Source organism: Emergencia timonensis (assembly GCF_900086585.1).
Lineage (GTDB): Bacteria > Bacillota > Clostridia > Peptostreptococcales > Anaerovoracaceae > Senimuribacter > Senimuribacter timonensis.
The window spans coordinates 1151367-1209037 of sequence record NZ_FLKM01000008.1; the positions used below are offsets into that span (position 1 = coordinate 1151367).

Annotated in this window: 56 protein-coding genes (2 of these 56 cut by a window edge); 47 read left to right on the plus strand and 9 right to left on the minus strand. The window is 47.9% G+C overall.

What is annotated here, in order from left to right:
* The 7 genes from BN6539_RS06695 to BN6539_RS06725 all read left to right on the plus strand — a co-directional run.
* Nucleotides 1-661, plus strand: partial view of a sensor domain-containing diguanylate cyclase gene (locus BN6539_RS06695; RefSeq protein ID WP_187375463.1) — the 3' end only. The gene continues 917 nt to the left of window position 1, outside the view; only the last 661 of its 1578 coding nucleotides appear in the window; the start codon falls outside the window, past its left edge; its stop codon occupies nucleotides 659-661.
* 140 nt (nucleotides 662-801) lie between these two features.
* Nucleotides 802-1098: a ribosome assembly RNA-binding protein YhbY gene (gene yhbY / locus BN6539_RS06700; protein ID WP_067535541.1), complete on the plus strand. Its 297-nt coding sequence runs from the start codon at nucleotides 802-804 to the stop codon at nucleotides 1096-1098.
* A gap of 2 nt (nucleotides 1099-1100) precedes the next feature.
* Complete coding sequence (truA, locus tag BN6539_RS06705) at nucleotides 1101-1895, plus strand: tRNA pseudouridine(38-40) synthase TruA (RefSeq protein WP_067535544.1); 795 nt, start codon at nucleotides 1101-1103, stop codon at nucleotides 1893-1895.
* The gene (locus BN6539_RS06710; protein ID WP_242869379.1) at nucleotides 1879-2364 is read left to right on the plus strand and encodes a deoxycytidylate deaminase; all 486 of its coding nucleotides are present in this window, start codon (nucleotides 1879-1881) and stop codon (nucleotides 2362-2364) included. Before truA ends, BN6539_RS06710 begins: the two co-directional genes overlap by 17 nt.
* 28 nt (nucleotides 2365-2392) lie before the next feature.
* Nucleotides 2393-3514, plus strand: a complete 1122-nt coding sequence (locus BN6539_RS06715) for a glycosyltransferase family 4 protein (protein WP_067535546.1) — start codon at nucleotides 2393-2395, stop codon at nucleotides 3512-3514.
* Nucleotides 3490-4863, plus strand: a complete 1374-nt coding sequence (locus BN6539_RS06720) for an MATE family efflux transporter (RefSeq protein WP_067535549.1) — start codon at nucleotides 3490-3492, stop codon at nucleotides 4861-4863. Before BN6539_RS06715 ends, BN6539_RS06720 begins: the two co-directional genes overlap by 25 nt.
* A gap of 68 nt (nucleotides 4864-4931) precedes the next feature.
* Complete coding sequence (locus tag BN6539_RS06725) at nucleotides 4932-6770, plus strand: S8 family serine peptidase (RefSeq protein WP_067535552.1); 1839 nt, start codon at nucleotides 4932-4934, stop codon at nucleotides 6768-6770.
* Between the two features lie 85 nt (nucleotides 6771-6855).
* Here the strand turns inward: BN6539_RS06725 and BN6539_RS06730 are convergent, their stop codons facing one another.
* Nucleotides 6856-7731 carry a PhzF family phenazine biosynthesis protein gene (locus tag BN6539_RS06730; protein ID WP_067535555.1) on the minus strand — a complete coding sequence of 292 codons (876 nt, stop codon included), beginning with the start codon at nucleotides 7729-7731 and terminating at the stop codon, nucleotides 6856-6858.
* Nucleotides 7732-8024: 293 nt separating this feature from the next.
* Here BN6539_RS06730 and BN6539_RS06735 point away from each other — a divergent pair, with 293 nt between their 5' ends.
* Nucleotides 8025-8735: a lytic transglycosylase domain-containing protein gene (locus BN6539_RS06735; protein ID WP_067535558.1), complete on the plus strand. Its 711-nt coding sequence runs from the start codon at nucleotides 8025-8027 to the stop codon at nucleotides 8733-8735.
* Nucleotides 8736-9057: 322 nt separating this feature from the next.
* Nucleotides 9058-9705 carry a transglycosylase SLT domain-containing protein gene (locus tag BN6539_RS06740; RefSeq protein ID WP_147363182.1) on the plus strand — a complete coding sequence of 216 codons (648 nt, stop codon included), beginning with the start codon at nucleotides 9058-9060 and terminating at the stop codon, nucleotides 9703-9705.
* A gap of 99 nt (nucleotides 9706-9804) precedes the next feature.
* Here BN6539_RS06740 and BN6539_RS06745 read toward each other — a convergent pair whose 3' ends face one another.
* Nucleotides 9805-10434 carry a GntR family transcriptional regulator gene (locus BN6539_RS06745; protein WP_067535564.1) on the minus strand — a complete coding sequence of 210 codons (630 nt, stop codon included), beginning with the start codon at nucleotides 10432-10434 and terminating at the stop codon, nucleotides 9805-9807.
* Nucleotides 10435-10621: 187 nt separating this feature from the next.
* Here BN6539_RS06745 and BN6539_RS06750 point away from each other — a divergent pair, with 187 nt between their 5' ends.
* From BN6539_RS06750 to BN6539_RS06760, 3 genes are all read left to right on the plus strand, one after another.
* Nucleotides 10622-11932 carry a sodium-dependent transporter gene (locus BN6539_RS06750; protein ID WP_067535568.1) on the plus strand — a complete coding sequence of 437 codons (1311 nt, stop codon included), beginning with the start codon at nucleotides 10622-10624 and terminating at the stop codon, nucleotides 11930-11932.
* A 630-nt stretch (nucleotides 11933-12562) separates the two neighbouring features.
* Nucleotides 12563-13897 (plus strand): Glu/Leu/Phe/Val dehydrogenase family protein, encoded by a 1335-nt coding sequence (locus BN6539_RS06755; RefSeq protein ID WP_067535571.1) that lies wholly within the window; start codon nucleotides 12563-12565, stop codon nucleotides 13895-13897.
* A 14-nt stretch (nucleotides 13898-13911) separates the two neighbouring features.
* Nucleotides 13912-15222, plus strand: a complete 1311-nt coding sequence (locus BN6539_RS06760; protein WP_067535574.1) for a sodium-dependent transporter — start codon at nucleotides 13912-13914, stop codon at nucleotides 15220-15222.
* Nucleotides 15223-15292: 70 nt separating this feature from the next.
* Here BN6539_RS06760 and BN6539_RS06765 read toward each other — a convergent pair whose 3' ends face one another.
* Nucleotides 15293-15928, minus strand: a complete 636-nt coding sequence (locus BN6539_RS06765; RefSeq protein ID WP_067535577.1) for a GntR family transcriptional regulator — start codon at nucleotides 15926-15928, stop codon at nucleotides 15293-15295.
* 263 nt (nucleotides 15929-16191) lie between these two features.
* Between BN6539_RS06765 and BN6539_RS06770 the strand changes: the two genes are divergently transcribed.
* From BN6539_RS06770 to BN6539_RS06825, 11 genes are all read left to right on the plus strand, one after another.
* Entirely contained in the window at nucleotides 16192-16839 is a 648-nt protein-coding gene (locus tag BN6539_RS06770) for a TetR/AcrR family transcriptional regulator (protein ID WP_067535580.1), read from the plus strand.
* 70 nt (nucleotides 16840-16909) lie between these two features.
* A complete protein-coding gene (locus BN6539_RS06775) occupies nucleotides 16910-17857 on the plus strand; it encodes an ATP-binding cassette domain-containing protein (RefSeq protein ID WP_067535583.1) in 948 nt (315 codons plus the stop codon).
* Nucleotides 17850-18623, plus strand: coding sequence for an ABC transporter permease (locus tag BN6539_RS06780; protein WP_067535586.1), 774 nt, complete (start codon nucleotides 17850-17852; stop codon nucleotides 18621-18623). The genes BN6539_RS06775 and BN6539_RS06780 overlap by 8 nt, the downstream gene beginning before the upstream one ends.
* Nucleotides 18624-19165: 542 nt before the next feature.
* Nucleotides 19166-20215 carry an S-methyl-5-thioribose-1-phosphate isomerase gene (mtnA, locus tag BN6539_RS06785; protein WP_067535590.1) on the plus strand — a complete coding sequence of 350 codons (1050 nt, stop codon included), beginning with the start codon at nucleotides 19166-19168 and terminating at the stop codon, nucleotides 20213-20215.
* A gap of 2 nt (nucleotides 20216-20217) precedes the next feature.
* Nucleotides 20218-21144, plus strand: a complete 927-nt coding sequence (locus BN6539_RS06790) for a DMT family transporter (RefSeq protein ID WP_067538150.1) — start codon at nucleotides 20218-20220, stop codon at nucleotides 21142-21144.
* Complete coding sequence (locus tag BN6539_RS06795) at nucleotides 21134-22057, plus strand: DMT family transporter (RefSeq protein ID WP_067535593.1); 924 nt, start codon at nucleotides 21134-21136, stop codon at nucleotides 22055-22057. The genes BN6539_RS06790 and BN6539_RS06795 overlap by 11 nt, the downstream gene beginning before the upstream one ends.
* Nucleotides 22054-22827 carry a segregation and condensation protein A gene (locus BN6539_RS06800; RefSeq protein ID WP_067535596.1) on the plus strand — a complete coding sequence of 258 codons (774 nt, stop codon included), beginning with the start codon at nucleotides 22054-22056 and terminating at the stop codon, nucleotides 22825-22827. Before BN6539_RS06795 ends, BN6539_RS06800 begins: the two co-directional genes overlap by 4 nt.
* Nucleotides 22820-23434 (plus strand): SMC-Scp complex subunit ScpB, encoded by a 615-nt coding sequence (gene scpB, locus BN6539_RS06805; RefSeq protein ID WP_067535599.1) that lies wholly within the window; start codon nucleotides 22820-22822, stop codon nucleotides 23432-23434. Before BN6539_RS06800 ends, scpB begins: the two co-directional genes overlap by 8 nt.
* Nucleotides 23415-24059, plus strand: coding sequence for a CpXC domain-containing protein (locus tag BN6539_RS06810; protein WP_067535603.1), 645 nt, complete (start codon nucleotides 23415-23417; stop codon nucleotides 24057-24059). Before scpB ends, BN6539_RS06810 begins: the two co-directional genes overlap by 20 nt.
* 170 nt (nucleotides 24060-24229) lie before the next feature.
* Entirely contained in the window at nucleotides 24230-24529 is a 300-nt protein-coding gene (locus BN6539_RS06820; protein WP_067535609.1) for a type II toxin-antitoxin system RelB/DinJ family antitoxin, read from the plus strand.
* The gene (locus BN6539_RS06825; protein ID WP_067535612.1) at nucleotides 24526-24858 is read left to right on the plus strand and encodes a type II toxin-antitoxin system RelE/ParE family toxin; all 333 of its coding nucleotides are present in this window, start codon (nucleotides 24526-24528) and stop codon (nucleotides 24856-24858) included. The genes BN6539_RS06820 and BN6539_RS06825 overlap by 4 nt, the downstream gene beginning before the upstream one ends.
* Here BN6539_RS06825 and BN6539_RS06830 read toward each other — a convergent pair.
* Nucleotides 24822-25382: a DUF4143 domain-containing protein gene (locus BN6539_RS06830; RefSeq protein WP_067535616.1), complete on the minus strand. Its 561-nt coding sequence runs from the start codon at nucleotides 25380-25382 to the stop codon at nucleotides 24822-24824. The two genes, BN6539_RS06825 and BN6539_RS06830, sit on opposite strands and share 37 nt — an antisense overlap.
* A 367-nt stretch (nucleotides 25383-25749) precedes the next feature.
* On the opposite strand from BN6539_RS06830, the gene BN6539_RS06835 reads away from it, so the two are divergent.
* The 11 genes from BN6539_RS06835 to BN6539_RS06885 all read left to right on the plus strand — a co-directional run bounded on the left by BN6539_RS06835 (nucleotide 25750) and on the right by BN6539_RS06885 (nucleotide 39639).
* Nucleotides 25750-26670, plus strand: a complete 921-nt coding sequence (locus BN6539_RS06835; protein ID WP_067535620.1) for a dimethylarginine dimethylaminohydrolase family protein — start codon at nucleotides 25750-25752, stop codon at nucleotides 26668-26670.
* A 33-nt stretch (nucleotides 26671-26703) separates the two neighbouring features.
* Nucleotides 26704-28386: a peptide ABC transporter substrate-binding protein gene (locus tag BN6539_RS06840; protein WP_082907393.1), complete on the plus strand. Its 1683-nt coding sequence runs from the start codon at nucleotides 26704-26706 to the stop codon at nucleotides 28384-28386.
* 75 nt (nucleotides 28387-28461) lie between these two features.
* Entirely contained in the window at nucleotides 28462-29376 is a 915-nt protein-coding gene (locus tag BN6539_RS06845) for an ABC transporter permease (RefSeq protein ID WP_067535623.1), read from the plus strand.
* 16 nt (nucleotides 29377-29392) lie between these two features.
* Complete coding sequence (locus BN6539_RS06850) at nucleotides 29393-30343, plus strand: ABC transporter permease (RefSeq protein WP_067535626.1); 951 nt, start codon at nucleotides 29393-29395, stop codon at nucleotides 30341-30343.
* A gap of 11 nt (nucleotides 30344-30354) precedes the next feature.
* A complete protein-coding gene (locus BN6539_RS06855) occupies nucleotides 30355-31374 on the plus strand; it encodes an ABC transporter ATP-binding protein (RefSeq protein WP_067535629.1) in 1020 nt (339 codons plus the stop codon).
* Nucleotides 31375-32331 carry an ABC transporter ATP-binding protein gene (locus BN6539_RS06860; protein ID WP_067535633.1) on the plus strand — a complete coding sequence of 319 codons (957 nt, stop codon included), beginning with the start codon at nucleotides 31375-31377 and terminating at the stop codon, nucleotides 32329-32331.
* A 10-nt stretch (nucleotides 32332-32341) separates the two neighbouring features.
* Nucleotides 32342-35827 (plus strand): M14 family metallopeptidase, encoded by a 3486-nt coding sequence (locus BN6539_RS06865; RefSeq protein WP_067535637.1) that lies wholly within the window; start codon nucleotides 32342-32344, stop codon nucleotides 35825-35827.
* Between the two features lie 173 nt (nucleotides 35828-36000).
* Nucleotides 36001-36828: a peptidoglycan editing factor PgeF gene (pgeF, locus tag BN6539_RS06870; protein ID WP_067535640.1), complete on the plus strand. Its 828-nt coding sequence runs from the start codon at nucleotides 36001-36003 to the stop codon at nucleotides 36826-36828.
* Between the two features lie 43 nt (nucleotides 36829-36871).
* Nucleotides 36872-37471 (plus strand): DNA-3-methyladenine glycosylase family protein, encoded by a 600-nt coding sequence (locus BN6539_RS06875; RefSeq protein WP_067535644.1) that lies wholly within the window; start codon nucleotides 36872-36874, stop codon nucleotides 37469-37471.
* A gap of 74 nt (nucleotides 37472-37545) precedes the next feature.
* Nucleotides 37546-38037 (plus strand): shikimate kinase, encoded by a 492-nt coding sequence (locus tag BN6539_RS06880; RefSeq protein ID WP_067535647.1) that lies wholly within the window; start codon nucleotides 37546-37548, stop codon nucleotides 38035-38037.
* Between the two features lie 15 nt (nucleotides 38038-38052).
* Nucleotides 38053-39639: an ABC-F family ATP-binding cassette domain-containing protein gene (locus BN6539_RS06885; protein ID WP_067535650.1), complete on the plus strand. Its 1587-nt coding sequence runs from the start codon at nucleotides 38053-38055 to the stop codon at nucleotides 39637-39639.
* 400 nt (nucleotides 39640-40039) lie between these two features.
* On the opposite strand, the gene BN6539_RS06890 is transcribed toward BN6539_RS06885, so the two are convergent.
* Entirely contained in the window at nucleotides 40040-41269 is a 1230-nt protein-coding gene (locus BN6539_RS06890) for an IS256 family transposase (protein ID WP_242869380.1), read from the minus strand.
* A gap of 284 nt (nucleotides 41270-41553) precedes the next feature.
* On the opposite strand from BN6539_RS06890, the gene BN6539_RS06895 reads away from it, so the two are divergent.
* Both BN6539_RS06895 and BN6539_RS06900 read left to right on the plus strand, forming a co-directional pair.
* Nucleotides 41554-42783: a 5-bromo-4-chloroindolyl phosphate hydrolysis family protein gene (locus tag BN6539_RS06895; protein ID WP_067535656.1), complete on the plus strand. Its 1230-nt coding sequence runs from the start codon at nucleotides 41554-41556 to the stop codon at nucleotides 42781-42783.
* The gene (locus BN6539_RS06900) at nucleotides 42780-43925 is read left to right on the plus strand and encodes a toxic anion resistance protein (RefSeq protein WP_067535659.1); all 1146 of its coding nucleotides are present in this window, start codon (nucleotides 42780-42782) and stop codon (nucleotides 43923-43925) included. The genes BN6539_RS06895 and BN6539_RS06900 overlap by 4 nt, the downstream gene beginning before the upstream one ends.
* A gap of 101 nt (nucleotides 43926-44026) precedes the next feature.
* On the opposite strand, the gene BN6539_RS06905 is transcribed toward BN6539_RS06900, so the two are convergent.
* From BN6539_RS06905 to BN6539_RS06915, 3 genes are read right to left on the minus strand one after another with little or no spacing between them, the layout of a single operon-like run.
* The gene (locus BN6539_RS06905; RefSeq protein ID WP_067535662.1) at nucleotides 44027-44929 is read right to left on the minus strand and encodes a beta/alpha barrel domain-containing protein; all 903 of its coding nucleotides are present in this window, start codon (nucleotides 44927-44929) and stop codon (nucleotides 44027-44029) included.
* Between the two features lie 22 nt (nucleotides 44930-44951).
* Nucleotides 44952-46406 (minus strand): SLC13 family permease, encoded by a 1455-nt coding sequence (locus BN6539_RS06910; protein WP_187375465.1) that lies wholly within the window; start codon nucleotides 46404-46406, stop codon nucleotides 44952-44954.
* Nucleotides 46407-46426: 20 nt separating this feature from the next.
* Entirely contained in the window at nucleotides 46427-47194 is a 768-nt protein-coding gene (locus BN6539_RS06915; protein WP_067535668.1) for an HpcH/HpaI aldolase family protein, read from the minus strand.
* A 152-nt stretch (nucleotides 47195-47346) separates the two neighbouring features.
* Here BN6539_RS06915 and BN6539_RS06920 point away from each other — a divergent pair, with 152 nt between their 5' ends.
* The 3 genes from BN6539_RS06920 to BN6539_RS06930 are packed head-to-tail and all read left to right on the plus strand — an operon-like array spanning nucleotide 47347 to nucleotide 49970.
* A complete protein-coding gene (locus BN6539_RS06920; protein ID WP_067535671.1) occupies nucleotides 47347-48222 on the plus strand; it encodes a LysR family transcriptional regulator in 876 nt (291 codons plus the stop codon).
* 12 nt (nucleotides 48223-48234) lie between these two features.
* Nucleotides 48235-49182, plus strand: coding sequence for a DUF4085 family protein (locus tag BN6539_RS06925; protein ID WP_067535674.1), 948 nt, complete (start codon nucleotides 48235-48237; stop codon nucleotides 49180-49182).
* Between the two features lie 14 nt (nucleotides 49183-49196).
* Nucleotides 49197-49970, plus strand: coding sequence for a hypothetical protein (locus BN6539_RS06930; RefSeq protein ID WP_067535677.1), 774 nt, complete (start codon nucleotides 49197-49199; stop codon nucleotides 49968-49970).
* A 96-nt stretch (nucleotides 49971-50066) separates the two neighbouring features.
* Here BN6539_RS06930 and BN6539_RS06935 read toward each other — a convergent pair whose 3' ends face one another.
* Nucleotides 50067-50558 carry an ATP-binding protein gene (locus tag BN6539_RS06935; protein ID WP_067535680.1) on the minus strand — a complete coding sequence of 164 codons (492 nt, stop codon included), beginning with the start codon at nucleotides 50556-50558 and terminating at the stop codon, nucleotides 50067-50069.
* 429 nt (nucleotides 50559-50987) lie between these two features.
* On the opposite strand from BN6539_RS06935, the gene BN6539_RS06940 reads away from it, so the two are divergent.
* The 8 genes from BN6539_RS06940 to BN6539_RS06975 all read left to right on the plus strand — a co-directional run.
* On the plus strand, nucleotides 50988-51497 hold the full coding sequence (locus BN6539_RS06940) for a helix-turn-helix domain-containing protein (protein ID WP_067535683.1): 510 nt from the start codon (nucleotides 50988-50990) through the stop codon (nucleotides 51495-51497).
* An 86-nt stretch (nucleotides 51498-51583) separates the two neighbouring features.
* Nucleotides 51584-52042 (plus strand): low molecular weight protein-tyrosine-phosphatase, encoded by a 459-nt coding sequence (locus BN6539_RS06945; RefSeq protein WP_067535686.1) that lies wholly within the window; start codon nucleotides 51584-51586, stop codon nucleotides 52040-52042.
* A gap of 210 nt (nucleotides 52043-52252) precedes the next feature.
* Complete coding sequence (locus BN6539_RS06950) at nucleotides 52253-53098, plus strand: D-alanyl-D-alanine carboxypeptidase family protein (RefSeq protein WP_067535689.1); 846 nt, start codon at nucleotides 52253-52255, stop codon at nucleotides 53096-53098.
* Nucleotides 53088-54020: a hypothetical protein gene (locus BN6539_RS06955; RefSeq protein WP_067535694.1), complete on the plus strand. Its 933-nt coding sequence runs from the start codon at nucleotides 53088-53090 to the stop codon at nucleotides 54018-54020. Before BN6539_RS06950 ends, BN6539_RS06955 begins: the two co-directional genes overlap by 11 nt.
* 625 nt (nucleotides 54021-54645) lie before the next feature.
* Nucleotides 54646-55371 (plus strand): LytR/AlgR family response regulator transcription factor, encoded by a 726-nt coding sequence (locus BN6539_RS06960; RefSeq protein WP_082907394.1) that lies wholly within the window; start codon nucleotides 54646-54648, stop codon nucleotides 55369-55371.
* Between the two features lie 301 nt (nucleotides 55372-55672).
* On the plus strand, nucleotides 55673-55816 hold the full coding sequence (scfA, locus tag BN6539_RS06965; RefSeq protein ID WP_067535701.1) for a six-cysteine ranthipeptide SCIFF: 144 nt from the start codon (nucleotides 55673-55675) through the stop codon (nucleotides 55814-55816).
* Entirely contained in the window at nucleotides 55816-57186 is a 1371-nt protein-coding gene (gene scfB / locus BN6539_RS06970; protein WP_067535704.1) for a thioether cross-link-forming SCIFF peptide maturase, read from the plus strand. The genes scfA and scfB overlap by 1 nt, the downstream gene beginning before the upstream one ends.
* Before the next feature lie 127 nt (nucleotides 57187-57313).
* On the plus strand, nucleotides 57314-57671 hold the 5' end (the start) of the coding sequence (locus tag BN6539_RS06975) for a glycerol dehydrogenase (protein WP_067535708.1). It continues 734 nt past the right edge of the window; only the first 358 of its 1092 coding nucleotides appear in the window; it begins with the start codon at nucleotides 57314-57316; the stop codon falls past the right edge of the window.

Sequence of the window (57671 nt, forward strand, 5' to 3'; positions counted from 1 at the left end):
ATTTGCAATCTTTGTGCTGGTTCTCTTCGGCCTTGTCGCCTTAGCAGACTTCTATGTGTCGGGAACCAGCAACAACAACAGTCTGTATTATCGCTGGGGCATCATCATTTTTGTCCTCCTTCTGACTGTGGTCAACATCAAGAGAATGGGCGTATTTCTGGAAGAGTGGGAGCAGAATCGCGTGCTCAGCAAATTGGCTTTCACGGACATCATGACCAAGACTAGCAATCGCTCGGCTTATGAACGTTATATGGACGACAAAGCCGGCTGCGACGTAAAGAAGGCAAACTTGTCGTTCATCTTGATCGATCTTAACGATTTGAAAAAGGTAAACGACACTTATGGACACAGCGCCGGAGATCAGGTACTCATCGACGCTGCGCGTTGCATTAAAAAAGTCTTAGGAAATGTGGGCGATGTGTACAGAATAGGCGGAGATGAGTTTGTAGTAATTATAGAAGGAAAAGACGTGGACGGCCAGGCGTATCAGGCAAAGCTGACAGAAGAAATTGAAAAAAGCAATCACAAGGCAAAGTATCCCTTTACGATGGCTTTTGGCTTCGCGTCAGCGAAAGCTGAGGGCTGCAATGATCTGAAAGAACTGCAGAAAAAAGCTGATCTGAACATGTATCTGGATAAACAGAACTATAAAAAGCAATAGAGGCGGCCTGCCGGCCGCCTCTTTTTGTTGCTGCAGCGTCAAAATTATGGGCATTCATCAATTAAATAGAGAAAAAAATAGGGATTTATGGTATACTATAATGGATTATAACTAGAAATAAGATGAAAGAGGATTTAAATATGATATCAAGCAAACAGAGAAGCTATTTAAGGGGACTTGCGCAGCAGGTCGACCCTACAGTATATATTGGAAAACAGGGACTTACGGAGAATGTGATTAAGGAAATCGACACAGGACTGAACTGCCGCGAGCTTGTAAAAGTCAAGCTGCAGGAAGGTGCCGACTTGAGTCCTAAAGACGTAGCCGACGATATGGCAGAGAAGCTGAAGGCAGAATTTGTACAGGCAATCGGCAGAAAATTTGTCTTATACAGAGAATCGAAGGATAACAAGCAGATTGAACTGCCGAAGAAATAGACATGGAAAGAAATATTCTGCTGACAATAGAATATGACGGCACCAACTTCTGCGGCTGGCAGAGACAGCCAGGTCTTCGTACAGTCCAGGGCCAGTTGGAACAGGCTTTGACGAAGGTCTGCGGCAAAGAAATCACGCTAAACGGGACCAGCCGCACCGACGCTGGCGTACACGCTTTGGGGCAGCGGGCTTCTTTTAGAGGAGAGTTTGGCATTCCTACGGACAGGATTATGCTGGCAGTGAATAATCTGCTCTGCGGCGGCATGAATGTTAGAGGCAAGTGCGCAGATGTGTGTATCCGCGATGTGAGAGAAATGCCGGCAGATTTTCACGCCCGCTTTGATTCCAAAGGAAAGAAATACCGCTATATCATCAGAAACAGCGGGGAAATGGACGTCTTTGCCCGCAATTACTGCTATCAGATAAAAAGCCCGCTGAATCTTGCGGCTATGCAGGAAGCGGCCGCTTTGATCGTCGGCACCCATGATTTTGCCTGTTTCCAGGCGGCAGGCGGCAATCCCCGGGAAACCACAGTGAGAACAGTGTTCAGCCTGGATGTTTTTCGCAGAGAAGTCGGGGATATCGCAATCGAAATCACTGGCGACGGATTCCTCTACAACATGGTGAGAATCATCGCGGGAACCCTGGTCGAAGTGGGACAGGGCAAAAAAAGGCCCCAGGAGATTTCCTCCATCATTACGAGCAAGGAGAGACAAAGGGCGGGACACACGGCTCCGCCAGAAGGATTATATCTAGTAGAAATTTATTATGGAGAGTTATATGAAAGAGAGGCATGAAGAAATGGTTCAGATTGTTGACGACAGACCCAGCTGGGACGAGTATTTTATGCAGATGGCACAGCTCACAGCACAGAGATCTACTTGTCTGCGCAGAAAGGTAGGAGCGGTTATCGTCAAGGACAAGCATATTATCGCCACAGGCTATAACGGAGCGCCGAGAGGCCTCAAGCACTGCGTCGAGCTGGGCGGCTGCCTCAGAGAGAAGCTGAAGATCCCCTCAGGTCAGAGACACGAGCTCTGCAGAGCCCTTCATGCGGAACAGAATGCCATCATACAGGCGGCGACGCTGGGGCAGAGCATAGAAGACGGAACCATTTATATCACACATCAGCCTTGTGCAATTTGTGCAAAGATGATAATTAACGCAGGATTGAAGAGAATAGTAGTAAAAGAAGGATATCCAGACGATCTTTCTGTAGAAATTCTGGATGAGGCAGGACTGAAGATCGTGATGCTGGATAAATAGACAGACTAGGAGATGTTGAAATAGTATTATGGAAATTACTAGGATTACATTACTGGCAGCCTTTGTTACTTCCTTTGTACTGGCGCTGATTTTTTCGCCAGTGGCGATGAAGCTTGCGCCCAAGATTGGAGCCATGGACGTACCAAAGGACGCCAGAAGAATGCATTCAAAAGCGATGCCGCGTTTTGGCGGATTGGCCATCTTTATAGGGACCATCGCGTCGCTGTTGATCTACGCAGGTGATAACGAAAAAATAGTTGCGGTTGCTGTAGGCGGTACTTTGATTTACCTATTGGGGATAATAGACGATTTGGTGAATCTGGATGCGAAAATTAAATTTGCGGGCCAGACCCTCGTAGCGGTTCTCATGTATTACATGGGTCTGCAGATTAAATTTATCAGCAATTATTTCGGGGAAGGCGCGCTGCATTTTGGTACAGCGATGTGTTTTATCGTTACAATCCTTTGGATTGTGGGTATTACAAATACGATCAATCTGATCGACGGATTAGATGGACTGGCTGCTGGAACGGCCTCCATTGCTGCCCTCTGTATCGCTTATGTGGCTTACATTCACGGCGATGAATACGGCATGATGGTGGTCTGCCTAGCCATGCTGGCGCTGGCTGGCGGGTGCATCGGATTCCTGCCGTTCAACTTTTATCCGGCAAAGATTTTTATGGGTGACGGCGGGTCCTTATTTCTCGGTTTTATGATGGCGGCGCTCTCTGTAGTAGGCCCGTTAAAACGTTCCACGGTAATTGCTGTGGTAGTGCCTGTCATCGTCTTGGGCATTCCTATCTTTGATACCTTTTTTGCCATCGTGCGCAGAGTCATCAACAGAAGGCCCATTATGGAAGCTGATAAAGGCCACCTGCACCACAAACTGATGGCTTCGGGTTATGGACAGCGGAGAGCAGTTCTGATGCTTTACGGCATCAGTGCGATTATGGGTATGGCGGCAGTTTTGATCAGCCGCGAGCTCTATAAGGATTCCTTTGTCCTCGTAGCTATTGCGGCAATTTATCTCTATGTGTTTTTGACAGATCCCAACCACAAGATGCCGCAGATTAAAGCCGTAAATATTGCAAAAGAAGAACGAAAAGAAGAAAAACAGGAGATGCAGTGTCAAGACCAGAAGGAAGAATAGAGAACGAAAACCGGCAGCTTTACAAAAAGCTGGCAAGAATAGCAGTGCCTATTTCCATTCAGGGCGTAGTCTCTGCTACGCTGAATCTGATAGACAACTTGATGGTCGGATTTCTGGGAGAAGCCGACCTGGCGGCAGTGGGCATCGCCTCGCAGATTTATTTCATCCATTATCTGATACTCTATGGATTCACCAGCGGGACTGCTACCTTTATGGCTCAATTCTATGGGGCAAAGGACTATAAGAACATTCGGAAAGTTGTAGGCTTCTCTATTGTCGTCGCTTTCTGCGTGGCCGTTGTCTTTTTTGTCTCGGCATTTTTCTTCACTGACAATATTTTGGGAATCTATTCTAATGATCCGCGTATCATAGAAATGGCTCGTCCTTATGTGAAAATCGGCACAGCGTGCTTCTTTTTTCTGGCATTTTCCGTGCCTTTGGAGATGGCATTTAAGGCTACGCAGCAGACCAGAGTTCCATTGATTGTCAGTACTGTCGTTTTCAGCACCAACACCTGCCTGAATTACATATTTATTTTCGGCAAATTTGGGGCGCCGGCTATGGGTGTAGCGGGTGCGGCACTGGCGACAGCCATTGCCAGATTCCTGGAGGTTTTAATCAGTTTGATCTTCGCCCATAGAAAAAGCAACTGTTTTCACGGCAGCTACAGAGACTTCTTTGGCTGGAAAAAAGAGATGGTTCTTAGAATTGTCAAGAACTCCATGCCGACTACACTCAATGAGCTGCTTTGGAGTGTGGGACAATCCATGTATGTAGCAGCTTTTTCTAGGATCGGCACGACAGCTTACGCCGCTTATCAGGCGGCGGCCTCCATCAACAGCATTTTTTCCTTTGCAGCGTTCAGCGTAGGCGACGCGGCTTTGATTTTAGTGGGGGAGAAGCTGGGTGAGGGTGAAAGGGAGCAGACCTATATTCTCGGAAAGAAGCTGCTGAAAATCGGCACTGTCTTGGGAATTTTGGTGGGGCTGCTGTTGGTCTTGGCGGCAAAACCGTTGGTTGGATTTTTTAGTCTGACCGCTTTGGGAAAGACCTATGCCTTTCGAATTTTAGTCATTTACGGCCTGTGCATGGGCCTGAACTTATATAATGGCATCAACATCACCGGCACCTTGCGGGGCGGCGGTGATACGCGTTTTGCGATGATGGCGGAATGCAGCTGCGTATGGCTGGTAGCCGTACCGCTGGCGTTTTTGGCATCCCAAGTGCTGCATGTACCGATCTTTATCGCTGTTTTGATGATTAAATCAGAGGAAGTGGTAAAGTGCATCATCTTGACAAGACGATTCATTTCAAAAAAGTGGGTAAACAACGTAATTACCGGATTATAACGCTCTGCCCAAAGTGCCGCCGGCGTTTTGTCAGGCAGGGTTAGTCGAATAACAAGAGGGGAATAACAATGCAAAAATCGAGGAATTTTAAGAGAATTATTTTAATGGTCACCATTGTGGCGATGATCGCCGTATCGGTGCCGATGGTTTCTTATGGTGATGAACAGCCGGAAACCATTAAAAAAGAGTATATTATTACTTCCAGTGGTGATTTGTCCGCCGTGAAAGCCGATGGGCACATTGTCGACGTCGTTCTTGCAGACAGTCATACAGCGCTGATCAAAGTGGACAGCACGGCAAATTTAAGCAGCGTGCAGCAGGATTTGAAAGATGCCTTTCCTGATCTGACGATGCAGCCGAACTATGTGTATGAATCTACCAGCGTCAACGACCCTTACTACAATCTGCAATGGGGACTTCTCAATACCTCTGGCGGCGTGGATATCGGCTTTGAAGAAGCGCAGAGTTTTATTGAGTCAAAAAAACCGATGCTGAAAAAGACTGTCGTTGCGGTCATCGACACGGGTTTTGATTTTACGCATAATGACCTTGCGGATAACGTTTGGATCAACAAGGATGAGATCCCAGGCAACGGCAAGGATGACGACGGAAACGGTTATGTCGACGATACTTATGGTTATGACTTTTCCTCTGGTTCATCAGTAACTCTGCGCCCTACAAGCAGTGAGTTCGAACACGGCACCCATTGTGCGGGCATCATCGGAGCCGTCAGCAACAACCACATCGGCATCACGGGAATCGGCTCGATCACTGGCAAGGTCCAGCTGATGAACTTAAAAGTGCTGGCTGGCAGTAAAGGGGAGGGATCTTCTTTCAACTTGATTCGGGCTATCAAATATGCGGAGAACAACGGTGCGGATATTTGTAATATCAGCATGGGTTCTTATGGCAATGACACAGCTCTTTATGCCGCGATGGCGAAATCCAATATGCTTTTCGTTTGCGCGGCAGGTAACGACGGAAAGAATCTGAACAATATGCCGGTTTATCCAGGCAGCTACGACCTGGACAATGTCATCTGCGTTGCAAATATCAAATCCGACGGAACTATAAACCGGCTTTCTAACTACAGCAGCAGATATGTAGATTTGGCGGCGCCAGGCACGGATATCTACAGCACCGTACCGGGAGACAAATACCGCAATATGAGCGGTACTTCTATGGCGACTCCTTATGTAAGCGGCGTGGCGGCCTTACTTCACTCTTACTATAATGGAATTGGGGCATCACAGATTCGTCAGCTGATTATGGATAACACCACTTATTCCCAAAGCTTGCGAGGAAGGGTGGCGACCAGCGGTTATCTCAATGCTTATAAACCGCTGGCGGCCCATGATTCTGACGCCTTTAAACCAGATGAGACGGCGCCTGTGATTGCAGCTTCTGTGGTGGATATCGAAGGTTCCTACAAGCAGAAACTGGTGATTATGGCCACAGATGACAGTGGGGAGGTTCCGGAGGTAAGATATGCAAGGGGAGACCTTACAAAGAAGTATTTCAGGAGTGGGAAAGGTTTTGACGTAGATTTGGACGAAGAGAATACTGGCTCTAAGACCATGGGCGTACCGTCGATTTATACGATTTACGCTGTGGACTCTTCGGGCAATGACGCGCTGTATCAAGTAGAATGCACAGCCGACGCGGTGAAGAGTATCAAGCTGAACTACGTAAAGAAAACCATTAAAAAGGGAAAAACCTACAAGCTGAAGACGACGCTGTCCAAGAGCGGAACTTATGGACGAAAGGTAACTTATACCTCATCTAAAAAGTCTGTCGCTTCGGTGTCCGGCACTGGCAAGGTCACTGCCAAGAAAAAGGGCACGGTTACGATTACGGCCAAGACTGGAAACGGTCTGACTGCTAAGTGCAAGATCGTAGTGAAGTGAGAAAATGAATAGATAAAAAAACTGCGGACCGAAGATGGTTCGCAGTTTTTAGTTGCAGTGAGATTTGTAGGTGCAGGGTTGTATATCAGATGTTGATTTCACCCTCGGCAAGAATTACAGCGCTGCCGCCTACTTTAATCAGGCAGTCAGTTCCTTCGGCATTGATTTCCGTCAAGATGACGGATGGACGATTCATTTTTTCTCCCTGAATGATCTTGCAGTGATCTTTTGCTTGCACGATTTTGTTGAGATAGAAGTAATAGGTCAGGGCGCCGTTGGAGGTTCCTGTTGCCGCTTCTTCATCGATATCGTACAGCGGCGCAAAATTTCTCGCGTGAGCGGTTATGTCGTCTTCTGCGTCCAGAGTAAAGGCGTGTACGCCAGTTACCTCATAACGGGCGGAGAGCGCCGACAGCGCTTTCATATCAGGTTCCATGGCGTTTAGGTCTCTTTGTGAGGCCAGAGGCATCATGATGTCAGGAAGTCCGGTAGAAATCAATTTTGGCAGAAGCTTGATCTTTGCTGGATCGTAAACCGAGCCCATGACTTCGTAGAGCTCTTTGATAGCGGCTTCATCTTCTATTGCTGCTATTTCCACTGGAGAAGCCATATCCATCATGACGAATCCGTCTTTGATATCGATGCAAAGATCCCCGGCAAGGGTGTGGTTGATGCAGCGGCAGTTATCGCTGACGATTCCCAGATGCATTAAAGCACAAAAGGAACCGATGGTCGCATGGCCGCAGAGATCGACTTCCGCAGCAGGCGTAAAATATCTGATTTTAAATTCGTTATCAGCCAGTTTTTTGATGAAAGCAGTTTCTGAATAACGAAGTTCGGCAGCAGTTTTTACCATGGTCTCATCAGATGGAAAATCGGCATTTTCTGGCAGAATGACCACCCCGGCAGGATTTCCACCAAAAGTGGTTTCTGTAAATGCGTCGACTATTAAAAATTTCATATGACTCATCCTCCTCATTTTGCTCTATAATGATACAATAAACTTCAATAGCTATAGTATATTGTAAAACCTTTTTTTTAGCAAGAAATATAAATAAATTGCATATAATAGTGTGTGATAAACAATAAATTAATTAAAAGTTTGTTTTATAAATACAATATAACCCTGCGGCGTGTGAAAGAAATGTGAAAACTATAGTGTTCGGGTGTATTCGACAATTTGAATGCTTATAATAGTAGAGTCGCTTAAATCGAGTGACAAATTTAAAACAGAAAAAGAGGAGAAACAAAAATATGGCAAAGAAGCTATTTGTTGTGTGGCTCTTAATTACCATGGTAATTTTCTCATCGATTTCTATTTATGCTACAGAACAAACACAAGGAGATTTTTTTATTCCAAAGACCCCGTTGACAAAAGTCAATGAGGAAGACGCGAAAAGCGCAAATGAGGAAGAAGAAAGCCGCACAAAGGCAGAACCGGAAAAACTGGAAACTGCCATGGCAGTAAAAGCTACTGCCGTCAGAAGTAAATTAGAAGACAAAGAATATTTAGAAGGCCTGTCCTCGTATATCCGACATGTGAACCGCAATGTCAGTAAACAGGAATCGATGGATATGGCAAAGAATTTTGTAAAATATGCTGAAAAATATGAAGTTGATGAGAAGATTGTCATGGCAATCGCTCAGAACGAAAGCTGTTATTACAGCGATGCAGTCAGCTGTGAGGACTTTAAAGGTCTGATGCAGACTGGAGACGGACTGGCAAGAAATGCGGGATATGATCCGCAGGAATTGTTTAATCCGGCTGTGAGCATCAAGGTTGGTGCGAGGTATATCAGCATGAAGCTGGATGAGTTTGGAGACGTAAGTCTCGCACTTACCGCATACAATCAAGGTTCAGGTTCCGTGCATTCAGGAAACTATTCTACCGGTTACGCAGAGCTTGCTATGGCAAGGACTGCCGCTATGGAGGATTATCTGGAAGATAACGGATATATTGAATAAAAAATCATTAGACTAATTTGAGAGCATTTAATAGAAAGCAGTAAGCGGCCGGGAGATTCCCGGTCGCTTACTGCTTTTTGTAATTCTTAAGAAATCTTAAGAATTTGGAAGTGAAATTGTATTCATTTGGTTTTGTTAACCAAATAATGAGAAAAAAATATGTTGATGGACATTAAAGAAGTGGAACGCTCTGTGAAAAGCCTGTGAAAAATAAGAATTTCTTAAGAAAAAGACTTGCACATTGTTTATAATAAATAAAGCGACAGGGAAGAAATACCTGCTGCACAATAAAAATAAGAGAGAAAAAGAGGAGAAGAAAGAAATGGCGAAAAAGCTAGTCACAGCGCTTTTAACAATTACCATCATCGCTTGCTCATCAATTTCCATTTATGCTACAGACACAAATATTACTGATACTACAGAAGCTAAAGCTACAGCGACGACAGAGGATTCAGAACAGACAGCGAATACTACAGTCAAAGTTCAGAGCATGTCTACAAAAACAAATTCAAAGTATAAAAAGGGATTGGCTGCTTATATTAGAAAAATTAATTCTAACGTAAGTAAAACGAAATCATTGAATATGGCAGGTTATTTTATTTCAAAAGCAAAGAAGTATAACTTAGACGCAAAAGTATTAATGGCAATTGCGCAGAATGAAAGTACATTCTATACCAATGCAAAAAGTCCCTATGGATACAAGGGACTGATGCAGACCAGCGACGCATTGGCGAGGCAGTACGGTTACAAGCCTTCAAGTCTTTATAAAGCGCAGGTAAGTATTGAAGTGGGAGCCAGATATCTGAGAGCGATGAAGAACGAGTTCAATACTTATACCAAAGCACTATCTGCGTATGCATATGGATCAGGGTCGGTAAAATCAGGAAACTACTCTACGAAGATTGCAAAGAAATTGCTGAATACCAGGGTGCAGATCAGAAGGTATCTTGAGAGGAATAATTATATTTAACCAAGGCTTATATTTACGGCAATAGCATGTAAATAGAATTTAAAAAGACGCCGGGGAAGGCAGGTTTGCTTTCCCCAGGCGTCTTTTATTGTCCTTTATTTAATCGACATGTTTATCGAAATGCTGAATCAGCAGTTTCTGAACTTGCTCGTGCTCGCCGGCTTTGACAGCGTCGAGGATCTGTATGTGTTCTTTGATATTGTCCTCTCGATTGAGGGCCGCCTTCTGATAGTTGTACCGCGCCAGGAGAAAGAGCAGGGTGTACTGCTCTTCAAAGGCTCTGGACAGCTTTTCATTGCCGATGACGTCGACAAAGCATCGGTCAAAAGCGAGAGCTGCATGAATGGAGGCGGCAATGTCTTTATTCAGGCTCTTCTGCTGTTTCTCCAATGCCTTCTCCAGCATGATGCGCAGCTTGCTGGTGCTGTTCTTAACTACGCAAAGCTGGTAGGAGCCGGAGATGAGCACGAGGAATATTTGATTCATCTCATTGTTGAGACTCTCTGTCATCTCGATGACCTTCACGCGGGAGTTAAGGGAAGAAGTCACCAGACCCTCCATTTCCAGCAGGGAAAGCGCCTCTCTCACAGGAGTATTGCTGACCCCCAGCTCTTTGCAGAGGGGCAGGATTCTGATCTGATCTCCCCAATCATATTCTTGCGAAAGTATTTTCTGCTTGATAATTTCATAGACCTGCATTCGCATACTGACTTTGTTCAACTGTAACATGTCTTTATTCTCCTTTAGGTAGATAGTGTGCACAGTACATATTCTAATACAATTTGAAAGAAATGTCAAATAATTGTGAAAACTGTCTTGACAAATTCTGAACCGGGTGTAAAATGATAATAATAGTTTTAAAGTATGCATACTATTGTGGGCATACTTTATGCCAGCAAAATAGGAGGATGTTATCATGTCTGAGAAAAAACAAAATGAGGGGTTCAGCTCGCTCTTTGGTTTCCTGCTTACGGTCATCGGTTTCGCTGTAGGCGTAGGAAGTCTTTGGCGCTTCCCTTATGTCTGCGGAACGAATGGCGGCGCACTATTTATCATTACATATGTGCTGGTCATTGTTCTGGTCGGCATTCCTTTGCTGACGGCAGAAATCTCAATGGGATATGTGTCGCAGAAGACAGCCATCGGCGCATATCAGACACTAAAACCCGGCAGCAAGTGGTATGCTGCCAGCTACCTGCACATTATCGTAGCGCTCTTAATCTTCTGCTACACAGTACCGATTTACGTCTGGGTTCTGGCTTACATCTGGAGAACCGCGGTCGGCTTCTTTGTGGGGTTAGATGCAGACGGCATTGCCCAGTCTTTTGAGGCTCTGTCCGGCGACCCCAAAACCATGTTTTTATTTGCAATTATCAACTGGGCGCTTATCGCTATTATCGTCAGCGGAGGAGTGCAGAAGGGCGTGGAAAAGGTTAACAAATTTCTGCTGCCGGCCTTGGCTGTTATCATGGTTGTCTGTATCGTCATCGGCCTCAATGTGGAAGGGTCGTCAAAGGGGCTGGCCTACATGTTCAAACCAGACCTTTCTTCTTTCTCTTTTGATGCGGTAACAGCGGCCACCGGTCAGGCATTCTTTGCATTAGGTCTGGCGATGCTGGGTTCTATGATCTTTGGAAGCTACATCAAAGATAAGAAGGCCAATATTCTGAAGCAGGCCACCATTGTCAGCGGTTCTATCGTGGCGGCCGGTCTTGCTGCAGGCATGATGATTTTTCCAATGGTATTTGCATTTGGTCTGGAGCCAGGCGCAGGCACGGGCCTGACCATGATTACGCTGCCAAATGTATTCAACTATATCACAGGCGGTAAAGTCATCGGCACTCTGTTTTACGTAGGTTTTTACTTCGCAGCTCTGTCGTCGGCCATTGGTCTGGCCGAGGCAATTTCAGCCGTGTTCATGGACTTGTTCCATATCAGCCGGAAAAAGGCTGTCGCTCTTGTCATGGCTTTTTCTGTAGTCATTGGCAGCTGCTCTATTCTGATTCCAGGTTTCTTGGATGTGGTGGACGGTATTACAAGCAATTATCTGCTGGTCATCAGCGGGCTTTTGATTGATATCTTCGTAGCGTGGATTTGGGGAGCAGATAATTTCCTCGATGCGATCCATATTAAAAACAAAGCGATGCGGATCTGGCTCAAGGTTTCTGTAAAGTATCTCTGTCCACTGGCAATCGTGATTATTCTGGTGGGGAATTTCCTGCAATGAAAATTTCATTATAAGTCTTTTAAAAAGGCCGCAATGCTGTTGATTGTCGAATCAGCAGCATTGCGGCCTTTTTTATGGGTTTATAGACTCTGCCTGTTTGCGAGTTACGCATTTTAGGCGTGTTATCAGTCTGCTGGATAACATTTTGCGGATTTTGTTGGAATCTGCGTAACCTCCTGGCATGTCGAGCTCGCCAGTTACGCAGCGGGAAGAGGTTCGGGGTCTGTTTCTTAACTTTTTGCAGTTTTTAACTGAATCTGCGTAACTGTGGAGTGATATCTGCTGTCAAGTTACGCATATTAGGCGAGTTATCAGTCTACTGGATAACATTTTGCTGATTTTGACCAAATCTGCGTAACCTTCTGGAATGTCGAGCTTGCCAGTTACGCAGCGAGAAGAGGTTCGGGGTCTGTTTCTTAACTTTTTGCAGTATTTAACTGAATCTGCGTAACGGCCCCGGTACGTCTAGCTGTCGTGTTACGCAAAATGGGGAGTACGCCTGACGTAACGATAATTTCTAAGAATTTTGAAAATTTCCCCTTGACAAAACATTTTAGAGGAGTAAAATGAAACTACAAAATATGCATAGTGCACGATGCATATATCCATGAGAACAAACTGAGGAGGAATATGATGAAAAGTTTATGCACGCCGATGAAGGCGGAGGACCTTACCACATTAAAGATCAGATATGACTGGAAAAAGGATCAGTTCTGGATGGAAGCCATGAAGCAGTGGGAGCAGGATCTGGATTTCAGTAAGTACAACAAAGAATTCTACGTGGAAAGCATTTTGACAGAAGACGTCGTTTACCTCAACACAAAGCAGGTGAGAGCACTGTACAAGAAATACGACCTGGAGGATTACCTGGATGAAATTCTCGACTTGATCAGACAGGGCAGACACTTTGGAATCGAGTGCTATTATAACGACAAATATAACATCCGGTTCATGTGCCACCAGCACAGCCGCAAGCTGGGTGTCAACAACCGGCTGCATGCCACTTTGGCAGGCGGAATCAGACGTCACGATGTAAACGAAGACGAAAAAGAAGTCATCATCGACGGATTGAATCTGGGAAGAGGCATGAGTTTCAAGAACGTGGCCGGCAACCTGGCTTTCGGCGGCTGCAAGACGACGGTGCAGATGGAGGAACTGGATCTTTCAAATCTGGAAATCATGGGATTCCTCGGCTTTGCCATCGATAACTGCAGAACCATGACCGGTCCGGATATGAACTTCCCAACGGAGATGGCTGACGTAGAAAATGCCAATTTCTCTATGAATTACACCAGCGGACCAAACTCTCCTTTGGGCGAAACGGGAAAACCGACAGCTTATGGGGTCTACGTGACCATGAAGCAGGCCGTCAGATTCAAGGAAGGAACCGACAGCCTGGACGGAAAGACCATCACGTTGATCGGTCTCGGCGCCGTGGGCTGGTATTTGGGAGAATATCTGCTGCAGGAAAACGTCAAGCTTTACATAGCGGACTTGAATCAGGAAACTGCACAGAAATTTATAGACGAAAATCCTGGCAAAGACATAGAAATCGTATCCCTGGATGAGGCTTTATATATGGATGTGGATATTGTCAGCCCTTGCGCCATCGGCGGGATCCTCTACGATGACAACATTCCAAAGCTGAGATGTAAGATGATCTGGGGATCGGCCAACAACCAGCTGCGCGCCTCCAGCCAGGAAGAAGAGATTCGCATCGCCAAGCTGCTGGCTGAGCGAGACATCCTCTTCCAGACAGAGTGGTGGCACAACACCGCTGGCGTCATCTGCGGAGCGCAGGAATACATGGAAGGCGAGAATGCAAGCTATGAAAAACTGACCAAGGTCATCGATGCAACCATGCCAAAGCAGACCTGGGATAACCTGACCAAGGCCGAGGCTTTAGGAATTACGCCGTGCGAGAACGTTTACAGGACTTGCCAGGACGTGATATACGGTAGATAACCGGGGGAGAGGACATGATTCTTGAGAAAAAACAAAACGAAGGATTCAGCTCGATTCTGGGCTTTCTCCTTACAACCATCGGGTTTGCAGTAGGCGTAGGGAGCCTCTGGCGTTTTCCATATGTGTGCGGAACCAACGGCGGCGCGCTGTTTATCATCACCTACGTGCTGGTCATCGTGCTGATCGGAATTCCCCTTTTGACAGCGGAGATTTCCATGGGTTACGTAACGCAGAAAACCGCAGTCGGCGCTTACCAGACTCTGAGGCCGGGAACAAAATGGTACGCTTCCAGCTATCTCCATATTCTGGTGGCACTGCTGGTCTTCTGCTATACCGTTCCTATCTATGTATGGGTTCTGGCCTATATTTGGAGGACAGCGACGGGCTTCTTCTCAGGTATGGATGCTGCGGGCATCGCAGACTCTTTTGCGGCACTGACCAGCGATCCCAAAACCATGTTTCTCTTTGCCGTCGTCAACTGGGTGATCATCGCTGTCATCATCAGCGGCGGCGTGCAGAAGGGCGTGGAGAAGGTGAATAAGTTCCTGCTGCCGGCATTGGCTGTCATCATGGTGGTATGCATCGTGATCGGCCTCAACGTGGAAGGGGCGTCAAAAGGGCTGGCATACATGTTCAAGCCGGATATAAGCACATTTTCTTTTGACGCAGTAACCTCTGCAGTGGGGCAGGCATTCTTTGCCATCGGCATCGGCATGTTGGCCTCCATGATCTTTGGCAGCTATATCAAAAATAAGAAGGAAAATATATTGAAGCAGGCTGCAATCGTCAGCACTTCCATCGTAGCAGCCGGAATCGCCGCCGGACTGATGATCTTCCCGATGGTATTTGCTTTCGGTTTAGAACCAGGGGCAGGCGTCGGCCTGACCATGATCACTTTGCCAAATGTCTTCAATTATATTTCTGGCGGGAGAATCATCGGTACTTTGTTTTATGTAGGCTTCTACTTTGCCGCACTGTCTTCTGCCATCGGCATCGGTGAAGCCATCGTAGCAGTGGTCATGGATGGCTTTCATATAAATAGGAAAAAAGCTGTCGCCATCGTCATGGCGTTCGCCGTGGTTATCGGCAGCTGCTCCATTCTGATTCCAGGCTTCCTGGACACCGTGGACGTCATCACCAGCAATTATCTGCTGGTCGTCAGCGGGCTGCTGATTTCTATCTTTGTAGGGTGGATTTGGGGAATTGACAACTTCCTCGATTCTATCAACGTACAAAATAAAGTCCAGCGCACCTGGCTGAGGATTTCAGTCAAATATCTGTGTCCAGTGGCAATCCTGATCATTTTCATAGGTAATTTCCTATAATATTTGCTTTAAAGCGCAAGAAACCGAAGAACACTGCCGGGCGGGGTCGCCTGGCAGTGTTCTTTTGCTTTTAGTATTCGAAATGTTTGTCGTAATGGATATAGATGAGCTTCTGGGCTCCCATGAAGTTGTTCTTTCTGACCGCATCGAGAATCTGCTGATGCTCACTGAGGTTGAATTCCCGATTAGGTTCGGGATGTTGGTGGGTGTAGCGAGTCAGCAGATAAAGAATCGGTGACTTGGTATCGAAGGTGTTGAGTAGATAATCGTTGCCTGTCGCAGCGACAAAACACCGGTCAAACTCAATGGCCTTGAAGGCATAATTCATATATTCCTTTTCCTTTAAAGCCTGTTCCTGCGCTAGAATGGCTTCCTCCATCAGTTCCAATAGACACTCGATTTTGTCTTCCAAATAGCAGGTTGTGTAGCAGCCGGATATAATTGAGAAAAAAGTATGGTCGATATCTTTGTAGAGGTCTTCTGTGATATCGATGACCTGGACCTTTGAATTCAATGTGGAGGTCACCAGGCCTTCCACTTCTAAGCGAGAAAGCGCCTCGCGGATCGGAGTGTTGCTGACGCCGAGTTCGCTGCTCAGCGCGGAAATATTGATGGTGTCGCCGAAGTTGTACTCCAATGTAAATATTTTCTCTTTGATAATCTGATAGACCTGGTCTTTCATACTGGTCTTTGTAATTGCCGTCATATTTGTTCCTCCCTGTTTCACTACAATTATATACTATCTGCCGATGAAAGTTAATTTAATTTTATTCACTCTAATCAAATCGCGCAGTAACATACAAAAGTGCCTTCTTTGCATTGCCTGCAAAATCAATGCGGGTTCATCAAAGGAATTTCATATTAGCAGGCGTGCGGACTAATGAACTTTTTACAGCAGATTGACAACATACATCGTGTATGTTATATTGGTGTATACAAACACGGTGTATGTATATAAGGAGGTGCGAGATGCCGCGCAATAAATATCCGGAAGAAACTGTTCAAAAAATACTGGACGTTTCCTTAAAGCTCTTTCTTGAGAAGGGCTACGAGGAGACTACTGTCTTAGATATTGTCAACAATTTGGGAGGGTTGACGCGAGGCGCTTTTTATCATCACTTCAAGTCAAAAGAAGAAGTTTTAGACGCGTTAGGCGATAAGCTGTTTTTCGACAACAATCCTTTTGAGAAAGTGAAAAAGGAAAAAGGTTTAAGCGGGTTGGAGAAAATTAAAAAGGTTATCAAGCTGCAATTTCAAAATCAGGAATTGCAAGAGGTTAACACGATGTCGATTTGCCTTCTGAATAACCCGCGAATTTTAGCAGACTTTTTGCAAAAGCAGCAGAAGATGATAGCCCCGTATTTAGAGGAACTCTTCCGGGAAGCCATTGAGGATGGCTCCATTAAAAATATAAAATATCCCAAATCTCTCGCCAGCTTTTTTACAGTCATGGTCGACGTTTGGGTGATTCCTTCCATCTTTCCATGCAGCCAAGAAGAGTTGATTGAAAAGATATATTTTTTAAAAGAGCTGTTTGATTCTATGGGTATTCCTGTTATGGACGAAGAAATCCTGCAGGGCTCCTTGCAGCAAATAAAACATTTAGACAGAGAATAAAATTGCCTGGCAATTTTATTTTTTAGCACATATACATACAGACAACATGTATCTAAAGGAGGATATAGTTATGAAGGCAACAGATTTAGCAATTTCTGTAAAAGGACTGAAGAAGAGCTATAAAAACAAGTTAGTGCTGAAGGATGTAAACTTTGATGTGGAGCGGGGATCGATCTACTCGCTTTTGGGTTCTAACGGTGCAGGGAAAACGACGACCATTAAGGTGCTGACCACACTGTTAAAACCAGATGACGGTGAACTGAAGGTAAGTGGTTATGACGTGCTAGGGGAATCTGAAAAAGTGCATCAGGCTATCAGTCTGACGGGACAGTTTGCAAGCGTAGATGAATCGCTGACAGGCATGGAGAATCTCATTTTGATCGGAAAACTCAATCATATTGGGAAGCCAAAAGACAGGGCAGTTGAACTATTGACTTATTTCAATCTGATGGATTCTGCAGGACGCCTGGTATCGACTTACTCTGGCGGAATGAAAAGAAAGCTGGATATTGCTATGAGTCTGGTCAATCGACCGGAGATCATTTTCCTGGACGAACCGACAACGGGTCTCGATCCCCAAAGCCGACACAGCATGTGGGCGATTATCGAGGAACTAAAAGATTCTGGCGTGACTATATTTTTAACTACGCAGTATCTGGAAGAGGCGGAGCAGCTAGCAGATAAAATCGGCGTCTTGGACAAAGGGACTATCATCGTAGAAGGAACAGCGCAGGAACTAAAAAATATGCTGCCTCAAGGTGTGGTAGAATTTACTTTTACAGATGAGGATCTCTTGAATCAGGCTTGCAGTCTCACTGCCAAATACAAAACAACTGCGATAAAGGAAGAAAATAAGCTGATAATCTATACTGACGGTTCAGCGGACACATTATCACTGATCTTTCAGAAGTTTGCTTCTAACGGGGTGGGAATCAAAGCATTCGCTCAGAAATCACCTACCCTTGAAGACGTTTTTTTAACACTGATTGGAGAAAAGGAAGGTATAGGGAATGAATAAAATTACGAACTTATTTGTGGACACGAAAACCATGGCTGGCCGCTGCTTATTACTGACTAGACGAAATCCTGACATGGTTTTGACCAGCTTTGTGGCGCCAGTAATGATGATGATTCTCTTCGCTTATGTATTGGGAGGAGCGATCAACGTGGGCAGTGCTTCTTACGTCAATTATATCGTACCAGGTATCATATTGCAGAGCTTGGGTCAATGCGCGACTACCACAGCAATCAGCGTAAGCACAGATATAAAAACGGGCATTATCGACCGCTTTTGTACGATGCCTATAAAAAAATCTTCTATCTTATCCGGTCATGTATGGGAGTCCTTTTCCAGGAACGGACTGGCTACAATTCTGGTTGTGGCTGTGGCATTTCTTGTCGGCTTCAGACCGAAGGCTGATTTTGCAGGCTGGCTTTTGGTTCTATTGATTCTGAGTCTGTATATCCTGGCTATTTCGTGGTGCTCCATTTTCTTTGGAATCATCGCTAAAAGCCCGGAAGGCGCGGGAGCCTTTTCTGTATTTGCTATTATTTTACCATATTTGAGTTCCGGCTTTGTGCCAACAGATACGATGCCCAAAGCTTTGGAACTCTTTGCAGAACATCAGCCGATGACGCCGATTATCGACACCTTACGGACAGTCTTGCAGGGGGAAGAACTGCAAAGCCACACATTGGCAGCCGCTATACTGTGGTGTGCACTGCTGCTGACGTTTTTTTATTTCCTATCTGTCAAAGCCTTTCGAAAAAACATTTCTAGATAATAAGAATCAAAATACTATATTTCATTCCAAGTTATGCAGACTTCGACAGAAATCAAAAAGAAGTTATCAAGACAAAAGAATTTATGAAGATTTGCGTAATCAGGCGGCTCGTGTTATGCAGATTCGGCAAAATTCATCTGAATAAGTAAGTAAAGGCGGATGAGGAGGGCATTCTGCATAACCGAGCGAATGATCTTCATGTGCAGTTACGCAGATTCGACTAGAAATCAGAAAAAGTTATACTGAAAACCGAGCCATCTTAAAAATTACGTAACCAAAGGCTGAAAGAGACAGCTGATTTTTTGTTTGGAGTTATCCGCTTATTTTAGGAGGAAGAACCAAGCTATTCCCCTTGCAGAGAAGGGAAGATTAATGGTATAATGAACGCTATAATCCGAACAGCTTTGCCTTTTTGCCCCAAGCTTGCTTTGGCTAGGCAAAACGGACAGCGGAGCGAGTGAAACGAGCGTAGGAGTATTGCGTGAGCAATACGTTGCTGCAAGGAAGCGTTCATTGAATCATGATAACAGGCAGGTGGAGAGATGAAGGTATTTGAAATCGCACCAGTGAAATATATAGATAATAAGATGTTGGTTTTGGATCAGACGCGCTTACCGGGCGAAGAGGTCTACGAAGAGATGCACACCAAGGAGGATGTCTGGGAGGCGATCTACAAGCTGAAGGTCAGAGGGGCGCCGGCGATCGGCGTTGCGGCGGCTTATGGTCTTTACTTGTCGGTGAGAGACTTTCGGGGCACGGATATCGACGACTTTGCGGCCCAATTGAAAGAAGCCAGGGACTATCTGGTCACTGCCAGACCTACGGCGGTGAATCTGGCATGGGCGCTTACCCGCATGTGGGACAAGTTCGAAGCCTTAGGGCGAGTCGACGTGGCGGCAGCTAAGTCTGCCCTCTTTGACGAGGCAGAAGCAATTCGCAGAGAGGACGAGGCGGCGTGCTTTGCCATGGGAGAATACGGGCTGTCGCTGCTCAAACCCGGCATGGGAATTCTGACCCATTGTAACGCGGGAACTATCGCGACGGCCAAGTATGGAACCTGTCTTGCGCCTATTTACTTAGGGCAGGAGAGGGGTTATGATTTCAAAGTCTTTGCTGATGAGACGAGACCGCTCCTGCAGGGAGCGCGGCTGACCAGTTGGGAGCTTTCTAAGTCTGGCATCGACGTGACTTTGATCTGCGATAACATGGCGTCCATCGTCATGAAAAACGGATGGATTGATGCCGTGGTCGTAGGGTGTGACCGTATGGCGGCCAACGGAGACGGCGCCAACAAAATCGGCACGTCAGGCGTTGCCATTCTGGCAAAAGAGTATGGCATTCCATTTTATATGTACGTGCCGACTTCCACGATCGACCTGGATACGCCTACGGGCGATGACATTCATATTGAACTCCGCGACGGAGAAGAAATCTACAAGATGTGGTACGAAAAGCCCATGGCGCCGGAGGGGGTAAAGACCTATAACCCTTCCTTTGACGTGACGCCGGCAAAATATATTACAGCAGTGATTACAGAGAAGGGAATATGCAGACCGCCATACGAAAAGAGCCTGGCGGCGCTGTTCAAATAAAAATGAAACATACTAGAATTTACATACTGATGGTGCTGGCGGCATTTTGCTGGTCAGGCGCTTTTATTGCCGGAAAATTTGCGGTACCCTACATTCCGACCGTATCGCTGACCTTTGGAAGATTTGTCGTGGCGACAGTCGCCATGGGCTTCATCAAAAAATATATGGAGGCAAAGAATCCGGAGGAAAAATACATATTTCAGAAGACAGATCTTAAGAAATTCCTCTTTACAGGTATCGTCGGCATGGTAGGATACCACATCTTTTTCTTTTTGTCGCTGAAGTATACCACGGCGATCAATTCGTCGATTATCGGGGCGACCAATCCGGTAGTGACGGCTTTGCTGGCATTGGCTTTTCTGAAACAAAAGCTGCCGCTGAAGCAGGTTCTGGGTATCGTTCTATCGCTCTTTGGCGTGGTGCTGACCATCACTGCAGGCGATTTGTCGGTACTGGCTGCCTTTGAACTGAACAAAGGGGATTTGATCATGTGCCTGGCGGTGGTCGTGTGGGCGGCTTACGGCGTTTACAGCAAAAGCAGATGTGCAGGGATTTCTCCTGTTGCCATCACCTACTACAGTTTTTTGGTATGTACCTTAGTGCTGATACCATTTGTGCTTTTGGAGAAGCCGTGGGAATTTCTGCCCGGTGTACCGGCAGAGGCTTATATTGCCGTCGTATTCATGGCAATTTTCCCATCCTGTTTCTCTTATCTGGTACAGCAGATCGCTATCAAAGAAATCGGACCGGCCAGGGCTTCCGTATTTATCAATTTGGTGCCGATTTTCTCTTTTGTCCTGGCGACTTTGATTTTAGGAGAAACTTTACAACCAGTGAAGATTCTGACTGCTGCACTGATTATTGCAGGGGTGTGCATTTGTCAGCTTTCTGGAAATACTAAAGAAGGAATCATAAAGAATGGAAAATAAAAAACAGGGCTTTCTGGCCCGCTATGTAAAAATTATCGTCGTCTTTGCCGTGGTGGCGGGATCGTCATCGGGCATCTTTGGCAGCGTCATTGAAGCGCCATCCATGGCCATCGGATTTTGGAGACTGAGCCTGGGAATGCCTGTCTTTGCAATCCCCGTTTTACTGAAACAACGAGACGTGCTGAAGAAAATTTCAATCAAAAATTACATATGGACCTTTGTGGCAGGGGCTTTTCTGTTCCTCCACTTTTTTACCTGGTTCAATGCCGTCAAGCTGACGGATATTGGCAGCGCCTCTGTGCTGGCGGCGCTGCATCCTCTGATCGTTTTGGTTATCACCATTTTCGTCTTTCGCAGAAAGGTGGGGGTGCGTCCCGTCATGGGCATCATTCTGGCTCTGCTGGGCGGCGCTTTGATCGCAGGGCTGGATTTCAGACAGCTGTCGGCAAGCAACTTTGCCGGAGATGTGCTGGCATTCCTCGCCGCCATGTTCATGGGCTTGTACTTCACAGTCGGAAATGAAGTGAGAAAAGAGGTATCGGGCAGCGCTTATGTGTTCCTGGTCTTTCTCGCCTGCTGGATCTGTTTTGCCATAGGGATGGTGGTTACAAAGACGCCGGTCTTCGGATATTCGACTACGGACTACGTCTATATCATCGGTCTGACGCTGGTATGCCAGATTGGCGCTCATGCCGTGTTCAATCTCTGCTTCGGCCATGTGGACTCTCTCTATGTCTCAGCTTGGGAGTCCGGCGAGTGTGTTTCGGCCATCATCATGGGCGTGATCTTCCTGGGACAGGTGCCGACCTCTTGGCAGATCATCGGCTGTGCAGTTGTGGTCATCGGGCTTTTGTACTATAATTACTATACGGGCCTCGCAGAAAAGGAAGCCGAAGAAAGGGAGCAAGTATGAGTTACAAGGTTAGACTGCAGTCCTTTGAAGGACCTTTTGACCTGCTCGTGTATTTGATAGAGAATGCGCAGATGAGCATTTATGACATACAGATTTCCGAGATTACGAAGCAATACCTCACTTACATCGAAGAGATGAAGTCTATGGACTTTAATGTGGCGACCGAATTTATGGTGCTGGCTGCCACTTTGATCGACATCAAATCAAAGATGATTCTGCCTCGGGCGACGGTGGAAGGTGAAGTGCTGATGGAGGAAGACCCTAGAAGTGAGCTGGTGGAACGGTTGCTGGAATACAAGAAGTACAAGCGGGGTGCAGAAGAACTGAAGGAGCGAGAGGACTACATGTCCCTGATCTACGAAAAACCCCAAGAAGATATTTCGGAGTATCTCAATCAACCGGACGAATACCTGGACCTGGACATCAAGAAATTTGCCGCCGCTTTTGATCAGTTCCTGCGCAAGAAAAAGCGAGAGGAAGAGGTGCGCGCCCACTATACAAAGGTGGAGCGGGAAAAGGCGACCATAGAAAGCCGCATGATGTATATCAAAGACCGTTTCAAAAACGTATTCCTGCGGGGGATTCAGAAGCTGAGCCTGAAGGAGCTGATTCCCAACAAAAAAGACCGGTATGACATTGTCGTAACCTTTGTCTCTGTTCTGCAGATGATAAGGGACAAGTATCTGGATGCAGATCAGCGAAGCGTCTATGGGGAAATTACAGTGGTACCAGGTGAACGAAAATTTGAGGAGGTCGGCGCAGATGAATAGCAAGAAGACGATTAAATCTGCCTTTGAGTCCATGATGTTCATTTGGGGACAGCCGTTGGACGTGAAGAGTTGTGCAGATATATTTAATATCAGTAAAGAGGATGCCCTGGCCTATTTTCTCGAACTGCAGGAAGAATATGAGCAGGAGGGAAGAGGCATCGTCATCAGGCAGGTGGGAAAATCTTTTCAGTTTGTAACCCGGCCTGAGAATGCAGAGTTCATAGAACGGCTCTGCACACCAGTTAAAGTGAAGAAGTTATCGCAGTCGGCTCTGGAGGTTCTGGCTATTATCGCTTATAAGCAGCCAGTGACCAAAGGGGAGATTGACGCCATCAGAGGTGTGAAATGCGACAGGGTCATCGACGGTCTTTTGAAGAAGGACTTGATCCTGCCAAAGGGGAGATCTGAGGGGATCGGCAGGCCGATTCTCTACGGAACCACCGATACATTTTTGAAGAATTTCGGATTTACCAGTCTGAAGGATTTGCCGGAGATTGAGGATATCGAAGGGGTGATCAACCTTTCTGAAGAAGAAGGGGAGGATGACGATAACGGTATGGAACAGATTTCAATAGAAGAGGTGGAGTATGGAGAAAGAGAAATTTAAGTGTCCCAATTGTGAACACGAAATCACGATGAATCTCAACGAGTTTGTGGATGTTTCCACGGACCCGGAGTTCAAAGAGAAGATTATGAACGGGGAATTTTTCCTGATCAAATGTCCGGAGTGCGGCGACGAGACGTTGGTGGAATACCCGGTGATGTACATGGACCCAGATAAGAAGCTGACGATTTACATGGCGCCGGAGCACGAGGCGGACCTGCTGGAACAGCTGAACAGCCTGGAAGTGCCGGAAGGCGACCTGGACGAAGAGGCGATTTTCCGCGTGGTCGGAAACAGCGCGGAGCTTTTGGAGAAGATCTTGCTGGCTGACGGCGGCAGAGACGACCGGGTCATGGAGCTTTACAAGGCCATCATCGTGGAAAACATGAAGGAAGAGTGGCCTGATGTGAAAATCAGAGACCTCTTGTATTTCTTCGACAATGGCGAAGAGTATTTCATCATCTGGGACTACGACAATGCGGCCGGCGAACAGTTGACGGTCAATGTGGACGATGAATTGTACACCCAGCTAAAAGATGACTATTTGGCGGCTTTGGCGATTCCGGCCAACAAGTACGCCGAGGTCAACGACAAGTGGCTGGCAGAGAGAATTGACGTGGTGGAATAGATTGCAGGCGCTGCCGCTTTGGCAGCGTTTTGACATATGGACAAATAGCAGAGAGCAGCGCATCGTGATGACGGTGCGCTTTTTGGTGGATATGATGTACATCTATTGTGTTGTATTTTGCGTCACAATAGGCTATAATATAATCAACCAAGATGAAAGGTGGTGGGATTATGGCAGCTAAGACGGCAAATGTTAATTCAAGGATGCAGTCTGATATCAAACAACAGGCTGAACGTATTCTTGAAAGGCTTGGGATTCCGCGCTCTGTTGCGATTGATATGTATTATCGCCAGATTATAGCACATAACGGTATTCCATTTTCAGTAACACTTCCTGCTAAGGTACCTGCACGTGATGAGATGACCAAGGCTGAATTCAATCGTATGATGGCTACAGGTTTGCAGCAGGCGAAAGACGATGATTCCTTTAATGTCGATGAAGTATTTAAAGACCTGGAGACGAATATATGAAGTCATATAGCGTAAGGATTACCAGACAAGCAAGAGAACACTTGAGAGGAATCAAATCATACATTGCGAATGAACTGCTTGCCCCAGAGGCTGCCGCAAATGCGATAGCTGGTCTGAAAAAGGGAATAAAGAACCTGTCAACTATGCCGGAGAGAATCAAACTTACGGAAGAAGAACCGTGGCGCAGTCAGGGTATCCATCGAATGAGAGTGAAAAATTATTATGTGTATTTCTGGATTGATGAAGAAAACAATATAGTCCAGGTAACTGCAGTAATCTATGTTGCCAGGGATCAGGCGGCACAGCTTGATATGATAGAAATGGAATAAGTGAATGAGCGCACCCGTGAAGACGGTGTGATTTTTGGTGGGCATGCCTCTATGGGAGAGATATTGTGCCGATTGCTGATCCTGCTCTTTGCGATAAGGAAGTCAACCTCCATGCGTGAGGAAGCATCATCGCGGGAGGGGTTGGAGTAAAAATAGAGCTTATGGCCATTTGCTGTCAACATTTGCGCTACGACGTTTTCGACAATCATACCCATGTTAACCTCTAAATTATCGAACAAAAGCTTTTTGTAAATTTCAGAACTGACCTCGCCGTTTTCACTAAAGGCGTGACTGATCAACTGCCCGGTGTCTCCCATGCAGCACTTTAAAAGGGTTCGGTCCAGGTTTAAACTGAGACCAATGTTTGGTTCCGTGGAGTTATAACAATTGTTGACGATCATTGCATCCAACAGCCAGAACATTGCATCTTTATATTCATCAAACCGGGCGCCTTGCACCAAAAGGGCGCTTTTTCCGTTTCGCTTCTTCCACTGGAGAAGGTTCTCATAAATATTTCTACGCATATTCTGCCTCCTGTCGTCACCATAACACAAATCAAGAGTTTTTTCGATGCGAACACCACATAAATCAAGAGATTTTTCCGGTGGAAAACCACACAAATCGATACTTTTTTCAAATTGATAAATTTTATCAATAAAATGCTCTTCTGACGGCTGTTTTATCACTTCTTAATGATAATAATTATCATTTTTGATAAACGTTGGCTGCTTACATTCGTTGGCAGAACCACTGAAACCCCTTGCATTTACAAGTGCAGGGGGTTTTTAATGTAAAAATACTAAATAGTCTGACAAATGGCACGGGTTTTGCATTATATTTAGCGTGATAACGTGAGAAAGCACAGAGACTTGAAGATAGGAGGGTTCACCAATGAACAATATACAGGAGACAGGTTTTCACTCTATGATGAAACAGCTCTACGGCGATTTCGGCGTCGATTCAGAAGTCGGCAGGCTGCGGAGTGTTTTGATGAGAAGGCCGGGTAAAGAAATCGAGGGTATCACGGACCCTGCGGCAGTAGCTATGAAAGAAATCTGGGACGTAGGAAAAGTCAGAGAAGAGCATGACGCTCTGGCAGAGATTTACAGGAGCAACGGCGTCGAAGTACATTACATCGAGGAGATGGCGCCGCACCTGCCCAATGCCGTTTATGCGAGAGATCTGGTTCTGATGACGCCAGAGGGCGCCATCGTCGCAAGACCGGCAGCAGGATGCCGCATCGGAGAGGAGGTTTACGCAGCTAGGCAACTTGCAAAGCTGGGCGTACCCATCATCAAGACAATCAATGGCGACGGCATCTTTGACGGCGCCTGCTGCTTGTGGATGGATCGCAAGACCTGCATGCTGGGATATGGCAAACGCTGCAATCCATCGGCGGCAGCCCAGGTAGAAGAGGAGCTGCGCAACATGGGCGTAGAACACCTGATCAAAGTAGAAATCCCAAGAGGTATGGCACATCTGGACAGCTTTATGGCTTTTGCAGATCTGAAGGTAGCGCTGGTGCTGAAGATCGCCGCGCCGGATACCATCTACAGAGAGTTGGAGGAGAGGGAGTTCAACATCGTGGATATCCCGGACTACGAAGAGTTCGGGCGCTTCTGCCAGAATTTCGTAGCTCTGGAGCCGGGCAAAATCGTCATGCCGACAGGCTGTCCGAAGACGGTAAGCGCACTGGAAAAAGCCGGCGTTGAGTGTATGCAGCTGGATGTCAGCGAGATCATGAAGGGCAACGGGGCCATCCACTGTATGACGGCTTTCCTGAAGAGAGACAGCGTGCCCCTTTATAAATAAGATGCTTTTGCGAAAAAAGATAAGGAGGAACTTATGAATGCGAAAAAAATGAAAAAAGTCAGTCTGCTCATCATCCTGGCTCTGACCGTGGGTTTGTTTGCAGGCTGCGGAGGCGGAGGCAATAGTGCAGGCCCGGTGAAAGACGACGGCAGCGTGGTACTGCGCATCCCGTTCAATGCAGAGCCGTCATCTCTGGATCCCGGATACGGCAACAGCTCTGACAGCATCTGTCCGCGAGGCATGATGTACGAAGGTTTAGTGAGAATTTACGACAATAAAATTGAACCGGCCATGGCGGAAAGCTGGAAAGTCTCCAAGGATGGCCTGACCTATACTTTCAAGCTGCGCGACAGCAAATGGTCTGACGGAGAACCAGTCACGGCCTACGACTTCGAATACGGCATCAAGCGTCTGCTGGATCCAAGTGACGAGGCGCCAAACGGAAACTATGCCTGGATGGGATACTATTTCAAAAATGGACAGGAGTTCAACGAAGGAAAAGTGTCAGCAGATGAAGTAGGCGTAAAGGCTCTCGACGACAAGACCCTGCAGATTACGGCGGTCAAGAATATGCCGTATTTCCTGGATCTGATGAAGATGCCGTGCTTCTATCCGGTTAGAAAGGATGTCGCTGAAGAGTACGGCAAGGATTATGCCGCAGCGCCAGACAAGGTCGTCTGCAACGGTCCTTTCGTTCTCAAAGAGTGGGAACACGAAAGCAAGCTGGTATTTGAGAAAAATCCGAATTACTGGAATGCCGACAATATCAATGTAGACGGGGTAGAAGCCTACATTATCTCTGAACAGGAAACTGTGATGAACATGTTCGACAACGGCGAACTGGACATCACCAACACCATCGAAAAAGAATATATCGATAAATACAAGGAAAAAGAAGAAGCGGTTTATATCGAGGGAGCAACGGTCTGGTACAACATCATCAACGTAAAGACCGACCGGGGCGAGATTTCGAAGCTGCTCAGGAATAAAAACTTCCGTCAGGCAGTGTCCTATGCCCTTGACCGCAACGCTATCGTGGACGCAGCCCGCGGAGACGGCTCCTTTGCCATCAGCCGCATGTGTCCTGACATGCTGTCGGTTTCAGATACCACGTTAGGTGAAAAGTATCCGCTTGATCCATATCCGGCAAAGGGAGATACAGATAAGGCAAAGACCCTCTTTGAGAAAGCCCTGAAAGAGACAGGGATCAGCGCCGATAAGCTGCCAAAGCTGACACTTCTGACCTTTGACGACTCCACGGCAAAGACCACTGCAGAAATCATTCAGAACGTGATGAGCACCACCTTTGGATTAGAAGTGACCATCGACACCCAGACTTATTCTGCCAGGGTAGAGAAGGAGAATAAAGGCGACTACGACTTCTGCATCACCAACTGGGCGCCTGACTACAACGATCCGATGACATTCCTGGAGTGCTACGAATCAAACAACAGCTATAACACCTATTTTGGCGGATATTCTAACGACAAATACGATCAGCTGATCAAATTCTGCAACACGACAAATGACATGAAGCAGAGAGCCGACAAGCTGTTCGAAGCAGAGAAGATGCTGGCAGACGAGATGGTCGGTGTACCGCTGTTCCAGACCAGCGGCTATTGGGGAAAGAAGACTTATGTCAGCGGCATCAGCAAATGCGGTTTTGGCGCAAACGATCCAGATCTTGCAAGGGTTCACTATGACGGAGACAAGTGATCCGCATCAAACCGATAGACAGGAACATTGCAGAGGGCGCGCCGGGTGGTGCGCCCTCAGAAAGGATTGTGACTTATGCTAAAATACACGCTTAAACGAATACTGATTGCAATTTTGACCTTGCTGATCCTTATTTCCGCCGTGTTTGTCATGATCAGGCTGCTGCCGGGAGACCCTTTCTCTGATCCTAAGGTGCCAGCGGCAACCCAGGAAAAGATGAGAGAGTATTATGGACTGGATGAACCGCTCCATAAACAATATCTCACTTACATGTCAAACTTATTTCATGGCGATTTGGGCTACAGCCTGCGTACACAGGGCCGGACTGTAAACGAAATTATTTCTACTGCCTTTCCATTTTCTATCGACCTGGGTGTGCGGGCGCTGCTCTTTGCTGTCATTGTCGGATTGCTGCTGGGAATTGTGGCGGCGCTGAATCAAAACGGATTTCTGGACCATCTCAGCATTGCCATCGCCGTCATAGGGATTTCCATCCCCAGCTTTATCATCGCCAGCGTGCTGCAATACCTGCTGTCAGTGAAACTGGGCATACTGCCGGTGGCGCTTTGGGGAGATTTCAAGTCTACCATACTGCCCACCTTTGCCCTGGGGATCGGTTCTGTGGCAACCATCGCCAGGCTGATGCGCACCAGCATGCTGGAGGTGACAGGCGAGGACTTTATCAAGACGGCAAAGGCAAAAGGCCTGAGCAAAGGGGAAATCACCATGAAGCATCAGCTGCGTAACTCCCTGCTGCCAGTGATAACGGTCATGGGGCCTCTGGTGGCAACCCTGCTGACAGGCACCTTTGTCATCGAAAATATTTTCGCGATTCCAGGGCTGGGACGTCATTATGTCATCAGCATCCAGACACTGGACTATCCGCTGATTCTGGGCATGACCATCGTTTACAGCGTGTTCCTGGTGCTGATGCAGGTGGTGGTGGATCTGGTGTACGGCCTTGTCGATCCTAGAATCAAGATGAAATAAGAACAGGAGGCAGCATATGGAACAGACAACCATAACGAAGACACAAGAAAACACGGAACTGACCAGAGACTTATTCACCTTTGTGGAACAGGATGATGCAGGTGCGGAAAAGATGTATGCGCCCAGCATCAGCTACTGGCAGGATGCCTGGAGGCGGCTGAAGCAGAACAGGGTGGCTATGGCCAGCCTGCTGTTCATACTGGTGCTCACTGCCTTTGCCATTGTGGCGCCCATGATGTCCTCTTCCACCCATTCGGACGTCGACTTTGGCGTCATGAATCAGGGGCTGTCTGCGGAACACTGGTTTGGCACAGACAACCTGGGCAGAGATTTATGGTGCAGAGTGTGGATGGGAGCGAGAGTCTCCCTCTTTATCGCCTTAGTCGCAGCTGTGGTTCAGAGTACCATCGGCATCATCATCGGAGGGGTTTCCGGCTTCTTCGGAGGCAAAATCGACCTCTTTCTGATGAGAGCGTCAGATATCATCGACTCCATTCCATTTCTCGTCTACGTCATATTAATCATGATGATTATGGGGTCTGGAATGGCGCCCATTATCATCGCCTTTGCACTGACAGGCTGGATCAGAATGGCAAGACTGGTCAGAGGACAGGCGCTATCTCTGAAGGAAAGTGATTACGTCATGGCTTCAAAGGGACTTGGCGGCTCCAACATGCGTATCATCATCAAACACATGGTGCCCAATATGCTGGGCGTCATCATCGTCACCCTGACCATGAGCATTCCGACAGCTATTTTTACAGAGGCTTATCTGAGTTATATCGGTATCGGCCTGCAGCCTCCACTGACCAGTTGGGGACAACTGGCTAACATCGGAGCCACGGTGATTAAGACCTATCCATATCAGATGATCATCCCGGCCATCTTTATCAGTCTGACCATGCTCTCCATGCAGCTTTTCGGAGACGGCCTGCGGGATGCACTGGATCCGAAGCTGAGAAAATAAAGGAGGAGCAAATGACGGAGACATTATTAAGAGTAGACGACTTGCGCGTTTCCTTTGATACCTATGCAGGGGAAGTGAGAGCCGTCAGAGGCGTATCTTTTCATATAGATAAGGGGGAAACCTTGGCTATCGTAGGGGAATCCGGCTCGGGGAAGAGTGTGACGGCACAGGCGACGATGCGCCTTTCCGCCGATAAACAGATTCGCTACAAATCGGGAAGCATCCGCTTTAACGAAAAAGAAATTCTCAAGCTGCAGGAAAAAGAATTGCAGCGTATCAGGGGAAGTGAGATCGGCATGATTTTGCAGGACCCTCTCACTTCACTAAATCCGATGATGACCGTCGGCAAGCAGATTGCAGAGGGGATTATCAAGCATCAGCATCTGCCGAAGCGGGAAGCCATAACCAAAGCGATAGAAATGCTGAGGCTGGTAGGAATTCCTGAGCCGGAGAGACGGGTAAATCAGTATCCCCATGAATTTTCCGGCGGTATGCGGCAGCGTGTTTCCATTGCAATTGCCCTGGCCTGCAATCCCAAGCTGCTCATCGCGGACGAACCGACGACTGCCCTGGATGTTACGATTCAGGCGCAGATCCTGGAACTGATGAAAGATCTGCAAGAGAAGCTGAACACAGCGATTTTGCTCATTACCCACGACTTGGGCATCGTTGCGGAGATGGCGGACAGAGTCATGATCATGTACGCCGGCAGCATCGTGGAAAGCGGTAACTGTGAAGACCTTTTTTATCATCCCGCCCATCCTTATACCTGGGGCCTTTTGGGCAGCATTCCCCAGGCGGACCAGAAAAACAAGGAGGCGCTGATCAGTATCAAGGGAACGCCGCCGGACCTCCATGCAGAGATTACGGGATGCCCCTTCAAACACAGATGCAGCTACGCGATGGCAGTCTGTCATGAACACAGGCCGCCCGCCTTTGAGATTGGGGAAGGTCACACTGCCGGCTGCTTTCTGCATCACGAGTTTTCGCCTTCTGTCATCAATCCGATTACCAAAGAGGAGGTGAAATAGATGCAGGACAATGTGTTATTGGAAGTAAAAAACCTGAAAAAGTGTTTTGATGTGGGAAACCGCCAGGTGCTCACGGCAGTGGACGGACTGGATTTTACCATCAGGCGGGGTGAGACCCTGGGTTTTGTGGGAGAATCCGGCTGCGGCAAATCCACCACGGGAAAGACAGTCATGCATCTGATTCCGCCTACCAGCGGACAGATTCTATACGACGGCAGGGACATTACCCATATGAAACGGCCCGAGTATCTGAAATTTACGAAGAAGGCACAGATGATTTTCCAAGATCCTTACGCGTCGCTGGATTCCCGCATGACTGCAGGCGAGATCATCGCTGAAGGGATGAAAATCCACGGGATGTATCATGCCAAAGAGAGGGAAGAGCGAGTCGTAGAACTGCTGAACACGGTGGGCCTCAACAAAGAGCATGCCAGCCGCTTCGTTCACGAGTTCTCTGGCGGACAGAGACAGAGGATTGGCATTGCCAGAGCCCTCGCCATAGATCCGGAATTCATCGTCTGCGACGAGCCGATTTCGGCATTGGACGTTTCGATTCAGGCGCAGGTCATCAATCTGCTGCTGAACCTGCAGAGGGACCGCGGTCTGACTTATCTGTTCATCGCTCACGATCTGGGAATCGTCAAGCACGTCTCGGACAGGGTGGCGGTCATGTATCTGGGCGCCATCGTGGAACTTGCTGAAAGCGATGAACTCTATGCACACCAGCTTCATCCTTACACCCAGGCGCTGCTGTCAGCGATTCCTTTGGCAGACCCTGTAAAGACCAGGGCAAAGCAGAGAATTCTGCTGGAGGGAGACGTGCCCAGCCCTATTGACGTCAAAGGGGGCTGCAAGTTTGCAGGGCGCTGTAAGAAATGCATGGGTATATGCAGGGATGAAGCGCCAAAGCTGAAAGATGCGGGGCATGGACATTATGTCGCATGTCATCTGATTTAAGGAGGTTGAAATGATCAGGTGTCTATCAAATGTTTTTTCAGAGACAGGGTTTTTGCAAATCCTGGACGGATTGACTGTAAACAGAACGGGAATTTTTCATATCAAAGAGGCCCCTTCTCCTGCACTGCTGCGCCTTTACATCGATGTGGCCGCCCGATTGGGCGTGGAGCTTGCAGGTATGGCGCTGCCTCTTATGGGAGATGGTCCTGAGGATGCTCTCTCCATCAGAATCGACGGGGAGGTTGCGGCGGGCTTTTGCGAAATCAGGCTGGCTGGCGGCGGTGTCTGCATCTCGGCATCCTGCCAGGAGGATCTGGAACGAGGCACCGCTTATTTTGCCACCTGCTATCCCTACGACGGCAGGGACAAAAGCCTGCAGGACCACCTGGAAGAAAGGGCGCTGCAGTGTCTGACTGCTTTGACCGTAGATGGGAAGACGCTGCAAGTACAAGAGATTACTGGAACGTCTGAAGGCGGGACCGTGACTTTTTCCCTTAGCTGTCCGAACAGGAATGAATGGGGAATTTCTAAATCTTATGAACAGGCAAAGCATCATTTCCAGCAGAATCTGGATGTACGCATTGTTGCAAATGAAGAGGCGGCGGCCTGTCCTGAGGCGGTGCTCTGTACAGCCCTGCGCCTTGCCCTTGAAAACTACGAGACCATTTCGCCATATGGAGTTCAGCAGGAACAGCCTGGCTGCAGAAATGTAAAATTCAGGCTGGCGGAGAGAACAGCCGCCATCGAAAACAGAGACGGTAATCTGACCTTTTCAGGACAGCCGCAGGCATTGGCAGCGCTAGCCGAGGGTTATGCTGCAGAGGAAAAAGACCCCTTTAATTCGCCCCTTCTTTCGGATTTGGAAGCGATTCTTTCTGCAAAAAACGAAATCGGGCAGGCATTGGAAGCAATCTGCCAGTATGATGGGAAAGAAGAGAAGCCTTCGGCTTTGGTCACCAGAGAATATACCAGGGCAATGGTGGACAGGAAAGGTCTGGAACATTTCCTAGCTGAAAAATGGGGTGAGGCCCATCTGCTAAATTTTAACGAAGGAAAGGAAGTCTATCGCGATCATTATCGGTGCAGATGGGAAGGCCGTGATTTTTTGTCAGCTTTTTGTGACGAAGTGCTGCCCGCTGTAAAGCCGGGAGACGTGGTGGACTTATTTGGACGGCTCAGTGAAGATACTGATGTGCGCAGATCCCTGGAAAGAGAAATAGAAAGGATGCTGCGGGAAAAGGGCGCCGGTATCGGCCGTATAGAGATTTTGCGCGCCTTTAAGTCCGGCTACAGCTGGATCGAGGAGCGGGTATTGCCTGCACTGAAGGAGTCGGGCCGGTCTGAACGGGTAGCGGCGGTGGAGATCCGCTTTCCTTATCTGCTCAATGAGAGAGGCGACGATACGTTTGAAGACGAGTCAACGCCTAATTATGGCAGGCACAGAGACGATCCTCTGAAATTTTTTGATATTCCGACCCGCTGGCTGCAGGAACTGTTTCCTGTCGACGAGCTGCTGCAGGAGAAGCTGTCCATACCGTCTGCGCAGGTGGCCTTCATCCGTGACGATGCGCTGCCTCACACCTATGTCCTGACCTGCTTTGACGAAGAGGGCGCCCTGATCTACGAGGACGACTTTGACGTTAAATACGTACAGAAGAAGTATATTAAAAAATATCCGCAGATCGGACGAACCCACGTGACTTGTGGCTGGCTGTCAGCCCGTATCAACGGAAGGACGGTTTTGGATAAGCATATTGCAAGTGACACGGAAAAGGTCTGGCAGATTCTCGAGGAAAAGATCATTCCTAAACTGGAAGCCTGTCTGCTGGAACGCTATGGGACCTCCGGCCTGGTTGCGGCACAGCCGCTGTTCAACCGTCTGCAGATCAACATCTCCATGAGCGAGATGGATTTTGATCTGGGTTATCGCCAGGAACGCATTTCCACCATAGAAGCTATGCAGGAGGATCTCTATTTCTACCTGCTGGACTGGTTCAAAACCTATGGGGAACGGGAATGCGGCTCTGAGCTTGACAATGTAGGACTGATTATGCCAGAGCCGGAGATTCGAAAAGGTATGGATACAGAAATTGAAGTCATTCTCTATGAAGATCTGACCGACGGCGCGAAGGTGTTTAGCCCGGGAGGAGACGTACCGATCGTTGAAAAGCCTGTACCTCTCAGGAGCAGCAGACTCACCTTTGAAGAAGGGGTACTGTGCCAATCCATAGAAACTGACGATGCTCTGGCTCTTCATAAGCTGCGGATTTTGGACGAGATGGTAAAGAAGGGCATCATCGACTTTTATCAGCAGCATCCTGTGACCATCCGCATGGAGAGTGCAGGTGAAATTGCAGAGGCCCAGATCCCAAAACACCAGAAGACGGCATCCACCCTCAGTGTGGCAGACAGGGTTGATTTGCTGGAGAACCAGGTTGTGGATTACGAGAAGTATCTGGATCTGCTCCGCTATTATGAAGGTATGGAGTATATACAGATCATACCAGCGGAAACGACATATAAAGGTAGGAAAATCTTTGCGATTTCCTGTATCTGCCGTAGCAAAGGCGTATGCTATGGACATAACAAGCTGAAGAGTGAGCGAATCTCCGCCGCCTTTACGGCGCGTCATCACGGCAATGAGTCCAGCAGTCTGAATTCTACGTTCCGTTTGCTGGATCGCCTGCTGGGCGATATGGCGCAGGTGCGCGAGAAGGTCAACGTGATTCTGGTGCCTTTTATCAATATCGACGGCGGCATGCTCCACTGCCAGGTGCAGAGGAAGCATCCGAAATGGCTCTGCCATCCGGCTCGTTACAACAGCGCAGGCTTTGAATTCCGCAAGGATTTTGATAACCCGCACAGCATATACGGGGAGGCCAGGCTTCTCGGCAAGCTTTGGGATGAATATCTCTTTGACGTGATTACCGATAATCACGGGTTTGAGGGTCACGAGCTGTGTCAGCCGTTTTCTGGCTATATTTCGCCGTGGTACAAGAGCTTTTGGGTGCCGAGAGCCTTTTATTACGGGTATGTCTGGTACAGAGGAGACGCTGCACATATGATGGAAATCGGCAGCAGAATCAGATCGAAGGTCTGTGACGCTATTAACGGCGATCGGGAAATCCGCACGCTCAATCTGGAATTTGCCGACCGCTTCTACAAGTATGCACAGCGTTGGTTCCCAGATCTGTTCAGGCTTGATAAATACGAGGATGTGGTCTTCTATTGGATTGATACCAATGAAAAACCACGGACAGCCAACTACGGCATTCGGAACCCGGAAATTACGGCGCTGGATTGGACCACGGAGGTTGCTGATGAAACGGCGGTAGGCGCTTATATGGGCACCAACGTGAGAGCACACCACATTTCGGATCTGGCTGTCTTCGAGGTGCTGGAGGATTGCCCGCTGCACAGAGACTGCGGCGTGAAAAAGACTGGCGAGGGCTGGACTTTCTCCAGATTTCGCAGGCACCCTTTGTTTTCAGAATGAAGATACATGCCATAGTAAGTCCATATGATATACAAAAAGTGCTGCAGAAGATGGCTTTCTGGGCACTTTTTGTCTGCTGCCAGCCAGCGTACTGCACGCGGCTGATTTAGGTTGCACACTCTGGTCAAATCGTGCTATGATATGATCATCATTGCAATCAGGGGAGGTTAGAGATGATAAAGGAAAAAACAGAAAACTATCAGCTGCACAGGGAAGGTGAAAGGCAATATCTAACCTTTTTGCAGCTAGATAAGTATAAGGAACTAAAGCATTTGTTCACCACACGCCACGGGGGTGTAAGTGAGGGACATTGTGCCAGCTGGAATTTCGGGGAACGACATCTGGACACAGCGGAGAATATTTTACAAAACTACGAAATTCTCGGGCAGGCGCTGGGTGCGGGCACTGACCAGATGGTGACGTCAGCCCAGACCCATACCACCAACATCAAGGTGGTGACAGGGGCAGATCGGGGTAAAGGCGTCATCAGGGACAGAGACTATACAGACATTGACGGCTTAGTGACAGATGAACGAAATATCGCCATCATTACGGGACACGCGGACTGCAACGCTATCTTTTTCTTTGATCCAGTCAAACAGGTTATCGGCCTGGCTCATTCGGGCTGGAGGGGAACCCTGGCAGGCATCGGTACAGCCATGATTTTGAAAATGGAGCAAGAGTATGGCTGCGGCCCATCGGACATCATAGCTGGTATCGGTCCGTCTCTGTGTCAGGACTGTTTTGAGGTGGATGAGGACGTGGCGCAGGCTTTTCTTGAAGCTGATGAGGGGAATCGGCAATTCTGTGAACGGCGGGGCTGTAAGACCCATATCGATCTGAAAGGGATCATCCGCCGTGATCTGCATGCTGCGGGTCTGAAACCAGGGAATTTGTCGGATATGGAGCTCTGTACCAAATGCAATAAGGAGATGTTTTTCTCCCATCGGGGTCATCAGGGAAGGCGAGGTCTCATGGTCGCGGCGATGATGCTGGTGTGATCCACCAAAACGATATTTCAAATTAGAAGAAAGGCGCTGTTAGATGATAGAATATGGAATAACGGAAATGGATTATATCTCTGCCAAAGATCCAGTCATGAAAGAATTGGTCGCACACTTTGGCCATATGGGCGGCGGTGAGAGAAACGACGTCTTTGCGTCTTTGGTCAGCAGTATCGTGGGTCAGATGCTCTCTAACAAAGTCGCCGACGTGATTGACGGCAGGCTGCGGCAGATGGTGGGGGATTACACGCCGGAGCTGATTTTGCAGAAGAGCGTAGAGGAGATCAAAGGATGCGGCATGTCCCAGCGAAAGGCGGAATACATCAGAGGGCTGGCAGCGGACGTATTGGATGGTAAGTATGATTTCATTTTGCTGCAGGATATGAATGACGAAGAAGTGGTCAAATATCTGATGCAGATCAGAGGCGTGGGACGTTGGACCGCGGAAATGATTGCGGAGTTCACCCTGGGCAGGCTGAACATTTTCAGCTTTGATGATGTGGCTTTGCAGAATGGCATTAAAAAAGCCCACGGTTATAAGACGCTGAGTAAGCAGAGATTTGAGCGGCTGCGGAAAAAGTATTACCCCTTTGCTTCCGTCGCATCGCTGTATTATTACGCCATTAATGATGAAAAATGAAGATTATATTTTGCTATCCCATGGCAGATGTGTTAGAATAGAGGCTGTGACTAAAAAATAAGAGGTACGAATAGATGAGAAACGTTATTTTAGTTGGAATGCCGGCCTGCGGTAAAAGCACCATAGGTGTCGTGCTGGCAAAGACCATGAACAAAGGGTTTGTGGATACAGACATCCTGATCCAGCAGGCAGAGAGCAGAACCCTGCAGGAAATCATCGACCAAGAGGGCAACGATTATTTCCACCACGTCGAAGAGCGGGTCCTCCTGGACTTTGATGGAGAAGACTATGTGGTAGCAACGGGCGGCAGCGCCATCTACTTTGATCGGGCCATGGACAAGTTCAAGGAAAAGGGCGTTGTGGTTTACATCAAAGTCTCCCTGGATACCATCTTAGAGAGGCTGAACAATATAAAGTCCAGAGGCGTCACATTGGAAAAGGGGCAGACTATCGCAGACCTGTATGCGCAGAGAATCCCACTGTACGAGAAACATGCAGGTGTCATCATCGAAGCCGACGGCCTCAGCGTAGAAGAAGTTGTAGAGAAAATTATTGAATTAGTATAAAGGAGCAGGAAATTAGTGATAGATGTAGTGAACGTGAGCCTGAATTTCAGCGGGCAGACACTTTTTAAAGATGTAGATCTCAAATTTACGCCGGGCAACTGCTACGGCATAATCGGCGCCAACGGAGCGGGCAAGTCCACCTTCCTGCGCATTCTCTCAGGGGAGCTGGAGCCGACCACAGGGAATGTATCCATCAAGAAAGGCGTCAGAATGTCGGTCCTCAAACAGGACCATTTTGAATACGACGAATATACGGTTCTCGATACCGTCATCATGGGCAACCAGCGTCTCTACGACGTGATGAAGGAAAAAGATGCCATCTATATGAAGGAAGATTTTAACGACGAGGACGGTATCAAAGCGGCGGAGCTGGAAGCGGAGTTTGCCGAGATGAATGGCTGGGAAGCGGAATCCGATGTCAGCCGCCTGATTCAGGGGCTGGGGCTTTCCAATGACATTTTGTACAGCCAGATGGGCAGCCTGAGCGGTAAAGAGAAGGTCAAAGTGCTGCTGGCACAGGCGCTCTTCGGCAATCCTGGCATCATCCTTCTGGACGAGCCGACCAACCATCTGGACATCAAAGCTGTCAACTGGCTGGAGGATTTTTTGATGGAGTACGAGGGCACGGTCATCGTGGTTTCCCACGACAGACATTTCCTCAATACGGTCTGCACCAACATCGTGGACGTGGACTACGGCAAGATCAAAATGTTCGTCGGCAATTACGAGTTCTGGTACGAATCCAGCCAGATGATTCAGAAGATGGTCAAGGACCAGAACAAGAAAAGCGAAGACAAGATCAAGGAACTGCAGGCCTTCATCCAGCGGTTCTCTGCCAATAAATCAAAATCGAAGCAGGCAACCAGCCGTCGTAAGCTGCTGGACAAGCTGACGGTGGAGGAGATGCCGTCGTCATCAAGGCGTTATCCTTTTGTGGGCTTTAACATGGATCGCGAAGCCGGCAAGGATATTTTGATCGTCGAGGGAATTTCAAAGACCATCGACGACGTCAAAGTGCTGGATAACGTTTCTTTCCGCGTCAACAAAGGGGACAAGATCGCTTTTGTCGGTGAAAACGAAATTGCCAATACCACCCTGTTCAAGATCATCATGGGCGAACTGGAGCCGGACGAGGGCAGTTACAAATGGGGCGTAACCATCACGTCTTCTTACTTCCCGATGGACAACTCGGAGTATTTCAACGGCTGCACCCTGAATCTGGTGGACTGGCTCAGTCAGTATACTTCAGAGACCACGGAGTCCTTTATGAGAGGTTTCCTGGGCAGGATGCTCTTCTCCGGCGACGACGTGTACAAAGAGGTGCAGGTGCTGTCGGGCGGAGAGAAGGTCCGCTGCATGCTGTCCCGCATGATGCTTTACGGCTCCAACGTGCTGGTGCTGGATCAGCCGACCAACCATCTGGATCTGGAATCCATCACAGCGGTCAACGAGGGGCTGATGAATTTCAAAGGGAATGTGCTCTTCGCATCCCACGACCACGAGTTCATCCAGACCATCGCCAACCGAATCATCGAGTTTAAGACCGATGGAACCATGGTGGACAGACTGGGAACATACGATGAGTATATAGAAGAGAATTAAATAAAGCAGCAGAGGCAGATTGGGTCTGCCTCTTTTTGTATGGAAGTAAAGACAGTTCGGCGAACGCATGAACAAATTGCGCGCCTTCATTATTCGAAAAACAGGTTATTATGGCGCAATACGCTGTCCGATCCCGCATTCGAGCCTTCATTTTTAATTTTTTTAAATTTACTTGCGCTACTCCCTTTGCAAGACACACGAAAAACAAGCAAATCTGTCTTTTTCGTTGATCGTCAGGGCAATTTAAGAGACTACGGGCTTTTTAATGGAAAATAGTGGATATATATTCGTGCTGAATTTATGAAACGCGCAAGTAGTAGTCAAGTCCAAATTTGTGTGTAAATTAATATCGGTATATGCAGGCGGCATTTGCCGCCTGCGAAGTTAACAACACTACAGCTTATCGGGCTGTAAGCTTCTTCATTTCATAATACTCCGTCATATCAAAGAGCTTCTGCGATGATGACCAGTCATTGTGGTCGTCAAGCAGGACGGCGCCTATCAGCCTGAGGGCAGACTCACGATTCGGGAAGATCCCGATGACCTTCTCCCTCCTGCGTATCTCCCGGTTCTCCCTCTCGATGATGTTGCCCGTCCTCAGTGAAACCCTGTATTTGCTGGGGAGGTTCATCACCGCCATCGCGTCCTCGAAGCCCTCGCTCAGCAGCTCCACTGCCTTTCCTGCCACATCCGCATAATCTGCAATGATCGAGTCCCTCTTCCCGCGTGCCATCTTTATGCTGGGTGCGGTGAACATCTCGCGCAGCTCGCTTGACAGGCCCTGCTGGTATTTCTTTGGCGTGGCGTCCATCAGGCTGCGCAGGAAATGGACCTGGCACCTCTGCCACGTGCTCCCCTCGAAGCTTTCCCCGGCAGCCTTCCGCAGCCCCTTGTGCGCATCGGAGACCACCATGTCCACCCCCGACAGGCCCCTGTCCTTCAGTCCTGTGAAGAAGTCCCTCCATGTCCCTTCCGTCTCCGCCCCGCATACGTCAAATCCCAGGACCTCCTTGCGGCCGCCCGGATTGATCCCCACTGCGATGAGCACCGCCTTGGAAACGATGCGCTGTTCCTCCCGCACCTTTATGTAGATTGCATCCGCCATGACGAACGGGCAGCTGGTGCCAAGGGGCCTGTCACGGAATTTCTTCACTGGCCCGTCAAGCTCCCGGCACATTTCCGAGACGGCTGATTTTGAGAAGGATTCGCCGCACAGCTGCTGGGTTATCTTCTGCACGTTGCGCGTCGAGACACCCTGGACCACCATCTCCATCATGGAAAGGATCAGGCCCTGCTCATTCCGCTTGTACTGGTCAAAAAGGACCGTTTTGAAGGGGAGGTCCCTGTGCCTGGGCACTTCCAGCTGGATCTTCCCGATCCTTGTCGTAAGGCTTCGTATACGGGTCCCGTTCCTGTAATCACTGCGTCCGTCGCTGCGTTCATAGCGCTCAGCGCCCAGCTGCTGCCTTGATTCGGCCAGCAGGGTCTGGTTCAGGATTTCCTCCATGATTTTTGCAAAGGCCTCTTCCTTCGAATCTTTAAAAAGTCCTACCAAAAAATCGTATTCTAGTGTAAAATTAATCTGAGCCATATCTATTACCTCCGGTTTTGTTTTTGTCGTTATTAACATTTTAACCGATTTAATAGATATGTGCTCTATTTTTTTAATTTACACCATTATACAGACTCTATCCAAGTAGTGAATAATAATTTGCGAATGAAGGCGCATTGGTTTACAATAATCAAAAAAACCGCCAGAAACAAACAGAAAAGTGAAAATGAAGGCGCGTCAGTTGCCGCCCCCCTTGCTTTTAAGCAAAGTTACAGTGGAAGTCTTGTCGATTTCCCTTGAAGTGACCTGTCCGATAGATTATAATAAACGAAAGAATAGCAACTCTATTAGGAGATAAATGAATGAAATATAATTGGGATTTGGATAATTTAGGAGAGAATATCAAGCGTAGCGTCCAGGATGCTGTGGATACAAAGGATTTTGGATGTCTTAATCAGACCATACGCAATACCATCAACAGCGCTTTCGGCGGAGCCATGGAGAGCACGAGGCCGCCGGACATCGACCTGGGAACTGGCGCGTCGTCTGGGCGCAGGAGCTATGAACACAGAAAGCAGGAACCGAATGACTATAAGGCGAGGACGGTAACTCCGGTGAATACAGCGCTATATACGGGCACTGCAGGAAAGAAAGCCTTTGCCATCTCTCTGATGGCGGTGGGATATAGCATGGGGGCGATTACAGCGCTGGCATTTCTGGCAGCAGCGGTATCTTCAACCATGGTCGGCGGCAGCCTGCTTCATGTGGCGCTCAGTACATTAGGTGCGCTGATTGTGCCTTTTGCGGCTATGGCTGTGGTCGGTACGCGCCGCCTGGGGAGAGTCAAGCGGTTCCAACTGTATTTGAATACGATCAAAGGCGAGCAGTACTGTAATGTAAAGGACTTGGCCAAGCGCATCATGAAGCCGGACAAGTATGTAGTAAAAGATTTACATTGGATGTTGAAGAACATGTGGTTTCTGCAGGGTCATCTGGATGACAAAGATACCTGTCTGATGACCACGGACAGCGCATATCAGGAATACCGCAGACTGATGCGTCAGCGGGAGGAACAGCAGAAGGCGGAATCCGAAAGGGCAGCGGCGGCAGCAGAAGCGGAGCGCGGCAGAAAACAATCTATGGACCCACAGGTGCTCTCTATTATCGAAAAAGGAAATGAATTCATCAAAAAGATACGCGCCTGCAACGACGCCATACCGGGTGAAGAGGTATCGGCAAAGATTTTCCGCATGGAGACTTTGACGAGAAGAATTTTTGCCCGCGTGGAAGAAGAGCCAGATACGGTGAGTGATATCAGGAGACTGATGGAATACTATCTTCCGACAGCCGTAAAGCTGCTGGAGGCTTACAAGGATTTAGACGCGCAGCCGGTACAGGGTGAAAATATCATCTCCTCCAAGCGAGAGATTGAGGAGACTTTAGACACGTTGAACGGGGCTTTTGAAGTTTTGCTGGACGATATGTTCCAGGATACGGCGTGGGACGTATCTTCAGATGTTTCCGTGCTGAAGACCATGCTGGCACAGGAGGGATTAACCGAAAAGGATTTTAAAACAGGAGGAAGAGGATGACAGAGGATTTTAAAGATATACAGGAGAAGCCGACGCTGACATTGGACCCGTTTCAGGAGACAGCAGTTCCAAAGGCCGAATTTCCGGCGATGCAGGAGGAGCCGGAGATGGACGAAACCGTTTTGTCAGAGGAAGAACGGCAGATGGCGGAGCAATTTGCACAGCAGATTGACCTGACGGATTCTTCCATGATTTTGCAGTACGGCATCGGTACCCAGAAAAAGATGGCGGATTTCTCCGAGTCGGCGCTGGAAAACGTGCGGACAAAGGATCTGGGCGAGATTGGAAACCTGCTCAGCGGAGTGGTTTCCGAACTCAAGAACTTTGACGAGGAAGAAGAAAAGGGATTCCTGGGCTTTTTCAAAAAACAGAGCAATAAGATTCAGAATATGAAAATCAAATATGCCAAGACGGAGGCCAATATCAACCAGATCTGTCAGGTGTTAGAAAACCATCAGGTGCAGCTCATGAAGGATATCGCACTGCTTGACAAGATGTACGATTTGAACCGAACCTACTTTAAGGAACTGACCATGTACATCATCGCCGGTAAGAAAAAGCTGAAGGAGGTCAGAGAGGGTCAGCTTCAGGTGATGCTGGCAAAGGCGCAGCAGTCCGGTCTGGCAGAAGACGCACAGGCGGCGAGAGACCTTGACTCTATGTGCCAGCGTTTTGAGAAAAAGATTCACGATCTGGAACTGACCAGGATGATCTCCATTCAGACGGCGCCGCAGATCAGGCTGGTGCAGGGCAACGATACGGTAATGACAGAAAAAATCCAGTCTACTCTGGTAAACACCATTCCTCTTTGGAAAAGCCAGATGGTTCTGGCCTTAGGTGTCGCTCATTCGACCCAGGCGGCAAAGGCGCAGCGCGAGGTTACGGATATGACCAATGAGCTGCTGAAAAAGAATGCGGAGACTTTGAAGATGGCTACAGTGGAAACTGCCAAAGAGTCTGAGCGAGGCATCGTCGATATCGAGACCCTCAAAGCGACCAACCAGTCTCTGATTTCCACCCTGGATGAAGTGATGAACATACAGGAAGAAGGCCGCCGCAAACGTCAGGAGGCGGAGGTTGAAATCACCAGGCTGGAGGCAGAATTGAAGGACAAAATGCTGCAGATCAACAGTCAGAGGTAAAAACAATCGGATTAGGAATCGGAAATCTATCGGATTGAAAACAAGAGCCGCTCACGGGAAACCGGAGCGGCTTTTAAAATGGATGCTATTAATGACATGCACTACTGCTGCACCTTGGCGAGCTCCGCCTTGGCGCTGATGACGGGGTTTCCGATGCGTCGGCTCATTGCAAGAGATGCAGCGACGCATTTGCCCAGATCCACGTCGCTACCAATGCCCAGCTTGTTCAGGAGATTGACAAAGTCCTCCGTGGCGATGTTGCCTCTGGCGTTCGGGATGACGGGACACCCGCCCATGGCGCCCAGGGACGTGTCAAAGTCCGTAATGCCGCCTTCCAAGGCAGCGTAAGCGTTGGCCATGCCGAAGCCTTCGGTGTCGTGGAGGTGGATGGATAGCTGTGAAGGCGAAAAGCTATCCAGGAATACACAGAGGGTGGATCGGATCTGATCGGGGGCTGCCATGCCGGCGGAATCTGCAAGGCCGATGGCGGAAGCGCCCAGTTCTATGCCGCGTCTGGCATAGGCGATGCTTCGCGAAACCGGCGTCTCGTCGCCAAAGGGGGAGCCAAAGACGGCGCCCAGTGCCAGGGTCACGTTGGCGCCAGGCAGCTTTGCGATTGCGGCAAGATCGGCAAAGCTCTTGTCAGCGGTGGTGTCAAAGCCTTTGGCGAATTCCTCACTGACGGAGAGGAAACAGGATACGTTGCTGATGCCCAGGTCAAGCGAACGGCGTGCATCCTCGTAATCGTTGACCAGGCTGGTGATTTTTACGCCCTGTTCTTTGGCGTAGGGCAGGATGGCTGCAGCAAGGGCTTCCATATCCTGATACTGCCTGGTCAGCTTTGGGATTCTGGAAAAAACCCCCAGCTCGATTTCGTTGCAGCCGTAATCGATCATCGACTTGATCAGAGAGATTTTGATGTCTGTGGGCAGGAGCTGGTGATACCGCTGCCAGCCGTCCCTGGGACAGACCTCGTGGATGTTCACATGAGTTGGAAATTTCATTTGCTATACCTCCCTTCCTTTCTTAAAGCATGAGCAGGATGCTGGAGGTGACAAAAGCAGACACCATCCAAAGTCCCAGGACAAGAAGGCCCGATGACCAGATGAACTTGTTGGTAATATTCTTTTCGCTGAGCAGCAGCGTCGCCTGCCCAGAGGAAGCAAAGGTCAGATACGCCATCTGTGCGCTGGTGCTGATTGCCACAGGAAATACGATGATGTTATAGCCTGCATCAAGAAACGGCATACAGAGGGATGCAACCAAAGCACTCATGATGTACATGGTAGCCGTGTTGGAGAAAAAGTTTGTAAGTACCGTCGAAAGGACGATGGCAATCCCCAGAAGGACCAACGGCGAGGAGGCCGTGATCGTGCTTCCCAGTTCGCCGACCAGCCAGCCTTTGATGCCGTAGTCGTCTGCCAGAAGCTGTCCGCCCAAGGTTGCAAGTGAACCGATAGCAAGGCAGATAGGCCAGTTGATGCCTTTGGTAAAGGCTTCGTTCAAGTCAAAGATGCGCTCCCCGTCTACGCGGACCAGAGCGAGAACCGCCATGACAGCGCAGCCGAAGACGATGTTTTCCATGCCTTTCAGACCGGAGATGACAGGAAGGTTCTCGGGGATAAAGCCGTAAAAGAAGGTGTAGACCGCGATGAGGAGGAATGCCAGCAGCGGGATCAGCTGTTTGCGGCTCGGGTTCGTGTTGTCTGTACCCAGAACCTGGATCAGGGCTACTCCGGGGAGCTTGTTCATGTCACATCTGAAGATGAATTTCATGGAGAGGATGTACACGAAGATGAATACTACCAGCAGAATCAGGGAGTAAAGGGAGAAGGCGTAGGGTGGGATGTCAACGCCGGTGCCGTCGATAAAGAACTGCGCCGTCGCCCAGTGGAGTGCATTCATCTTTCCCATGATATTGACGCCTACGCAGGCGCTGGTAAAGCATCCCAGATAGAGAAGGCGGCCGAACTGCGAGTTCGGGTCGATATCGGCCTCTTTGCAGATGCTTTTGAGCAGGACGAAGCAGATAATCAGCGCGCCGAAGACACCGACAAAGACGGCAGCCGTTGCCATGGTGATCATCAGCACGGCAATGATGAGCAGCGGACGCTTCTGGAAGCCTTTTCTGGTCAAAATAAAGCGGGCGATGGTTTCGCCGGTGCCATCGCGGACGATGACGTAACTCAGGGCGAAGAGGGTCATGACCTGCCATACCATCGGGTTTCCGATAAAAGCGCCGATGACGCCTGCCGGTTCAAAGATGCCGCTATAGACCAGGGCGCACATGGAAAACAGGGCGGCAAGAATACAGTCGTTGGTCGCAATCAGGCCGATGATGGTGCCGACAAAGATGAGGACGATGGTGACACCAGCGTCAGTAATGCCTTCGGCCCAAGGAGAGACAAAGCTTGGCAGCAGGAAGGAAAACAGGAACATGACGGCGGCTCCTATGTAATATTGTTTGCTTTTCTTATCCATTTTGTTACCTTTCTTCATTACTAGATCTGGAGATTCGTTCTCGCCTCGCGGGCGGTGTCCTGGAGATCATTCTGAATCTGTATCTCAGGACTTCCGCACATGATTAGGCGGCAGGCTTTGCCTGTGATGTCCCGACTGTCAGAGGGTTCCATGATCATACTCGTGTAGATTTTGCCATGTTTTTCGGCGAGAACTTCTGCCTTTGCTGCGGCTTCGCGTACTTTTGGGTGGTCGATCTGGCCGGCAACGCCCAGGGAGACGGACAGGTCAAACTGCCCGGTGCCCAGGCAGTCGATGCCGTCCAGGCTGATGATGTCTTCCATCTCCGCAAGGCCTTGCGCGTCTTCGATGGTGGCAACGATGAAGAGATCCTCGTTGGTCTTTTTGTAATAATCGGCGGGGGTATCGCTGCCGTAGTAGTTGGCTCTGGTGAAGGGGCAGGCGCCGCGATTTCCCAGAGGCGGATAGTAGGCTGCGTCTACAAGGGTGACAGCGTCTTCTTTGCTGCTGACGTTTGGCACCAGGAGACTGGTGATGCCCATGTCCAGGACCTGGTTGATCAGGATGGGGTCGATGTCAGAGATTCTCACCATGACAGCCAGGTCCACAGCTTCTGCGGCGCGAATCATAGATAACATCTGTTCATGGGAGATGTGACCGTGCTCGCCGTCGATGATGACATAGTCAAAGTGCCGTGCCATTTCGACGATTTCTGGTGAGGGGATTTGGACAAAACAACCGAATAGACAGTCGTTTTCCGCTAATAGGGTTCGTAGATTTTTTCTCATTTGTTTGGATTCCTTTCTTCAATTGATTAGATTATATATAAAGTCGATTAAAAAGTGAAATGCATCGTTTTTGTTAAAATTAATAACTGTTTGGAATAAGTGTCTTGCCAGCCTGCGGCCGCTTTGGTATAGTAGGGTTAAGGAGGTGCGTCATGACCATTGATCAACTGGAACATTTCTATGCGCTTTCGCAGTGCAGGAATTACACACTGGCTGCGAATCAGCTTTACATCTCACAGCCGGCACTGAGCAAGAGCATTCAGGCGCTGGAGAAGGAGCTGCACCTGGACCTGGTGCATCGCAATACGAGGACGGTAACCCTTACGGCGGAGGGGATCGCTTTCGCGGACACCTGCAGGGAGCTGCTGCACACGCTGCGCCATGGGATCAACAACGCAAAATCCGCATCTGGCACACTGAACGGCAGGGTGGTTTTCGGTCTGCCCTCTGACCACTATGATGCCGCTGCAATCAGTCTGCTTTCCGTCTTGAACGAGAAGCAGCCGGGCATACGGGCAGATCTGAAGTTCTTCCCGCCCAACGGATTGCTGCGGGCGCTGGATAACGATGCAGTGGACTTTATCTTTTCTTCCGACTGGCCCAGAGCGGAAAATCTGGCGTTTCTTCGGGTCTGCGAGAGTGTAAACTGTGCGGTTCTGCCAAAGGATCACAGGCTGGCAGAGAGGGACGAGATTTCCTTCACAGAGCTGAAAAACGAAAACTTTCTCGCCATTTCTTACATGGTCTCTGGCAGGGAGCACGATTTGATCATTGAACTTGCAAGGGAGGCAGGCCTTTCGCCCAACTTGAACTATGAAGCAAACTCCTTTCCAGAGCTTTTGATGATGGTTGCGGCAAAGCGGGGCGTGACCGTTTTGGCAGATGAACACAAAGCTTTGCAAACGGATGCGGTCGTCTTTGTTCCGCTGAAAGACGCACCGAGAAAAGAAGAAAACCTGATTTGGAAGAAAAGCGATAACCCGTGCATTTCGGCGGTGGCAGAGCTGGCAGCAAAGCAGACAGTGTGAGGGGGAATTGTAATGAGATATTATACAAAAGAATGGTATGATCTGATGCAGAAAACCAACTATACTTTCGGAATGAAGAAGATTCCCGACCAGGACTATTCGGAGGCTGAAATCAAGGCTTTTTACGATAAAGCATTGAAGAAGATGATTGCAGAGGAAAAGAAATGCTATAATGAACCGCCTTTTTTTCTCTTTGACGCATCGGATATTGATCCTGAGAGCACCGACTTGGAAGATTGGATTTTTGTCGATGAGGAAACGGGAAGTTTTATCAGACCAAAGTCTTTTGAGGAAGTGAAATCACATCTGGAAAAGGAACAGAGGGAAGCGCAGACAGAATATGAGAACCGCCCACCCTTTGACCCCTCGGAGACGATTCGGCTGTTTGAAGAAAGCTACAGAACCCGCATGAAGTATGGCGGCAGCAGATTTCCGGGATGGGTGCTGGAAAAGGTGGACAGGCGTTTGCTGGCGCTGAACTTGCTGCCTGAGAGTGTCTATTCGCTGCTAAAGATGGAGGAAAGGGCGAATCAGAAGGCATTGAGAGCCATCAATAAGAGGGCAGAAAGAGAATGGAGCAAGCAGCGAAAGCAAATCCCCAGAGAGGTTTATGTGGCTCTTCCGCAGCACGATAGCTGCATATTGTTCCTGAGACGACATGGAAAAGATGTTGTCATGGTGATTCGTGAAGATGGTTTTTGTAAGGAAGGCGCCCGTCCATATCGTAAGATTGTATTCAAGGACGTGATTTCTTTTGAACGGGAAAAAGGGCTGTATATACGTACCTATGAAGACCAGGGGCGCCGCACTTCAAATTGTACGTATGTCCATGATGAAGTGTATCTGCTGACGGATGGAAGCTATGAGATCCATTTTTTGGTTTCGACTAGAGATGTGAGATATGTTACGGTTAGGTACCGGGGTATTAGGTGTGAAAGGGGTGTAACGATTGAGAAATGAAGGGAGGTACGTGTGTGACGAAAATAAAGCGATATTTTAAACTTGACGCTGTTGGCGTGTGTATGACGATTTATTCAATTATCATTGTGGCAGTTACCACTGTTAACCAATCACAGCTTATTGAAAAAGTCGTAGCTTTTTCCTATTTTGCGTTGATTATCCTGTACTTGTTATTGAGACTTGTCTTCGTGAACTACGAATTTAGTTTTTTTGTTGTATTGGGGATTGTCATTCTTCCGATGCTTGTCTTTGTGTTGGGATCGAAGAGTCAATTGATTGAAGAGGTCAGCCTGGTTATACCGATTTGCCTTGGGGTTTTAATGGGAGTGCTGACTTTTGTGCGGAAGGGCGATGATATCAAAGAATATAAGATCGCCATAGCAGCGGTAAGTATTTTCTGGATTTTGTCTTTTATCAATGCAGCGGACTTTGTGGAGGTGACCTTTGACTCGGGAGAAATAAAGTCAGTTGACGTAGAGGTTCAGGAGAAAGCCTACGCTGTTAGTGGAAGGATGATTGAGGAATATGCTTTTTATGTATACGGGGACTTTGAAGGGCAAGAGGATCTTCCTATTGAAGTGACTTTTGAACAATACAGAAAATTAGAAACAGGAGATAAGATAAAGGTAAATGTGGGGGAGGGGTTGTTTCATCGAGGATACTACTATTATGAGAGAAATCCCGTACCGAGTTCAAAAACTCATTTTTCAATTATTGATGATGGCAGCGATGAGTTCCTGCATTTTTTAGAAGATGAGAAACTGACGTATGAGGTAGAAAGTGACTAAAACTTTTGTAACATAAGTAAATCGTAAATAAGTAAATCGAAATTTACTAGATTTGGCTTATAGTGTCGAGAAAAAGTATGAGAGTATGAAAGAATTTTACCAATAGATATGAATGTGTATCATGAGCTCAATGTAAATCAATGCCTGAAGGAGCTCAACCATGATGTGCTTCGCTTCAGTTTTTAGTGCAGCAGGGATTGTAATATTTACATTAGCTGAGGTGTAGCAGTTTGGCAGGGTGACTTTAAAAGCGTTATTGGTTACTTCGATTTTAGGCTCTAAACCAGTTTTGCCGTATGCTTTTACTCTCTTTGGCATACCAGTACCGTAGGCCTCAATCGGTTCCAGGCGATAGAAAATTGCTGCCAACTTTGGATTTTTACAAACGGAAAGACCGAGCATAATATTATCCAGAGTGATGCCAATAGGCAAACCACCGACAGAAATAAATTCACGTCTGTCCTGAAATGTGGTCTTATCTGTTCCGGTAAATGTGGCAGCTTTTATCGTATGACTGCACTGGTCCGATAAAAGCAGAGTAATATTGGAGTAAATGCCATCTTGAGATATCATGCCGAGGGTCTGCATTTTAGCAGCGTCAAATGGTATATTTCGCTTCCTGAATTGTTCCTTGTTATATCAGGTTTGATCGAATCGCGGATCATGTTATTCAGTTGTAAAATTACTTGATCAGCATTCTCTATACCAATGACATGACCATTGTCTTATTGTCATTCTTATCAAATTGTAATCACGTGATGAGAAAAAATAATGAATTTCACAAATAAACACGGGTGAAGTTCTACTTGTTCTGATTACATCATTCTGATAGTATTGCTACTATTCCGAAAATAGGGTATACTCTTGATTGATGTGAGGCGTAGAACTTTGAAACAAAGGCTTTCTGTAGGAACTGATAATTTACAATAAGGCTTCCATGTTAATATGCATTGCTTGCAGCAACGGGCAGTTCCTAATACAATGGCGTTAACGAATGAGGAAAAGAGGTTATTCAAAATGTTAAATGAAAACATGAAAGCAATCAGAAAATCAAAAGGACTTTCGCAAGAAGAGCTAGGCATCAAGCTGAATGTGGTGAGACAGACAATCTCTAAATGGGAGCAAGGACTGTCAGTCCCTGATTCTGATATGCTAATTTCCATATCAGAGGCACTTGAAACACCCGTGAGCACTTTGCTTGGCGAAACTGTGATTGAGCCTGAGGCTGATGATTTAAAGGTGATTTCTGAAAAATTGGAGATTATAAACTTGCAGTTGGCACAGAGGAAGACCACGAGGCGCAAAGTGCTCCATTGGCTGCTGATCTCCTTGTGTGTGGCCATAGTAATCATTTCTGCGGTCTTAATCGTATTGAATAGTTCTTACTTGGGTTGGGATTATCATGACTCTGAAACAGCCGTTGCCGTTGCAGCTTTACACGCATTTGAATGGCTGTTTGTCAGATTAGCCCCGATCATTCTTATCGGTGCGATCGTTGGGATTTTCTTGACACGGAAGAAAGTATAAAGCGGCTTTACTTTTGAAGTGTCGTGAAACTGCGATAACCTGCCAAAACATAAGCAAATCAGTACATTTTAGGAGGACTTTTAATTATGATTAAGATACTTTTTGTGTGCCACGGCAACATCTGTCGTTCACCGATGGCGGAATTCATGCTAAAGGATATGGTCGCTCGCAAGGGCTTGCAACACCAATTCCACATCGAGTCGGCGGCTACCAGCCGTGAGGAAATCGGCAACGATATTCACCGCGGTACCAAGGCAAAACTGCGTGAGGCGGGCATTCCTTTTGAACGCCGTGGCGCCCGCCAGGTTACACCCGGCGACTATGATGATTTTGATTACTTGATTGTAATGGATCAGGAAAATATTCGTGGCCTCGGGCGCATCATCAAACAAGACCCAGAGAACAAAATCTACAAGCTACTGGATTTCGCAGGGCAGGATCGGGACATCGCTGACCCTTGGTATACGGGGAACTTTGACGATACCTACGAGGATATTCTGATAGGACTTGAAGGTCTGATGCGGTTCTTAGAGAAAAAAGCATAAGATATGGCGAGCAGAACATCTATTGTCTAACTTAGGCTATGCTAGGTCCGTACTCCCTTCGCAGTTTGAACTTCAGTTCTCTGGGGTTAAAACCAGCGGACGTGCCTCATCCCTCATCCTCCCCCTCCACAAACAACCTTCACTCAAACCAAAAAATCATTCATAAATCCCCCTTACGAAAATATATTGGTAAGGGAGATTTTTTTATTTATGAAAAAGGTATTGATAATTATTTGTGTGATTTTAGCCTTCATCTTTGGTCTGATGATCTTTGGCTATCTATCTGAACCAGGCAGTAAGGTTACTGCGGCAGACTTGCCCACGCCGCCGTCAGTCAGCGCCCAGCAGGCGATTTTGATCGACGGTAAGACAGGCGAGGTTCTCTTTGAGAAAAATGCTGATGAAAAGGGGTATCCGGCCAGTACCACCAAAATCATGACCGCGCTGGTCGCACTAGATGTCTGTAAGGAGAGCGGCATCGGTATTGATGAAGAAGTGGCCATTCCCAAGGTGGCGGTAGGCGTGGAAGGCTCATCTCTATACTTGAAGGAGAATGAGAAGAAAACCATAGAAGAGCTGCTCTATGGGGTCATGCTCCGTTCGGGCAATGACGGAGCAACAGCGCTGGCGGCCTGTATGGGAGGCAACTTGGAACATTTTATCCGGATGATGAACGAAAAAGCGGAGCGTTTGGGGTGTACAGGCACGAATTTTGTGAATCCCAGCGGACTCTTTGATGAAAACCACTATACGACTGCGCGAGATTTAGCGAAAATTGCCAAATGTGCGATGGAAAACAAAACTTTTCGCAAAGTAGTAGGAACAAAAACGTGGAAACAGTATACAAATAAGAATAAGACCGTATTCCAGTACGACGGAGCCACGGGCATCAAAATCGGCTTTACCAAAGCGTCCGGCAGGACTTTGGTCGCTTCGGCAAAACGGGGAGATGTGGAGATGATCTGCGTCGTCCTCAACGATGGAGACTGGTTCAACGACGCTTATAGTCTGATGGACTACGGATTCAACGTAAAGGGGTGTAACAATGAAAAATAACGGATGTATCGACGCAGGAAGAGAAGGCTGTCCTTGCGCCCTTGCCGAATACGGAAAATGCCTTGTCTGCAGCAAACTGCGGGGCGGCAGCTGCGAAGATTGCAATTGGCAGGGATCATGCATTTATACACTGTATCAGCAGAACGCCAGAAAATTGGTTAAAGCACGACAGGATAAGACTTATGAAATCGCAGAGATAAAGCAGTACGGCGAGAACTTCAAAGTGTTCGTGCTCAAGGCAGACAAGGGTTTTTGTCAGAAAGCGCAGACGGCAGGAGCCTATGTATTTGTCAGAGCATCAGAAAGTGAAGAATGGTACGGAATGCCTGTTTCCGTGCTGAAAGCAGAGCCAGAGAAAGAGCGGCTGCACCTGGGTGTTTCCAGCTGCGGACCGAAGAGCGGCAGCCTTCTGGCAGCAGAGAAGACCCTGTGCGTGAGAGGCGTCTACTACAATGCTCTGTCCGGCATGGGCGGGTTAGATGCAGAACCGGAAGGATCACTGATTTACGCCAAGGGTATCGCCATGGCGCCCCTGCGTAACTTCTTAGATGGAGGAACGAGATACAGCAAGTGGCTGAAAAACATGAACCTCTATGTGGACCTCGACAAAGTGGGATTTGACTTCTTTAAAGACTATTTTGGAGATCTGCCAGTGGATTCCATCCACGTCAAAGACTTCGCCAGCGGTGGACTGGAGAGCACAGAGGTCTTGAACAACATGGAGCAGATGGCGCAGACCGGGAAGATTAATATTCTTTCACTGACTTCACCTTATTACGCTGACAAGGTCGAACCCTCAGCAGGAAAGAAGATCGTCAGACCGACCAGCGGCAACATGTGCTGTGGTGAGGGCGTTTGCGGAGCCTGCACCTATGACGATGAGACGGGCAAGACGATACATAGATGTAAGGCGAGAATCTAAAACGAATAAAAAACAAGCACTTTGCTGCAAGTGCTTGTTTCTTTTTGTGTTGATGCATAGGAGCAGCTGGGGGATAATCACTCCCAAAGACGTGGTTATTACGCTGAGCGGGATATACATCTTATATGTGTTTGCATCCAGATTTAACAAGGCGGGAATGCAGAAGAGCAAAATTCCTGCAGCAACAAGCAGTACCTTGATGACAGATAAAGTTCTGGTTTTCATAGTTATTACCTCCGTTCTTTTCTGCTTTCAGCATACTGCAGGAGAGCGTAGACCGCAATCAAACATGTGTAAAACCTTTGTTAACAATAGGTGAAGTGATGGAAGGTTCCGCACTTGTATATGTCTGCCAGTTTCATATGGCTCACCCTTGTCCTTTGTCGCGATGGTATGGTATAATGAATGCAAAGATCTTACAGCTTCGCTGCAAGGATGCGTTCATTGAATCACGGCAAACGATTCTAAATCCAAAGGAACTGCCGTGGTAAAATAATTCCACGATCCTGCGGCGTTGCCGAGAGGAAGGAATCATTGAATCACGGTAAACGATTCTAAATCCAAAGGAATTACCGTGGTAAAATAATTCCACGATCCTGCGGCGTTGCCGTAAGAAGAAAAGAGGGTGACACAGTTGATTAAAATCTGTATTTGCGACGATCGGATTGAGGACTTGGAGTATGCCTTTGACCTGGTAAAAGAATTTGCAGAATCAAATCCTGAATACGCGATAAATCTGCGAAAATTTCAGTCCGCTTATGATCTGCTGGACTGTATTGAAGCAAGCTGCAGCTTTGACATAATAATTTTGGACATCGTGTTGCCGCACATCAATGGCATTGAAGTGGCGAAGAAGATTCGACAGCGAAAAGAACCGTGCGAAATTATTTTTGCGAGTTCATCCAGAGAATATGGCGTGGATGCCTTTGGTGTAAATGCATCCAACTATATTGTAAAGCCCATCATCAAAGAAGACTTCAACAGGATCTTAGAGGATACTATCAAAAAGTTAAAACGCAATGACAGGCAGCCTTTGATTATTAAAGTGAAAGGCGGCTTGAGAAAAGTTGCTGCCTCTGACATTGTTACCATCGAAAGCTTTAACAGGAGAAGGGGGATTACGCTGCTCAGCGGAGAGCAGATTGAAACAGGAACGACACTCGCTGCGCTGCATGAGCTGTTAAGTGATGACGAACGTTTTTTTATGCCGCACAGGGCCTATATCGTAAATTTGGAACACATAAGCAGTATCATAGGAAGTGATATTTTGATGTGCGATGGCCAAAGAATTCCTATTTCCCGCAGCTGCGGAAAGGATTTAAAAGACGCATATTTAAAGTTTTTGTTTTAATAATATGCATTTTGAACAGAAATTTCTACATTTCGGACTAAAAATGACATTTTTCGACTTTTTTGATGTAAAATATCATCAGTACATCAAGGACACACATTATAGATTGTTTCACACATGTCCTTTTTCGTAACTACATAAAACTTTTTCCTAGGAACATTATGCTCAGCATCCCAATAGAGCATAATGTTTCTTTTTGTCTGGTCATAGGCAGGAAAGCCGAAGCCTTTGAGACTTGACAATCCGGGGTAAAATCGTTAAGATAGAATGAGTACATTATCATAGAAAGGCGAGATGAAAAATGAAAAGAATCAAGACAATAGAAACGAGAAATTTAGAGAAGAGCATCAAGGACGGCGGTTGCGGCGAGTGCCAGACTTCCTGCCAGTCAGCTTGCAAGACTTCCTGCGGCGTTGCAAACCAGGAGTGCGAGAAGAAGAACTAATGATACATCAATATAAACTGAACGGATACAATATCGTTTTAGACGTTTATAGCGGTTCGGTACATGTAGTGGATGATGTTGCCTATGACATCATCCACGATTACTTTTCTGAAGAAAAAGAAGCACTGACAGCACAGATCTTAGAAAAGTACGCCGGACAGCCCGACGTGACCCGCGAGGATATTTTAGAAGTCTTTGACGATATCGAGGAACTGAGAAGACAGAAAAAGCTGTTCTCTGAGGACATCTACGAACCCAATGCTTACGATCTGAAGAACCGCCATACAGAGGTCAAAGCTCTGTGCCTTCACGTGGCTCACACCTGCAATCTCAACTGTACATACTGCTTTGCCAGCCAGGGCAACTTCAACGGCGAAAGAGGTCTGATGAGTTTCGAGACAGGAAAACGGGCGCTGGACTTCTTGATCGAGAATTCGGGAGACCGCAGAAACCTGGAGGTGGATTTCTTTGGCGGAGAGCCGCTGATGAACTGGCAGGTGGTCAAAGATCTGGTGCGCTATGCCCGCAGCATCGAAGAAGCCCACGGCAAGAATTTCCGGTTTACGCTGACAACCAACGGCGTGGGCATCGACGACGACGTCATCGACTTTGCCAACAGAGAGATGCACAACGTGGTGCTCAGCCTGGATGGACGCAGGGAAGTTCACGACCGGCTGCGCAGGACCATCAATGACCAGGGCAGTTATGACATGATCGTGCCCAAGTTCAAGAAATTGGTGGAAGCGAGGGGCGGCAAAGACTACTACATGCGAGGTACCTTCACTCACAACAATGTGGACTTTACGGAGGACATCTTCCATATGGCCGATCTGGGCTTTACGGAGCTTTCCATGGAACCGGTGGTCTGCCCGCCGGAGGATCCCTTCGCTCTGACCGAGGAAGATCTGCCCAAGCTCTTTGAACAATATGAGATTCTGGCAAAGGAGATGATCCGGCGCAAGAAGGCGGGGAAGGGCTTCACCTTCTACCACTATATGATCGATCTGACACACGGACCATGTATCTACAAGAGAATTTCCGGCTGCGGTTCCGGGACGGAGTATTTTGCCGTGACTCCTTGGGGCGACCTCTACCCCTGCCATCAGTTCGTAGGCGACGAGAAATACAAGATGGGCGACATCTGGCAGGGTGTGGTTAACGAAGAAGTGCGTCAGGACTTCAAACTGTGCAACGTTTATGCCCGCGAAGAATGTAAGGACTGCTGGGCGAGGCTCTACTGCAGCGGCGGCTGTGCAGCCAATGCCTATCACGCGACTGGTTCCATCAAAGGCGTCTACGACTACGGCTGCCAGCTCTTCAAGAAGCGGATGGAATGCGCCATCATGATGCAGGTTGCAGAAACAAACTAGTACAAATAAAAAACATGTCCTCCTCACAGCTTTTTGTGTTTGAGGGCATTTTTTTGTGGTAAAATATGCTCATCAGTAATAATGGATACATTATTGTGTTGTATGTGATATCAAAGGAGGTAAATTTATGGCCAAAATCATTGGAAGTCCCAGCAGATATGTGCAGGGCAAAGGGGAACTGAAAAACTTGTGCGCCCATGCGGGCAACTTTGGTAAAAAACTCTTTATTCTTACCAGCCCTTCCGGCAGAAAAAGAGTGGAACCTGCAATCGCTCTCGGCCAGGGGGATGCGGAGATTGTTTACGAAGCTTTTAACGGTGAATGCTGCAAGACGGAGATCGAACGGGTCAAAGCGGCCTGCCAGGCGGCAGGAAGTGAGGTCATCGTCGGCATCGGCGGCGGAAAAATCCACGATACAGCAAAGGCAGCAGCCCATTATCTGGGCATGCCGGTGGTCATCGTACCGACCATCGCTTCCACTGATG

Bases quoted from the DNA above. Each gene is read 5' to 3' on its own strand.
- yhbY (WP_067535541.1), top strand. From the start codon at position 802: ATGATATCAAGCAAACAGAGAAGCTATTTAAGGGGACTTGCGCAGCAG.
- truA (WP_067535544.1), top strand. From the start codon at position 1,101: ATGGAAAGAAATATTCTGCTGACAATAGAATATGACGGCACCAACTTC.
- BN6539_RS06710 (WP_242869379.1), top strand. From the start codon at position 1,879: ATGAAAGAGAGGCATGAAGAAATGGTTCAGATTGTTGACGACAGACCC.
- BN6539_RS06715 (WP_067535546.1), top strand. From the start codon at position 2,393: ATGGAAATTACTAGGATTACATTACTGGCAGCCTTTGTTACTTCCTTT.
- BN6539_RS06725 (WP_067535552.1), top strand. From the start codon at position 4,932: ATGCAAAAATCGAGGAATTTTAAGAGAATTATTTTAATGGTCACCATT.
- BN6539_RS06730 (WP_067535555.1), bottom strand. From the start codon at position 7,731: ATGAAATTTTTAATAGTCGACGCATTTACAGAAACCACTTTTGGTGGA.
- BN6539_RS06735 (WP_067535558.1), top strand. From the start codon at position 8,025: ATGGCAAAGAAGCTATTTGTTGTGTGGCTCTTAATTACCATGGTAATT.
- BN6539_RS06740 (WP_147363182.1), top strand. From the start codon at position 9,058: ATGGCGAAAAAGCTAGTCACAGCGCTTTTAACAATTACCATCATCGCT.
- BN6539_RS06745 (WP_067535564.1), bottom strand. From the start codon at position 10,434: ATGTTACAGTTGAACAAAGTCAGTATGCGAATGCAGGTCTATGAAATT.
- BN6539_RS06750 (WP_067535568.1), top strand. From the start codon at position 10,622: ATGTCTGAGAAAAAACAAAATGAGGGGTTCAGCTCGCTCTTTGGTTTC.
- BN6539_RS06755 (WP_067535571.1), top strand. From the start codon at position 12,563: ATGATGAAAAGTTTATGCACGCCGATGAAGGCGGAGGACCTTACCACA.
- BN6539_RS06760 (WP_067535574.1), top strand. From the start codon at position 13,912: ATGATTCTTGAGAAAAAACAAAACGAAGGATTCAGCTCGATTCTGGGC.
- BN6539_RS06765 (WP_067535577.1), bottom strand. From the start codon at position 15,928: ATGACGGCAATTACAAAGACCAGTATGAAAGACCAGGTCTATCAGATT.
- BN6539_RS06770 (WP_067535580.1), top strand. From the start codon at position 16,192: ATGCCGCGCAATAAATATCCGGAAGAAACTGTTCAAAAAATACTGGAC.
- BN6539_RS06775 (WP_067535583.1), top strand. From the start codon at position 16,910: ATGAAGGCAACAGATTTAGCAATTTCTGTAAAAGGACTGAAGAAGAGC.
- BN6539_RS06780 (WP_067535586.1), top strand. From the start codon at position 17,850: ATGAATAAAATTACGAACTTATTTGTGGACACGAAAACCATGGCTGGC.
- mtnA (WP_067535590.1), top strand. From the start codon at position 19,166: ATGAAGGTATTTGAAATCGCACCAGTGAAATATATAGATAATAAGATG.
- BN6539_RS06790 (WP_067538150.1), top strand. From the start codon at position 20,218: ATGAAACATACTAGAATTTACATACTGATGGTGCTGGCGGCATTTTGC.
- BN6539_RS06795 (WP_067535593.1), top strand. From the start codon at position 21,134: ATGGAAAATAAAAAACAGGGCTTTCTGGCCCGCTATGTAAAAATTATC.
- BN6539_RS06800 (WP_067535596.1), top strand. From the start codon at position 22,054: ATGAGTTACAAGGTTAGACTGCAGTCCTTTGAAGGACCTTTTGACCTG.
- scpB (WP_067535599.1), top strand. From the start codon at position 22,820: ATGAATAGCAAGAAGACGATTAAATCTGCCTTTGAGTCCATGATGTTC.
- BN6539_RS06810 (WP_067535603.1), top strand. From the start codon at position 23,415: ATGGAGAAAGAGAAATTTAAGTGTCCCAATTGTGAACACGAAATCACG.
- BN6539_RS06820 (WP_067535609.1), top strand. From the start codon at position 24,230: ATGGCAGCTAAGACGGCAAATGTTAATTCAAGGATGCAGTCTGATATC.
- BN6539_RS06825 (WP_067535612.1), top strand. From the start codon at position 24,526: ATGAAGTCATATAGCGTAAGGATTACCAGACAAGCAAGAGAACACTTG.
- BN6539_RS06830 (WP_067535616.1), bottom strand. From the start codon at position 25,382: ATGCGTAGAAATATTTATGAGAACCTTCTCCAGTGGAAGAAGCGAAAC.
- BN6539_RS06835 (WP_067535620.1), top strand. From the start codon at position 25,750: ATGAACAATATACAGGAGACAGGTTTTCACTCTATGATGAAACAGCTC.
- BN6539_RS06840 (WP_082907393.1), top strand. From the start codon at position 26,704: ATGAATGCGAAAAAAATGAAAAAAGTCAGTCTGCTCATCATCCTGGCT.
- BN6539_RS06845 (WP_067535623.1), top strand. From the start codon at position 28,462: ATGCTAAAATACACGCTTAAACGAATACTGATTGCAATTTTGACCTTG.
- BN6539_RS06850 (WP_067535626.1), top strand. From the start codon at position 29,393: ATGGAACAGACAACCATAACGAAGACACAAGAAAACACGGAACTGACC.
- BN6539_RS06855 (WP_067535629.1), top strand. From the start codon at position 30,355: ATGACGGAGACATTATTAAGAGTAGACGACTTGCGCGTTTCCTTTGAT.
- BN6539_RS06860 (WP_067535633.1), top strand. From the start codon at position 31,375: ATGCAGGACAATGTGTTATTGGAAGTAAAAAACCTGAAAAAGTGTTTT.
- BN6539_RS06865 (WP_067535637.1), top strand. From the start codon at position 32,342: ATGATCAGGTGTCTATCAAATGTTTTTTCAGAGACAGGGTTTTTGCAA.
- pgeF (WP_067535640.1), top strand. From the start codon at position 36,001: ATGATAAAGGAAAAAACAGAAAACTATCAGCTGCACAGGGAAGGTGAA.
- BN6539_RS06875 (WP_067535644.1), top strand. From the start codon at position 36,872: ATGATAGAATATGGAATAACGGAAATGGATTATATCTCTGCCAAAGAT.
- BN6539_RS06880 (WP_067535647.1), top strand. From the start codon at position 37,546: ATGAGAAACGTTATTTTAGTTGGAATGCCGGCCTGCGGTAAAAGCACC.
- BN6539_RS06890 (WP_242869380.1), bottom strand. From the start codon at position 41,269: ATGTTAATAACGACAAAAACAAAACCGGAGGTAATAGATATGGCTCAG.
- BN6539_RS06895 (WP_067535656.1), top strand. From the start codon at position 41,554: ATGAAATATAATTGGGATTTGGATAATTTAGGAGAGAATATCAAGCGT.
- BN6539_RS06900 (WP_067535659.1), top strand. From the start codon at position 42,780: ATGACAGAGGATTTTAAAGATATACAGGAGAAGCCGACGCTGACATTG.
- BN6539_RS06905 (WP_067535662.1), bottom strand. From the start codon at position 44,929: ATGAAATTTCCAACTCATGTGAACATCCACGAGGTCTGTCCCAGGGAC.
- BN6539_RS06910 (WP_187375465.1), bottom strand. From the start codon at position 46,406: ATGGATAAGAAAAGCAAACAATATTACATAGGAGCCGCCGTCATGTTC.
- BN6539_RS06915 (WP_067535668.1), bottom strand. From the start codon at position 47,194: ATGAGAAAAAATCTACGAACCCTATTAGCGGAAAACGACTGTCTATTC.
- BN6539_RS06920 (WP_067535671.1), top strand. From the start codon at position 47,347: ATGACCATTGATCAACTGGAACATTTCTATGCGCTTTCGCAGTGCAGG.
- BN6539_RS06925 (WP_067535674.1), top strand. From the start codon at position 48,235: ATGAGATATTATACAAAAGAATGGTATGATCTGATGCAGAAAACCAAC.
- BN6539_RS06935 (WP_067535680.1), bottom strand. From the start codon at position 50,558: ATGCAGACCCTCGGCATGATATCTCAAGATGGCATTTACTCCAATATT.
- BN6539_RS06940 (WP_067535683.1), top strand. From the start codon at position 50,988: ATGTTAAATGAAAACATGAAAGCAATCAGAAAATCAAAAGGACTTTCG.
- BN6539_RS06945 (WP_067535686.1), top strand. From the start codon at position 51,584: ATGATTAAGATACTTTTTGTGTGCCACGGCAACATCTGTCGTTCACCG.
- BN6539_RS06950 (WP_067535689.1), top strand. From the start codon at position 52,253: ATGAAAAAGGTATTGATAATTATTTGTGTGATTTTAGCCTTCATCTTT.
- BN6539_RS06955 (WP_067535694.1), top strand. From the start codon at position 53,088: ATGAAAAATAACGGATGTATCGACGCAGGAAGAGAAGGCTGTCCTTGC.
- scfA (WP_067535701.1), top strand. From the start codon at position 55,673: ATGAAAAGAATCAAGACAATAGAAACGAGAAATTTAGAGAAGAGCATC.
- scfB (WP_067535704.1), top strand. From the start codon at position 55,816: ATGATACATCAATATAAACTGAACGGATACAATATCGTTTTAGACGTT.